Genomic DNA, 56,816 nt, shown 5'->3' with positions numbered 1-56,816 from the left:
CCAGCGGCGCCAAGGAGCTGCCGATCACCGACCCGCGCATGACGCGGTTCTGGATCACCCTGGATCACGGCGTGGATTTCGTCATGCAGAGTTTCGAACGCATGCACGGCGGCGAAGTGTTCGTGCCGAAGATTCCGTCGGTGCGCATCGTCGACCTGGCCCAGGCCATGGCCGCCGATCTGCCGCACAAGCTGGTGGGCATTCGTCCGGGCGAGAAACTGCACGAGCTGATGGTGCCGCAGGATGACGCGCGCATGACCCTGGAATTCGACGATCACTACACCATCGTGCCGTCGATCCGCTTCAATAACGTCGACACCGATTTCGCCATCGATGCCACAGGCGCCAAGGGCCGTCCGGTGGCCGATGACTTCGAGTACCGCTCCGACACCAACCCGGACTTCATGTCGGTCAAGCAGATCGGTGACCTGCACGCAGATATCAAGCCATGATTCCTTACGGTCGACAGAGCCTGGATCAGGCCGATATCGACGCTGTGGTCGAGGTGTTGAAATCGGACTGGTTGACCCAGGGCCCGACCATCGAGCGCTTCGAAGCGGCGATGGCCGAGCGCTGTGAAGCGGCTTTTGGCGTTGCCGTGAGCAATGCCACGGCGGCGCTGCACATCGCCTGTCTGGCGGCCGGGCTGGGGGAGGGCGATGCGCTGTGGACCAGCCCCAACACCTTTCTGGCCTCGGCCAATTGTGGGCGCTACTGCGGCGCCGAGGTCGATTTCGTCGACATCGACCCGCTGACCTGGAACCTCGACGTCAAGGCGCTGGAGCACAAGCTGCGGGCGGCCGAACGCGTCGGCAAGCTGCCCAAGGTGTTGGTGGCGGTGGCATTTTCCGGGCAGAGCTGTGACATGCGGGCGATTGCCGAGCTGGCCAAGGCCTACGGCTTCATCGTCATCGAAGACGCTTCCCATGCCGTCGGCGCGCGTTATGCCGGGCGGCCGGTGGGCTGCGGCGCATTCGCCGACATGACCGTGTTCAGTTTCCACCCGGTGAAGATCGTCACCACCGGCGAGGGCGGGCTGGTGTTGACCAATCGCCCGGAACTGGCCGAGCGCCTGCGGCGGCTGCGCAGCCATGGCATGACCCGCGACCCGGCGCAGATGACCGAACCCAGCCACGGCCCCTGGTTTTACCAGCAGGTCGAACTGGGCTTCAATTACCGCATCACTGACATGCAGGCGGCGCTGGGGCTTTCCCAACTGGACAAGCTCGATGGCTTTCTCGCCCGTCGTCGTGAGCTGGCGGCGCGTTATCAGCAGTTGCTGGCGGACCTGCCGCTGGATTTGCCAACGCCGCAGGCCGAGGCCGAATCGGCCTGGCATCTTTATGTGGTGCGCTTGCACACCCCGCGCTTGACGTTGAGCCACCGCGAGGTCTTCGAAGGCTTGCGCGCGGCGGGGATCGGGGTCAACGTGCACTACATTCCGGTGCACCTGCAGCCCTACTACCGGGAGCTGGGATTCATCCCCGGCGACTTCCCCGAGGCCGAGGCCTACTACGCCCAGGCCATCAGCCTGCCGCTGTTTCCGGCCCTGACCTTCGAGCAACAAGACTTCGTGATCGAGCAGCTCAAGGGGCTGCTGATCGAACCGGATTGATGGATAGGCACCATGCGCGAACTGACTGAACAGGAACAATTCTGGCAAGGCGACTTCGGCGACCAGTACGTGGGACGCAATCAGGGCCAAGCGCTGATCGCGGCCAACCTGGCGTTGTTCACCAAGGCCCTGGGCCGGACCCAGCCGCTGGCCTCGCTGATTGAGCTGGGCACCAACACCGGCAACAACCTGCTGGCGCTGCGTCAATTGCTGCCGGCGTGTGAACTGGCGGGCGTGGAGATCAACGCTATGGCCCATGCACAGGCCCAGGCACTTGAAATTGCGCAGGTCTGGCACGGCTCGCTGTTCGATTTTCCCCGCGAGCGCCAGTTCGAACTGACGCTGAGCAAGGGCGTGCTGATTCACCTGGCCCCCGAGCTGCTGAGCCAGGCCTACGATCAGCTCTATCACCTGAGCTCACGCTATGTGCTGATCGCCGAGTACTACAATCGCTCGCCGGTCGAGGTCGCCTATCGCGGCAACAGCGGCAAGCTGTTCAAGCGCGATTTCGCTGGCGAGATGCTCGACCGTTTCCCTGACCTGCAACTGCTGGACTACGGTTTCGGCTACCACCGCGACCCGCAATTCCCGGTGGACGACATCACCTGGTTCCTCCTGGAAAAACGCCCGTGAGCGCCGTGGCGATCATCCCGGCCCGCGGTGGCAGCCAGCGGATTGCCCGCAAGAACCTGAAGCTGTTCAACGGCGAGCCGATGATCGCAGGCTCCATCCGCACCGCGCTGGCCGCTGGCGTGTTCGATGCGGTGGTGGTCAGCACCGATGACCCGGAAATCGCCGAGGTCGCCCGTGCCCATGGCGCGCAGGTGCCATTCATGCGCCCGGCGGAACTGGCCGACGCCTACACCGGCACCGCCAAGGTGATCGAACATGCCATCGGCGCGCTGGAGCAGCGCTTCGATTACACCTGCTGCATCTACGCTACCGCGCCTCTGCTGCAAGCACGCTTTCTGCGCCAGGGCCTGCGATTGCTCGAAGCCGCGCCTGACAAATCCTATGCGTTTTCGGTGTGCAATTTCGGCTTTCCGATTCAGCGCGCGCTGTTGATCGACGACAGCGGCGCGCTGCAATCCATGCACCCGGAATACCGCAACGTGCGCTCCCAGGACTTGCCCGTGGCCTATCAGGACGCCGGGCAATTCTACTGGGGCCGCAGCGAGGCCTGGCTGCGCGGCGATATGCTGTTTTCCCAGGTGAGCCTGCCGGTGATCCTGCCCCGGCATCTGGTGCAGGACATCGACACCGAGGAAGACTGGCTGCGTGCCGAGTACCTCTACGCCGCGCTCAAGGCGGGCGGGGAACTCGAGCCATGAGAGTGCTGATTCGCGCCGACGCTTCGATCGCTATCGGCAGCGGCCACATCGCTCGCTGCCTGACCCTGGCCGAGGTGCTGCGCAAGGAATGCGCCGAGGTGGTGTTCGCCTGTCGGCAACTGCCGGGGCATCTGCTGCAACGGCTGGCGGATCAAGGTTACGTCGCTCACGGGCTGCCAGAGCGGTACGCCGAAGAGCAGAGCAGCGGCGATATCGAAGCATTCCTGCCGTGGCGGGCCGACATCGATGCTTTGGCACTGGCGTTGAAGGATGAATCTGGGTTCGACTGGCTGATCGTCGATCATTACGGCCTGGATGCGCGCTGGGAGCAGGCGGCGCGGCAGTTCGCCGAGCGCTTGATGGCCATCGACGATCTGGCCAACCGGCCCCATGCCGTGGACGTGCTGCTCGACCAGAATTACAGCGCCCAGGCGCAGGATCGGCCGTACGCGCAGTGGGTCGATGCCGGCTGCCGCACCTTCCTCGGCCCGCACTTTGCGCTGATGCGCGACGAGTTCCGTTGCGACGCCATCGCCATCAAACCCCGGGTCAAGCGGGTGCTGGTCAACTTCGGTGGCTTCGATGCGGCGCGACAGGTTCACGCCACGATGTTGGCGCTGCAAGGTTTTGACGATCTCGAAGTGGACTTCGTCGCCGGGCTGCACAATCCCGAATGGGACGCCATGACCCAGCTTGCGCAGTCGCATCCGAACTGGCGGTTGCACACGCTGGTCAGCGATTTCATCGGCCTGATGCGCGAGGCCGATTTGTTCATTGGCGCCGGTGGCGGCACGACCTGGGAGCGCGCCGCGCTGGGGTTGCCGACGATCTGCATTTCGGTGGCCAACAACCAGCAGCTCAATGCGCAGCTGATGGCGGACGCGGGCGCGCACCTGTATCTGGGCGCTCATGAAAACCTCGACCCGCAGCGGCTGGTACTGGCCATCGCAGCGCTGCGTGACGATCAGGAACTGCGTCGCAGCTTCGCCCTGCATTCCCGCGCGCTGGTCGATGGCAATGGCGCCCGGCGGCTGGCGGTGGCCCTGATGGCGCCGTTGCTGGAGTTGCGTCGGGCCAGCGAGCTGGACGCAAGCCTGCTGTTCGAAGGCCGCAATGCCGCCCACGTGCGGCGCTTCTCGTTCAATGCGGATCTGATCGACTGGGACGGCCATGTGGCCTGGCTGGCGCGCAGCCTGGCCGACCCCCAGCGCCTGATCCTGATCGCCGAAACGCCCCGGGAGCCGATCGGTGTGCTGCGCTACGATCTTGAGGGGCAGACGGCTGAGATCTCTCTCTATCTGTTCGAGGGGCAGACCGGTGTGGGTTGGGGGCAGGCCCTGCTCGACAGCGGCGAGCGCTTCGTGCGCAGGCACTGGCCGCAGGTCCGCCTGATCAGCGCGCAGATCATGGCCGAGAACGCAGCGTCCCTGACTCTTTTTCACAAGGCCGGTTATGCGAAGACCGGTCAGCATTACCAGCGAGTGATCCGCGATGAATAGCTTCAAGATCGGTTCAAGAACCATCGGCGCCGATGCGGCGCCTTTCGTCATCGCCGAGATGAGCGGCAACCACAACCAGTCGCTGGACCAGGCGCTGCGCATCGTCGAAGCCGCCGCCAGGGCCGGCGCCCACGCGCTCAAGCTGCAAACCTACACCGCCGAGACCATGACCCTGGACATCAGCGAGGGCGAGTTCTTCATCAAGGACCCGGACAGCCTGTGGGCGGGGTCGTCGCTGTATTCGCTGTACGAGAAGGCCCACACACCCTGGGAATGGCACGCACCGATTTTCGAGCGGGCGAAAGAGTTGGGCATGCTGGCGTTCTCCACGCCGTTCGATGAGACGGCGGTGGACTTTCTCGAAAGCCTCGACGTACCGGCGTACAAGATCGCCAGTTTCGAAAACACTGACATCCCGCTGATCCGCAAAGTGGCCGCCACCGGCAAGCCGATGATCATTTCCACCGGCATGGCCAGCATTGCCGAACTCGACGACAGCGTGCGTGCCGCGCGCGAGGCCGGGTGCAAGGACCTGGTGTTGCTCAAGTGCACCAGTACCTATCCGGCGTCGCCTGCAAACAGTCACATTCGGACTATCCCGCATCTGGCCGAGCTGTTTGGCTGTCAGGTGGGGCTGTCCGATCACACCATGGGCGTGGGGGTGTCGGTGGCTGCGGTGGCGATGGGGGCCACGGTGATCGAGAAGCACTTCACGCTGGACCGGGCGGACGGTGGTGTGGATGCCAGTTTTTCGCTGGAGCCTGCGGAGATGGCCAGCCTTGTGGTCGAGACCGAGCGGGCCTGGCAGGGGCTGGGGCAGGTGCGCTATGGCGCGACGGTGGCGGAGCAGAAGTCGCTGGTGTTTCGGCGTTCGCTTTATGTGGTCCGGGATATGGCGGCGGGGGAGGTTTTTACGCCGCACAATGTGCGGGCCATTCGACCTGGCCTGGGGTTGGCGCCCAAGCATATCGATGCGGTGATCGGGCGTCGGGCTCGGGTTGCTGTCAAGCGGGGGACGGCGTTGAAGTGGGATGTTGTTGAGTGACTTGTGTGGGTTTGATCGAGATCAAGGTCAAGATCAAGATCAAGATCAAGAGCGCTCTTCCTAACGTCAGATCTGTTTCGACTTCGTCGAGTTACTTGGAAAGGACCCCCAAGTAACCAAGGGGTCTTGCTCCTGGTTTGGGTCCTCCTTCGTCGGACTACCTTCATTCCGGTCCCGCTCCGTGGGCCCGGCGCGAATGGGCCATCCATGGCCCCGCGCCTCGCGCGGCATCCTGCCGCTTGGCCCACTCCACGAGACCTCCATTCAGCCTGCACCCAAGTCGCGTTTTTTGGTGTTTGTGAGAATTGCGCACGAAGATCAAAAGCAACGGCAACGGCAACGGCAACGGCAACGGCAACGGCAACGGCAACGGCAACGGCAACGGCAACGGCAACGGCTGATGTTGTGCGATCTGCTTTTGATTCTGCCCGGAGGGCGTGGGAGCAAGCTTGCTCGCGATCTGGCGCGCAGCGGCAGCAAATCCATACACCTTGGCCATGTCAGACACACCGCATGCACAGGTTTTGCTGCCGGTTCCCGGCAGATCGCCGGCAAGCCGGGCTCCTACGCCCTCCGGGCAGAATCAAGAGCAAACCGCGTCCAGCCCAATCTTGCTCTTGCTCTTGCTCTTGCTCTTGCTTTTGATCTTCATGCGCGATAGCCCAGACACCACAAAACGCGACTTGGGTGCAGGCCGAACGGAGGCGATGTGGAGTGGGCCAAGCGGCAGGATGCCGCGCGAGGCGCGGGGCCATGGATGGCCCATTCGCGCCGGGCCCACGGAACATCGCCGGAGAGAGGGTACCCCGACGAAGGAGGGGCCAAACCAGGAGCAGGACACCTTGGTTACTTGGGTGTCTTTTCCAAGTAACTCGACGAAGTCGAAACAGATCTGACGTTAGGAAGAGCGCTCTTGATCGTGATTTGACGAAGTCGAAACAGCTCTGGCGTTAGCCAGAACAAAGGTCAGCAGGACCACCGCAAACGCACCCGCTGATACCAGAGCGATGCGTCAAAACATCGAGAACCCAGACCCACACCCCCATGACACCATCATGTCAATCCCCTGTCCGAAACGCATTTCACCCTTGCACAGCACCGACCGGTCAGCTAAAAGCTTGTAAAACTTTTGGTGACCTGCGAGTCATAACGGGCATCTTCAATGTATCGTGCTTGCAGGTAATGAAAGCATCAGGCTGATTCCACAGCGATTCCGGACAGCCCGCTGCCTTCGCATTTGCCATTTATTTCGGCCTCAAGCCCCGGATTTCAATGCCCCGCCCATAAGGCGTCGGGTGATGTTCAGCAGTTTTCAATTGGGAAGCCATGATGATTGGCATTAAAAGCATAGCGAGTTACGTGCCTGCAGCCGGCGTCGACAATTACGCGCAGGGTGCCAAATTCGGGAAGGATGAAGATTTCATCCTTGGCAAGATCGGTTCTGCTTTTCTGCCGCGCAAGGACGACACACAGGAAACCTCCGACCTGTGCGTCGAAGCCGCCAACCAGCTGTTCGCCAACAACCCCGAGCTGTCCCGTGAAGCGATCGACGTGGTCATCGTCGTCACCCAGAACGGTGACGAAGAAGGCCTGCCGCACACCGCTGCCATCGTTCAGCACAAACTGGGCCTGCCGACCCACGTCGCCGCGTTCGACATTTCTCTCGGGTGCTCGGGCTACGTTTACGGCATCTACGCGATCAAGGGCTTCATGGAAGCCGCGGGCCTGAAGAACGGCCTGCTGATCACCGCCGACCCGTATTCCAAGATCGTCAGCCCCGAAGATCGCAACACCACCATGCTCTTCGGCGATGCCGCCACCGCCACCTGGATGGGTGAAGACGCCGCCTGGCAGCTGGGCAAGTCCAAGTTCGGCACCGACGGTTCGGGCGCCGAGTTCCTCAAGACCATCAACGGCGAGTTCTACATGAACGGTCGTCAGGTGTTCAATTTCGCGCTGGTCAAGGTGCCTGCGCACCTGAACGAACTGCTCACTGACTCGGGCCTGCAGTCGTCCGATATCGACGCGTTCTGCATTCACCAGGGCAGCGCCGCCATCGTCGACGCCGTGGCGCGCCGCTTCGAAGACGGCAGCAACCCGGAGAAGTTCGTCAAGGACATGCTCGAGACCGGCAACACCGTCTCTTCGAGCATCCCGTTGCTGCTGGAAAAGCATCTGGCCAACGCCAGCTGGAAACGCGTGGCCATTTCGGGCTTCGGCGTAGGCTTGTCGTGGGGATCGGCGATCATTTATCGTCCCTGAACCCTGCGTCAGTCAAAACGGCGACACTGAACTTCAGGTCGCCGTTTTTTTATCCCTCACGTTTGCCAAGGACCGCTGCCATGAGCGAGATTTTCCAGCGCAACTTCGCGATCCTCGAACAGCGCTGGCCCGATGTCGCCCAGCGGCTGTCGCGCGAAGACGCCGACGCCGTGCCGGCGCAGTTGCTCGAAGGCCAAGGTTCGACCCTGAGCATCGCCGGCATTCAGCTGACCAGTCGTCACGACCGGGTGGCCGAAGCGCAGCTGCAAGCCGCAAGCCTGCCCGCGGACAGCCAGAGCGTTCATCTGTACGGCACCGGCCTGGGCGACTTTCAGCGAGTCGCGCTGACGTCGTCTGCGCTTGAAAGCCTGCACGTACATATCCTCAACGGCGCGATCTTCGCCCTGGTGCTGCGCCTGCTTGAGCAGGATGACTGGCTGAGCGATCCTCGCGTCCATCTGGCGTACGCCGATGCCCGGGCGGAAATCCAGCTGCCGTTCTTCGCGCTGCCCGCCGAGCTGGTGCTGGCCGAAGACGCCAGCGCGCGGATTCGCGACCGGCTGGTGAGCGAGATTCACCTGAGCTTCAACAATCGCGAGTTCTCGCCGCAGCACCCCGACAATATCCTTCACCTGGAGCAGGGCAGGGCGCTGCTGCAGGGTGACACCGATGTTGGTGAGCTGTTCGGCACACAACCCGGTCGCGATGTTTTCGTGATCGCCACTGGCCCCAGCCTGCAGCGGCACTTGCCGCGCCTCAAGCAACTGAACCAGGCCAGTGAACGGCCCCTGTTCATTTGCGTCGACACGGCGCTGGTGCCGTTGAGCCGCGAAGGGATCCGCCCGGACCTGGTGGTCAGCATCGATCACAACATCACCCAGCGCCACCTGCCCGCGGATGCCAGCGCAGGCCTGCCGCTGGTCTACCTGCCAAGGCTCAGCGCCGAACTGCTCAGCGCCTGGCAGGGCCCGCGCTACGTGGGGTATTCGTCGAGCCCGATGTACGCCGAGATTCGCAAGGCCATCCCCAGGGCCGAGCTGTTCGTGGCGGGCAGCGTCATTCACCCGGCCATCGACCTGGCCGTGAAAATGGGCGCCGCGCGCATCACCCTGTTTGGCGCCGATTTCGCCTTTCCCGGCGACAAGACGCACACCGGCTGGCAGGACGGCGAGCTGGGACCGCAGATGAATATCGCCAGGCACTGGGTGCACGATGGCCGCGGCAACAAGGTCAAGACTCAGCTCAATTTCCGCAGCTACTTGATCGAACTTGAGCGCTATATCACCCTGCACCCCGAGGTGGAATTCCTCAACACCAGCCGCGACGGCGCACTGATCGCGGGCACCCGATTCGACTCCGACTGGACCTTCGCATGATGGCGACCATTGCTCATATTGACGACATCCAGCGTTGCGCCCGGCTGTTTCGACTGGGGCGAGACATCGAAGCGGCGTTGCTCATGGTGGATGTCGTGGACGCGACCGTCTCGCTCTTTTCTGCACGCAGCCAGATCGAGCAGGCCCAACTGGCCACGGTCATGGGTGCGATACTGGACTGTCAGGAGCGGCAGGACTGGCTGGGTGTCGCCGACGCACTGCAGTACGAACTGGCACCCCTGATGGAAAATCCCCCGGCAGACCGGGTTTCGCCATGAGTCTTTTTTTCGGATTACAGGTATGAGCAGCAAGCTGGACATCGTTGTACTGGGCCGTGACGGGCTGTTGGATTACACCTGCCGGCAGATCGCCCAGGCATTGCCCGACGGGCGCGACCGGCATGTGCGCACGGTCATCGATCAGCATCTGGACGAGGCGCTGGCACGTACCCAGCGTTGTGCCAATGCGATCAAGGCATGGGTACCTGATCAGTTCAACTACCTGCATTCCACCCAGTATTGCCACTATCTGTATTTTCTCGCCAACACCATCTGGCGCGAGTCTGGCGACACGGAAGTGCCCACGAAGTTGTTTCTGCTCAACAAGATGCTCAACGGCCTGGACCTGTTCTACGAAATTGCCATGCCGGACATCTTTCTGATCGGCCACAGCACCGGCATCGTTTTCGCCAAGGCGACTTATGGCAACTACCTGATGGTCCATCAGAACGTGACCGTGGGCAAAAACCACGGCGTAGCGCCTGTTCTGGAAGAGGGCGTGCTGCTGTACCCCAACGCGGTGGTGATCGGCGGCTGCCACATTGGAAAAGAAGCCGTTATCGCCCAGGGCGTCAGCGTGATCAACCAGGATGTCGCACCCGGCTGCATTGCGTTCAATGACAGCGGGCGAGGGTTGATCCAGAAACCGGCGAAGCGACGGATCATCGAGGATTTCTTCAGGCTCTGAAATTCCCGCACGCAGCGCATGATATTTCCAATCGTCGAATAGTTAAGGAATAGTCCTACAGAATTTTGCCAGTCATAAGTTTCAACGGCCCGAGTGGGCCGTTTTTTTTGGTTTTTTTTAAGTTTCGTCTTTTTAAGGAGTTAGCGAATTAATCCCCCTACAGTTGTCGTGATGGCGCGGCTTTGAATGCCGGTAAGTTGTTAAAGCCAGAGGGGCGGTCGTCGATAACGAAACTGTAGGTTTTCCGGGAGAAATGGACTTCCCCGCTTTTTGAAAACCTGCCGTTTCTATCAACGAGGGAATTCAAAATGGCTTTGACTGTAAATACCAATATTGCGTCGCTGTCTATCCAGACCAAGCTCAACCGAGCCAGCGATGCGCTCAGCACGTCCATGAGCCGTCTGTCATCGGGGTTGCGCATCAATAGCGCTAAGGATGATGCCGCTGGTTTGCAGATTGCGACCATGATGACCAGTGAAATACGAGGGCAAGCGGTAGCCCTGAGAAATGCCAGTAATGGTGTGTCCATGGCGCAGGCAGCAGAAGGGGCTCTTGATCAACAGGCTACTATCCTCATTCGAATGAAAGAGTTGGCTATTCAAGCGCGTGATGATACTAACGGCTCTGTGCAGCGCAAGGCATTGAACGCTGAGTTCATAAAGATGAGTTCTGAACTGACTCGGATTGCAGAAAGTACCAAGCTCAATGGCCGCGCATTACTGGATGGCACTGCCGGCTCAATGGAGTTGCAGATCGGCACTGAGACAACTTCGGCAGATCGAATCACATTGGTGCTGAGCGACAAGTTCGATGCTGTATCGTTGGGCGTTGATTCCGGGGTGCTGTCATTATCTGGCGCCACTGTCGATGAGGCGCACACCAATGCCGATACCGCCATGTCGGCTATCAACGCCGCGCTCTCTCTGGTGACCTCCACGCGGGCGGATCTAGGGGCTGCACAGAACAGACTGACGGCGACGGTCGCCAACCTGCAAAGCATGCGGGAAAACACTGAAGCAGCACGGGGCCGGGTTCAGGACGTCGACTTCGCCGCCGAAACCGCTGAACTCACCAAACAACAAACCCTCCAGCAAGCCTCGACCGCCATCCTGGCACAGGCCAATCAGCTGCCATCGGCGGTCCTGAAGCTGCTCCAGTAACGATTTTCCACCCGCAATTGCAGCACAAGCCGTGCACGACGCAGGTCGTGCACGGTATTCAAATCGTTGGTAATCAACGGGTTAACGATGTGATTAAAGCTTTCGCAAGGTGCGCCGAAACGCTGTGTATCCCCCGTCAAAAGCAGGGGTGGCGCTCTGGTGGCAAAAAATTTTCAAAAGCCCCTAAAGCTCCTTGCAGATACGACGATAAACATTACGAAGGTTCTCTAGGCCACACCCGGCGGTTGCCAGGGCCGGATAGCCGCAGCACCCAACCAACGAGGAATTCATCATGGCTTTAACCGTTGCTACCAACACTACTTCCCTGGCCGTTCAGAAAAACCTGAGCCGCGCTTCTGACGCTCTGTCGACTTCCATGACCCGTCTGTCCTCGGGCCTGAAAATCAACAGCGCAAAAGACGACGCCGCTGGTCTGCAGATCGCCACTCGCGAAACTTCGCAAATCCGTGGTCAGACTGTAGCTATCAAGAACGCCAACGACGGTATCTCGATCGCTCAGACCGCTGAAGGCGCTCTGCAAGAATCGACCAACATCCTGCAACGTATGCGTGAACTGGCTGTTCAGGCCCGTAACGGTACCAACAGCTCGGCTGACCGTGACGCTCTGCAAAAAGAATTCGTTCAGATGCAGTCGGAACTGGACCGTACCGCGGGTTCGACCAACCTGAACGGCAAGAACCTGCTGGACGGTTCGGCTGGCACCATGACTCTGCAAGTAGGTGCAGACACCGGTTCCGCCAACCACATCGACATCGTGCTGAGCAGCAAGTTTGACTCCGCTTCCCTGTCCGCAGGCAGCGGTACCATCGCGATCTCCGGCACCAGCGCCACCTTCGCCGCTAGCGTGGACAACGCTATCACCGCGATCGACGCTGCAATCGCCAAGATCGGTACCACCCGTGCCGACCTGGGTGCTGCTCAAAACCGTCTGTCGAGCACCATCTCGAACCTGCAGAACATCGTGGAAAACACCACTGCTGCACAAGGCCGTGTACAAGACACCGACTTCGCAGCTGAAACCGCCAACCTGACCAAGCAGCAGACTCTGCAACAGGCTTCCACCGCTGTTCTGGCCCAGGCTAACCAACTGCCTTCCGCTGTACTGAAACTGCTTCAGTAATATCGGAATGAGTTTTGGCGGGGGAGTGTGCTTGCGTACTCTCCCGCCTTTTTACTTTGAGAGGTAAGTGGACATGGACATGACCGCCAAGCTGAACCTGTCTTACGCTGCTGTACAACCTGTACCCGCGGTCGCGGACAAGCCCGCTGTCACCCCTCAGCAAACCGTTGCGCCTGTGGCAGACACTGCAAAGGCCGATACGGATGCAAGTAAAGACTCCCATTCCAAAAGTGACCCAGACGCATTGAAAGCTGCAGTCCAGGAAATCGAGAAGTTCGTTCAGTCGGTGCGCCGCAATCTGGAGTTCTCCATCGATGAGGCTTCGGGCAAGGTCGTCGTGAAAGTGATTGCCAGTGAAACCGGCGAGGTCGTGCGGCAGTTGCCGTCGGCAGAGGCGCTTAAAATCGCGGACAGCCTGCAGAACGCACACAGCCTGTTGTTCGACGCAAAAGTGTAAGTGGCATGAAACGTGAACGCGGTACTTTTGAGCCACTGCGCAGTCAAAAGTCCGACTCAAACTGAAGGGAGATACTCATGGCTAGTCCAATCACTCCATCCACCGGCCTTGGATCGGGCTTGGCGATCGGAGATATCGTTACTGCTCTGGTCAATGCCGACAAGCTGGCCAAGCAAACGCAAATCACCGCACAGACCAAGCTGGTCACCACCAAACTGTCCGGGATCGGTACCCTGCAGTCTGCCGTGGCTGCCTTCCAGACGGCTCTGAAAACCTTGGGCGACAAGGACAACCCTGCCTTCAATGGCTATGCCGCCAAGTCTTCCGACGAAACCAAACTGACCGTCAAATCCGACAACAATGCGGTGCCGGGCAGTTACACGATCAAAGTCGACAACATTGCGACCAGTTCCAGTGTCGCCACTGCTGCCTTTTCCGGCGGTACTGCCAGTGCCATTCCGAGTGGGAATCTGACCATCACTCAAAATGGCATTTCCAAAAGCTATACGATTCCCGATGGCGCCACCCTGGCATCGGTCGTCAAACAGATCAACGCTGATACCGACACCACCAAGATCAGCGCGAACATCATCACCGACGCCAACGGCTCGCGTCTGGTGCTGGGTTCGACCACTACCGGTGCCGGCTCCGATATCACCACCAGCAGTGATATCAGCGGTTTTACCATCAATGCCAACACCAAGCTGGACTCGACGTCGGCGACCTCGGCCGGCTATATCGGCAAGCAGGCCGTGGATGCGTCTCTGACGATCAACGACCTGCCGATCACCAGCAAAAGCAACACGCTGGACTCGACCGTGGGCGGCATGACCATGACGCTGGTCGCCCAGGGTACTTCGACCGTCACCGTCGACACCAACACCGACGGCCTGAAAACCTCGCTGCAGTCATTCATCACTGCCTACAACGCGGTGGTTTCTGCCGTGTCGACCGTCACCAAGGCGACCATCAGCTCGACACCCGACCCAACCACCGGCGCCACCGTGACCCCGGCTGCGCTGACCGGTGACTCGATGCCGCGTTCGATTCTGTCGGCGATGCGCAACGAGCTGGTAACCACGGGCGCTGCGGGCAACCTGTCGGTGCTGTCGCAACTGGGTATCACCACCTCGCAGACAGACGGCACCCTGTCGCTGGATGAGGCCAAGTTCAAGGCGGCGATGGACAAAGGGCTTGCCGGTGACGTGCAGCAGATGTTCAGCGGTACCACCGACAGCAACGGCCTGCTGGCGCGGATGAATGCGGCGCTCGATCCGTACACCCAGACCGGCGGGATGTTCGACACTCGCAAAACCAGCCTGAACACTCAGCAGAACGATTTGCTGGATCAGCAGGCGGCCCTCGATCTGCGGGTCAGCAAACTGACCGACAGCCTGACTGCCAAATACAACGCCATGGACTTGTTGGTCGGGCAGTTGAAGGCGTCGGCGTCCAGCATCACGTCGTTCTTCGACTCGCTGAACGCACAAAAATCCAGCTGATGCTTGACTGAAAAACCAGGACCCGGCCAAAGTGCCGGGTTTTTGGCATCTGGGCCTAAAGTTATTCCAGAGGCCGTCGATACCCTGAATATAGAAACTTCAAGTGGTGTGAGGTAAGTACATGAACCGGATGGCAGCCCTTCGGCAGTATCAGAAGGTCAATTCACACGCGCAGACCGCCGTCGCGACGCCGCACCGTCTGGTGCAGATGCTGATGGAAGCCGGCCTTGACCGCATTGCCCAGGCCAAGGGCGCCATTGATCGCAAGGACATTCCTGCCAAGGGCGTGCTGATCGGCAAGGCCATCGAGATCGTCGGTGGCCTGCGCGAGGGGCTGGACATGGAGAAGCAGGCCGAACAGCTGGCTCACGTCGACAACCTGTACGTTTACATGATGCGGCGTCTGGCTGAGGCCAACATCAAGACCGATCCGAAAATTCTGGATGAAGTCAGCGGTCTGTTGACTACCGTGAAGGAAGGTTGGGACGCCATTGGCGAACAGCCACCTGTGCTGCCTGCGCTGTAAGAGGAAATCACCATGAGTGCTGCACTCAAGCGAATCGAAGAAACCCGCGAAGCCCTGGTCGGTGCCCTGGCCGAACGCGATTGGGAAGCCATTGGCAAGCTCGATCTGGCCTGCCGTGCCTGCGTTGAAGAGGTCATTCGCGAGGCTAACGACGACGAGCCGCAATTGCGCAGCAATCTGGAAGAGTTGTTGGGGGTGTATCGGCAGTTGATCGACGTCGCGGTGGGCGAGCGTCAGGCAATTGTCGATGAAATGTCGCAGATCCAGCGAGCAAAAAGCGCCGCCAAGGTATACCATCTGTTCGGTTGACGCTTGGTTGATCGAAAAAAATTGTGCGCCATTAATTTGACTGTGTACGGTTTTTTGACTTAACTAGTGATGTTCACTAATTTCTGGTTCATGCAGTGCTCATCTGATGATGCATGAAGCCAAGCTTGCCCCTGAGCGGGCATCGAGTTGACTAGGGAAGTTGCTATTGCATGTGGCGTGAAATCAAGATTCTGCTGATCGATGACGATAGCCAGCGCCGCCGTGATATGGCGGTCATTCTGAATTTCCTCGGCGATGAGAACCTCTCCTGCTCCAGCACTGACTGGCAGCAAGTGGTAGGCGCTCTGGCGTCCACTCGGGAAGTCCTTTGCGTGCTGGTTGGCACCGTGAATGCTCCGGGCAGTCTCCAAGGGCTGCTTAAGACCATCGCAGCATGGGATGAGTTCCTTCCTGTCTTGCTGATGGGCGAAAATTCTTCGGTTGACCTTGCCGAAGACCTGCGTCGGCGCGTGCTTTCCACCGTCGAAATGCCGCCCAGCTACAGCAAACTGCTGGATTCGCTGCACCGTGCCCAGGTCTATCGTGAAATGTACGATCAGGCCCGCGAGCGTGGTCGCCAGCGCGAACCCAACCTGTTCCGCAGCCTGGTCGGCACCAGCCGTGCCATCCAGCACGTGCGCCAGATGATGCAGCAAGTGGCCGACACCGACGCCAGCGTGCTGATTCTTGGCGAGTCGGGCACCGGCAAGGAAGTGGTCGCGCGCAACCTGCATTACCATTCCAAGCGGCGTGACGCGCCCTTCGTGCCGGTCAACTGCGGCGCGATCCCGGCAGAGCTTCTGGAAAGTGAACTGTTCGGCCACGAGAAGGGCGCCTTCACCGGTGCGATCACCAGCCGGGCAGGGCGTTTCGAACTGGCCAACGGCGGCACGCTGTTCCTCGATGAAATCGGTGACATGCCGCTGCCGATGCAGGTCAAGCTGCTGCGCGTGCTGCAGGAGCGCACCTTCGAGCGCGTGGGCAGCAACAAGACCCAGAGCGTCGATGTGCGCATCATCGCGGCGACCCACAAGAACCTCGAAGACATGATCGAGACGGGAGGCTTTCGCGAAGACCTGTACTACCGCCTGAACGTGTTCCCGATCGAAATGGCGCCGCTGCGTGAGCGCGTGGAAGACATTCCGCTGCTGATGAACGAGCTGATTTCGCGCATGGAGCACGAGAAGCGCGGTTCGATCCGTTTCAACTCGGCAGCGATCATGTCGCTGTGCCGTCACGGCTGGCCGGGCAACGTTCGCGAGCTGGCCAACCTGGTCGAGCGCATGGCGATCATGCACCCGTACGGCGTGATCGGCGTGGCCGAACTGCCGAAGAAATTCCGTTACGTCGACGACGAAGACGAGCAATTGGTCGACAGCCTGCGCAGCGATCTGGAAGAGCGCGTTGCCATCAACGGCCACACGCCGAATTTCGCCAACAGCGCGATGCTGCCGCCCGAAGGCCTGGATCTGAAGGACTACCTCGGTGGCCTGGAGCAGGGCCTGATCCAGCAGGCGCTGGACGATGCCAACGGTATCGTGGCGCGGGCGGCTGAACGTTTGCGCATCCGCCGCACCACGCTGGTCGAGAAGATGCGCAAGTACGGCATGAGCCGTCGCGAAGGCGATGATCAGGGCGACGACTGACGCTCGATTGACGCGCCAAAAACAAACCGCTGATTATTCAGCGGTTTTTTTTCGGCACGAGGATTGCTAAGTCTCTTGCAACATACCGTTTAACTGACGGTTCGCCACGCGAGAGATCATTTATGTCCCAGGCCGCTCCGATGTCTTCCAAACCTGCAACGCCAGCGGGTTTGCAAGTGCAGCCGTCCCCGGAATTGGAAAGTCGACAAGGGTTGGAGCAGGCGTTTGCCCTGTTTAACCAGGTGTCGGCGCAATTGACGGATTCCTACAGCCTGCTGGAAGCGCGGGTCACCGAGCTCAAGGGCGAGCTGGCGGTGGTCAGCGACCAGCGCATGCAGGAACTGGCGGAAAAAGAGCGCCTGGCCAACCGCCTGCAGAACCTGCTGGACCTGCTGCCCGGCGGCGTGATCGTCATCGACGCCCACGGCATGGTCCGTGAAGCCAACCCGGCAGCGCTGGACATGCTCGGTGAGCCGCTGGTGGGCATGCTCTGGCGCCATGTCATCACCCGCTGCTTCGCCCCGCGCGAAGACGACGGCCACGAAATCTCCCTGAAAGACGGCCGTCGCCTGTCGATCTCCACCCGTTCGCTGGACGCAGAACCTGGCCAACTGGTGCTGCTCAACGACCTGACTGAAACCCGCCACCTGCAAAGCCAGCTGGCGCGCCACGAGCGCTTGTCGTCGCTGGGGCGCATGGTTGCCTCGCTTGCACATCAGATTCGCACGCCGCTGTCGGCAGCGATGATTTACGCCAGCCATTTGACCGAGCAGGCCTTGAACACCGAAACCCAGCAGCGTTTCGCTGGGCGCCTGAAAGAGCGTCTGCACGAGCTGGAGCATCAGGTGCGCGACATGCTGGTGTTCGCCCGTGGCGAGTTACCGTTGACCGATCGCGTGACGCCGGCCGGCCTGATCGGCGCGCTGGAATCGGCGGCGCAGACCCATGTGCGCAATGCCGCCGTGCGCTGGCAGTGCGACAGCCTCGAGGGCGAGCTGCTGTGCAACCGCGACACGCTGGTCGGTGCGCTGCTCAATCTGGTCGAGAATGCCGTGCAGGCCAGTTCAGGGGCTGCGCGCATCAAGGTGCACGTCTACGACCGCGGCAGCACCCTGCGCCTGTGCATCAGTGACAACGGCAGTGGCATCGACGCTGCCGCCCTGGCCCGCATCGGCGAACCCTTCTTCACCACCAAGACCACGGGCACGGGCCTGGGGCTGGCGGTGGTCACGGCGGTCGCCCGGGCTCACCAGGGCCAGGTGCAATTCCGTTCGCGTCCGGGGCGCGGCACCTGTGCCATCGTCTCCTTGCCGCTGGTTCCGGGTGCTGGCAGTGCAGGCTGTGCTCCGGCCGAGGCAGAGGAAAGCCAATCATGACGATCAAGGTGTTGCTGGTCGAGGACGACCATTCCCTGCGCGAAGCGCTGGGCGAAACCCTGGAGCTGGCCGGCCACGATTACCAGGCCGTCGGCTCCGCCGAAGAGGCTTTGCTGGCAGCGGGGCAGGCGTCGTTCAGCCTGGTGGTCAGTGACGTCAACATGCCCGGCATGGACGGCCATCAGTTGCTCGGTCAGCTGCGCAGTCGCTACCCGCAGTTGCCGGTGCTGTTGATGACCGCCCACGGTTCGGTGGATCGCGCAGTGGACGCCATGCGTCAAGGCGCGGCCGATTACCTGGTCAAACCGTTTGAGCCCAAGGCACTCCTGGCGCTGGTGGCGCGGCATGCGCTGGGGCGCCTGGGGCCGGCTGATGGCGAAGGGCCGGTGGCGGTCGAGCCTGCCAGCCTGCAGTTGCTCAATCTGGCCAGCCGCGTGGCCAAAAGCGATTCCACGGTGCTGATTTCCGGCGAGTCAGGCACCGGCAAGGAAGTGCTGGCGCGCTTCATTCATCAGCAGTCGCCACGGGCAGGCAAGCCGTTCATTGCCATCAACTGCGCGGCGATCCCGGACAACATGCTCGAAGCCACGCTGTTCGGTCACGAGAAGGGTTCGTTCACCGGCGCCATTGCGGCCCAGCCGGGCAAGTTCGAGCAGGCCGACGGCGGCACCATTCTGCTCGATGAGATTTCCGAAATGCCCATGGGCCTGCAGGCCAAACTGCTGCGGGTTCTGCAGGAGCGTGAAGTCGAACGCGTCGGTGCGCGCAAGCCCATCGCGCTGGACATCCGCGTGCTGGCCACCACCAACCGCGACCTGGCCGGTGAAGTAGCAGCAGGGCGCTTCCGTGAAGACCTGTTCTATCGCCTGTCGGTGTTCCCGCTGGCCTGGCAGTCGCTGCGGCAGCGTCCCGCCGACATTCTGCCGCTCGCCGAGCGCCTGCTGGCCAAGCACGTCAATAAAATGAAGCACGCGCCGGTGAGCCTGTCCCCTGAGGCGCAAAAGTGCCTGGTGGGCTACAGCTGGCCGGGCAATGTGCGCGAACTGGACAACGCCGTGCAGCGCGCACTGATCCTGCAGCAGGGTGGGGTGATCCAGGCCGAAGACTTCTGCCTGGCCGGGCCGATCGGCTTTGCTCAGGTGTCGGTGGCTGCGCCCGTGCTTCAGGTTTTGCCGACGCTGCCGACAACGCCGGGTGTCATGGAAACGTCGCCGGAAGCGGCGGGCGGTGAAGTGGCCGGCGCGTTGGGGGAAGATCTGCGTCGTCGCGAGTTCCAGATGATCATCGACACCCTGCGTGCCGAGCGCGGCCGGCGCAAGGAAGCCGCGGAACGGCTGGGTATCAGCCCTCGTACATTGCGCTACAAGCTGGCGCAGATGCGTGATGCGGGGATGGATGTGGAAGGGTATCTGTTCGCCTCTTGAGTTTTAAGTATTCCCCCGTAGCAGCACGGCTTGCCGGCGGGGCGGTGTGTCAGTCGACATCTTCGTCGCAGACAGATCGTCCCGCCGGCAAGCCGTGCTGCTACGAGGGCAAGAATCTTGATCTGTAACCACCCCAATACTTTCATGAAAAGCTGGCACAGTGCCGCCATTGGTCTGGCATCGTTGTTGCTACTACATGGGTAACCGCTGAATCGGTGTCAAAAATTTGCGGCCCTTTTAAGAGAGAAGTCCATGAGCCAGGGTGTTGAATTTAATCGCTTGATGTTGGACATGCGTTCCATGCAGATGGACGCAATGGCCAAGCCCAAAGCCATCGATGCGCCACAGCAGGCGGGTGCGACCAGTTTTTCCGACATGCTCGGCATGGCCGTGAACAAGGTCAATGACACCCAGCAGGCCGCCAGTTCGCTGGCGAACGCCTTCGAGATGGGCAAGAGCGGCGTGGATCTCACCGAAGTGATGATTTCCTCGCAGAAAGCCAGCGTTTCGTTTCAAGCGCTGACCCAGGTACGCAACAAGCTGGTTCAGGCGTACCAAGACATCATGCAAATGCCGGTTTGAGGACGATTTAAGTCATGGCTGAAGCCGTCGCCGATAACGTACCCGCCAAAGCGGGTGCGACAGGAAGCAAGCCGCCGATGTTCGGCCTGGCGTTCCTGCAAAATCTGTCCGAGATGACCATGCTGCGGCAGGTCGGCCTCATGGTCGGTCTGGCTGCCAGCGTGGCGATTGGTTTTGCCGTCGTGCTCTGGTCGCAACAGCCGGACTACAAGCCGCTGTATGGCAGCCTGTCGGGCATGGACACCAAGCAGGTCATGGACACCCTGGCCCAGGCTGACATCCCGTACACCGTCGAGCCGAACTCCGGTGCCTTGCTGGTCAAGTCCGAAGACCTGTCCCGTGCCCGCATCAAACTGGCCGGTGCCGGCATCGCGCAGAACGACGGCAACGTCGGCTTCGAGATCCTGGACAAGGACCAGGGCCTGGGCACCAGCCAGTTCATGGAAGCAACCCGCTATCGTCGCGGCCTGGAAGGCGAGCTGGCGCGGACCATTTCGGCCCTGAACAACGTCAAGGCCGCCCGCGTTCACCTGGCGATTCCGAAAAGCTCGGTCTTCGTGCGTGACGACCGCAAGCCGACCGCTTCGGTGCTGGTCGAGCTGTACGCCGGTCGCAGCCTGGAGCCGGGTCAAGTCATGGCCATCGTCAATCTGGTGGCGACCAGTGTTCCGGAACTGACCAAATCCCAGGTCACCGTGGTCGACCAGAAAGGCAACCTGCTGTCCGATCAGGCGGAAAATTCCGAGCTGACCATGGCCGGCAAGCAGTTCGACTACACCCGTCGCATGGAAAGCATGCTCACCCAGCGCGTGCAGAACATCCTGCAGCCGGTGCTGGGCAACGATCGTTACAAGGCAGAAGTTTCCGCAGACGTCGACTTCAGCGCCGTGGAATCCACCGCTGAAAGCTTCAACCCTGACCAGCCTGCGCTGCGCAGCGAGCAGACCACCAACGAACAACGCTCCAGCAGCAGCGGCCCGCAAGGCGTGCCCGGTGCGCTGAGCAACCAGCCGCCTGGCCCGGCTACCGCGCCGCAAACCACCGGCGGTGCTGCTGGCGGTGCTGCCGGCCCGATCGCCCCTGGCCAGCCGCTGCTGGACGCCAACGGTCAGCAGATCATGGACCCGGCCACCGGTCAGCCGATGCTGGCGCCGTACCCGACCGACAAGCGTAACCAGTCGACCAAGAACTTCGAGCTGGACCGTTCCATCAGCCATACCAAGCAGCAGCAGGGCAAGATCAATCGCCTGTCGGTTGCGGTCGTGGTCGACGATCAGGTCAAGGTCAACCCGGCCAATGGCGAAACCACCATGGTGCCGTGGACCGCCGACCAACTGGCGCGCTTCACCCGTCTGGTGCAGGACGCCGTGGGCTTCGATGCCGCCCGTGGCGACAGCGTGAGCGTGATCAACGTGCCGTTCTCCACCGACCGTGGCGAAGTCATTCCAGATGTTGCGTTCTATCAGCAGCCGTGGTTCTGGGACATCGTCAAGCAGGCGATGGGCGTGATCTTCATCCTCGTGCTGGTGTTCGGCGTGCTGCGTCCGGTGCTGAACAACATCACCAACCCGAAAGGCAAGCATGGCGACGGCGACGTCGAACTGGGCGGCATGGTCGGCCTGGATGGCGAGCTGGCCAACGACCGCGTCAGCCTGGGCGGTCCGCAAAGCATTCTGCTGCCTAGCCCCACCGAGGGTTATGACGCGCAGCTCAACGCAATCAAGAGTCTGGTAGCCGAAGATCCGGCCCGGGTGGCTCAGGTCGTCAAAGAGTGGATCAACACAGATGAGTGAGACACGTGCAGCGGTCAAACTGAGCCGCGTAGACAAGGCCGCGATTCTGCTGCTCACCCTGGGTGAGACGGACGCTGCGCAGGTGCTGCGCCACATGGGCCCCAAAGAGGTCCAGCGTGTGGGCGTGGCCATGGCGCAGATGCGCAACGTGCACCGCGAACAGGTTGAGCAGGTGATGGGCGAGTTCGTCGACCTGGTCGGCGATCAGACCGGCGTCGGCATCGGCTCCGACGGCTACATCCGCAAAATGCTCACCCAGGCCTTGGGCGAGGACAAGGCCAACGGCCTGATCGACCGGATTCTGCTGGGCGGCAACACCAGTGGTCTGGACAGCCTCAAGTGGATGGAACCGCGCGCCGTCGCGGACGTCATTCGCTACGAGCACCCGCAGATCCAGGCCATCGTCGTCGCCTATCTGGACGCCGACCAGGCCGGTGAAGTGCTCGGCCACTTCGACCACAAGGTGCGCCTGGACATCATCCTGCGCGTCTCGTCGTTGAACACCGTACAACCGGCGGCGCTCAAGGAACTGAACCAGATTCTGGAGAAGCAGTTCTCGGGCAACGCCAACACCTCGCGGACCACACTGGGCGGTATCAAGCGTGCGGCGGACATCATGAACTTCCTCGACAGTTCGGTCGAAGGCCAGCTCATGGATTCGATCCGCGAAGTGGACGAAGACCTCTCGACCCAGATCGAAGACCTCATGTTCGTCTTCAACAATCTGGCCGACGTCGACGACCGCGGCATTCAGGCCTTGCTGCGCGAAGTCTCCTCCGATGTGCTGGTACTGGCACTCAAGGGCTCGGACGACGCGATCAAGGAAAAGATTTTCAAGAACATGTCCAAGCGTGCTGCCGAACTGCTACGCGACGACCTGGAAGCCAAGGGCCCGGTTCGCGTCAGCGACGTCGAGGCGGCCCAGAAAGAAATCCTCACCATTGCCCGTCGTATGGCGGAGGCCGGGGAGATCGTTCTCGGCGGCAAGGGTGGCGAGGAAATGATTTAACAGCAGGTGCAGTCGATGTTCAGCTCCGATAAAGAAGCCCCCAGCGAGCTCATCCGCGCCAAGGACCTGAGTGGATTCGATGTCTGGGCATTGCCCAGCTTCGATCCGCACGTGGAAGAACCCGAGCCGGAACCCGAGCCTGAGCCCGAACCTGCCGAAAGCGAGGAAGTGCCGCTGGAAGAAGTCCAGCCGCTGACCCTCGAAGAGTTGGAGAGCATCCGTCAGGACGCCTACAACGAAGGCTTTGCCATCGGCGAAAAAGAAGGTTTCCACAGCACCCAGCTCAAGGTCCGTCAGGAAGCCGAAATCGCCCTGACGGCCAAGCTGGAAAGCCTGGAAACCCTCATGAGCCATCTGTTCGAGCCAATCGCCGAGCAGGACGTGCAGATCGAGAAATCGGTGATCATGCTGGTCGAGCACATCGCCCGGCAGGTGATTCAGCGCGAGCTGAAAACCGATTCCAGCCAGATCGGCAAGGTGTTGCAGGACGCCCTGCGCATGCTGCCGATGGGCGCCAACAACGTGCGGATTCTGGTCAACTCCCAGGATTTCGCCCAGGTCAAAGCCCTGCGCGAGCGCCATGAAGAAAACTGGCGCATTCTCGAAGACGACTCGCTGCAGCCGGGCGGTTGCCGTGTGGAAACCGAGCACAGCCGTATAGACGCCTCGGTCGAAACCCGCATGAGCGTCGCCATCGCCAAGATGTTCGATCAGTTGCACGAACAGGCCATGCACCCGGCGATGCCTGACGTGAGCGTGGACCTGGAAGCGGCGATCAAGAGCGCCGAAGACAGCCTGCAGAAAACGGACGCCACCCATGCGTCTTGAGCGCACCAGCTTCGGCAAGCGCCTGAGCACCTACAGCGATTCCATTCATCTGCCTGCGCAGCCGATCGTCGAAGGGCGGCTGCTGCGCATGGTCGGCCTGACCCTGGAAGCCGAGGGCCTGCGCGCCGCCATGGGCAGCCGCTGCGTGGTGATCAACGACGACAGCCAGCACCCGGTGGAGGTCGAGGCCGAAGTCATGGGCTTCGCCGGTGGCAAGGTGTTCCTGATGCCGGTGGGCAGCGTGGCCGGGATCGCCCCGGGCGCCCGCGTGGTGCCGCTGCCGGACACCGGCCGCTTGCCGATGGGCATGACCATGCTCGGTCGCGTGCTCGATGGCGCCGGTCGTCCGCTGGACGGCAAGGGCGGCATGAAGGCCGAAGACTGGGTACCGCTGGACGGCCCGACCATCAACCCGCTCAAGCGCGACCCGATCAGCCAGCCGCTGGACGTGGGCATCCGCTGCATCAACGGTTTGTTGACGGTGGGGCGCGGTCAGCGTCTGGGCCTGTTCGCCGGTACCGGCGTGGGTAAATCGGTGCTGCTGGGCATGATGACGCGCTTCACCGAGGCCGACATCATCGTCGTCGGGCTGATCGGCGAGCGGGGCCGCGAGGTGAAGGAATTCATCGAGCATATTCTTGGCGAAGAAGGCCTCAAGCGTTCGGTGGTCGTGGCATCGCCTGCGGACGACGCGCCGCTGATGCGTCTGCGCGCGGCCATGTACTGCACGCGCATCGCCGAATATTTCCGCGACAAGGGCAAGAACGTCCTGTTGCTGATGGACTCGCTGACCCGTTTCGCCCAGGCCCAGCGGGAAATCGCCCTGGCCATCGGCGAGCCGCCGGCGACCAAGGGTTATCCGCCGTCGGTGTTCGCCAAGCTGCCCAAGCTGGTGGAGCGTGCCGGTAATGCGGAGAAGGGCGGTGGTTCGATCACCGCGTTCTACACGGTACTGTCCGAAGGCGACGACCAGCAGGACCCGATCGCCGACTCGGCGCGGGGCGTACTCGACGGCCACATCGTGCTGTCCCGGCGCTTGGCCGAGGAAGGGCATTACCCGGCCATCGACATCGAGGCATCGATCAGCCGGGTCATGCCGTCGGTGGTCGATGCCCAGCACATGACTCAGGCGCAGTACTTCAAGCAGTTGTGGTCGCGTTATCAGCAGAGTCGCGACCTGATCAGCGTCGGCGCTTACGTGGCCGGTGGTGATCGCGAGACGGACCTGGCGATCAACTTGCAGCCGCAACTGGTGCAGTACTTGCGTCAGGGCCTGCATGACAACGAGAGCATGCAGAGCAGCGAGGCGCAGTTGGCCAGGATCTTCAATCCGCAGGCGGCTGGCTGATAGGCCATGGCACAGAGTCGCGCGGCGCGTCTGGCGCCAGTTGTGGAAATGGCTGAGAAGGCCGAGAAGACTGCCGTTCAACGTCTCGGGCATTTCCAGGGGCAGGTGCGGCTTGCCGAGAACAAGCTCGGTGAGCTTGAGAAGTTTCGTGCCGATTATCAGCAGCAGTGGATCGACAAGGGCTCGGTGGGGGTTTCCGGGCAGTGGCTGATGAATTATCAGCGCTTTCTCAATCAGCTGGAGACGGCGGTGAGTCAGCAGCGCCAGAGTCTGGTGTGGCATCAGAACAATCTGAACAAGGCGCGCGGTGAGTGGCAGAAGGCCTATGCGCGGGTCGAGGGGTTGCGCAAGCTGGTGCAGCGGTATATCGAAGAGGCGCGGGCGCTGGAGGACAAGCGGGAGCAGAAGCTGTTAGATGAGCTTTCGCAGCGGTTGCCCAGGGAGCAGCCTTTTTAATTTCGTGTGCAGATCCTGTATCTCGGGTGGTGCTGATATTTTGTGTTCTGGCTAACGCCAGACCTGTTTCGACTTCGTCGAGTTACTTGGAAAAGACACCCAAGTAACCAAGGTGTCCTGCTCCTGGTTTGGGTCCTCCTTCGTCGGACTTCCTTCATTCCGGTCTCGCTCCGTGGGCACGGCGCGAAAGGGCCATCCATGGCCCACGCGCCTCTCGCGACATCCTGTCGCTCGTCCCACTCCACGAGACCTCCATTCAGCCTGCACCCAAGTCGCGTTTTGTGTCGTCTGGGCGATCGCGTATGAAGATCAAAATCAAAAGCATATCCCGACCGTAGCAGCACGGCTTGCCGGCGGGAGCGATCTTGAGGGCGACCCGCGAGCAAGCCCGGCTGCTACGGGACAGAGTTCACCGCACGCTCTTGATCTGGCTTTTGATCTTCATGCGCAAACCTCACAGGCACCACAAATCGCGACTTGGGTGCAGGCTGAGTGGAGGTCTCGTGTAGTGGGCCAAGCGGCAGGATGCCGCGCGAGGCGCGGGGCCATGGATGGCCCATTCGCGCCGGGCCCACGGAGCGAGACCGGAATGAAGGAAGTCCGACGCAGTCGGACCCAAACCAGGAGCAAAAGCCCTTGGTTACTTGGGGCTTTTCCAAGTAACTCGACGAAGTCGAAACAGGTCTGACGTTAGGAAGAACGCTCTTGATCTTGATCTTGATCTTGATCTTGATCTTGATCTTGATCTTGATCCTGATTCAACGAACCCGACGAAGCCAGAACATCTCTACCAGCCGCACCACGCACCAAGAGATGTACACCCCAACCCGAGACCGCCAAACGCTTTGCCAGATCATTTCCCCCTATCTGTAGGAATCTTCCATTTGCCGCGCCGCACAAGGGGTGCTAAAACTTCATCCGTCTGACGCCGTTTCATATAAGGGATTTGCCAATGTCAGTTACTTCCGAGCGCTCTCCTGACAAGCAGAAGCTGACCATCAAGATCAAAGGACGGTTCGATTTTTCGACGCATCAGGATTTTCGTGGTGCCTACGAAAGAGAGGATGCCAAGCAGTACGTAGTCGACCTCAAGGAAACCAACTACCTGGACAGCTCCGCGCTGGGCATGCTCTTGCTGCTGCGCGACCATGCCGGGGGTGAGCGTGCCGATGTACGGTTGGAAAACTGCAGCGCCGACGTGATCAAAATCCTCGCCATTTCCAACTTCTCCAAACTCTTCAACATCGGCTGATGGCGGGTTCTGCGCCGCCTGAGCGCCTGACGATTCTCATCGCCGACGACAACGCGAGCGACCGCATGCTGCTCTCGGCGATCATCAGTCGTCTGGGGCATGAGGTTCAGAGCGCCTGCGATGGCGAAGAGGCCGTCGGGCTGTTCGAGCGCAGGCGTGCGCAACTGGTGCTGATGGACGCCCTGATGCCGGTGATGGACGGTTTCGAAGCGGCGCGGCGGATCAAGGAACTGGCGGGCGAAGCGCTGGTGCCGATCATTTTCCTCACCTCCATGAGCGAGGGCGAGGGGCTGGCGCGCTGCCTGGACGCCGGTGGCGACGACTTCATCACCAAGCCCTACAACCCCATCGTGCTGGCCGCCAAGATCAACGCGATGAACCGGCTGCGGTTGTTGCAGGACACCGTCCTGCAGCAGCGCGACATGATCGCCCGTCACCATAAATACCTGCTCAACGAGCAGCGCGTGGCCAAGGCGGTGTTCGATCAGATCGCCCACTCGGGCTGTCTGAACGCGCCGAATATTCGCTACCTGCAGTCGCCTTATGCACTGTTCAACGGCGACCTGCTGCTGGCCGCCTGGGCGCCGTCCGGCAACATGCACGTGCTGCTCGGCGACTTCACCGGCCATGGCTTGCCCGCCGCCGTGGGCGCGATGCCGCTGGCCGAGGTGTTCTACGGCATGACCGCCAAGGGCTATGGCCTGCCGGAAACCCTGCGCGAAATGAACGCCAAGCTCAAGCGCATCCTGCCGGTGGACATGTTCTGCTGCGCGGCGCTGGTATGCGTGAACTTCAAGCAGCAACTGGTCGAGGTCTGGAACGGCGGCCTGCCGGATGGCTACCTGCTGCACGCCGACGGGCGGCCGCATACGCCGCTGGTCTCGGCGCACCTGCCACTGGGGGTGCTGGGGGCCGGCAGTTTCGATGACAACACTCAGGTCTATCCGTTTGCGCCGGGCGATCGGGTGTTTCTGTTGTCCGATGGCGTGGTCGACAGCACCGACGAAAATGGCGAGATGTTCGGCGCGCGGCGCCTGCAGAACGTTTTCGTCAGCAACCGCAATCCGGTGTCCCTGATGGAGGAAGTGCAGTGGGCGCTGGCGCGTTTTCGCGGCCAGGTGCGTGACGACGTGAGCATGCTCGAAGTGGGCTTCAGCGAGCCCGAGTCACTGGGCACACCGTCGGTCATCTATACCGATAGCGGCGATTCCAGCCCGCTGGACTGGGCGGGCACCTTCGAATTCCGCGCCTCGACCCTCAAGCGTTTCAACCCGCTGCCGTACTTGTTGCAGCTGCTGCAGGAAGTGCATGGCCTGCGCCTGCAAAGCAGTGAGCTGTACACGGTGATGTCCGAGCTGTACAGCAACGCGCTGGAGCACGGGGTGCTGGGGCTGGACTCGTCGCTCAAGCGCGACGCCGAGGGTTTTGCCCTGTATTACCAGCAGCGGGCCGAACGGCTCGAGAACATGGAAGGCGGGTTCATACGATTTAGTTTCCAGATAATTCCGGTCGGCCAGGGCGGGCGGCTGATCATCGAAGTTCACGACAGTGGCAATGGATTCGACGTCGATCGGGTGCTGTCACTCCCTCCTGCGGTGAACCAGTTGTCCGGGCGCGGTCTGAACCTGGTCCGGCAATTGAGTAATGAGTGCCGTTGGTCCGCGGATGGCCGCACGGCCCGTGTGGAGTTCGCTTGGGAGGGTCTGGCATAATCCGGCGCTTTCTTGGTCAAGGAGCGAACAAGCAGTGATCAATCATATGGATCTGCACGTCCTGGAGACGCTGCAAGAAGTGATGGAAGGCGAATACCCCGCACTGCTGGAGGTGTTCATCAAGGACTCCGAACGACGGGTCATCGAACTCAACGAGTTCGTGCGCGATCCGGCCTTTTCTTCAGCAAATACCCTCTCATCATCGAAGCAACTGGCCGACAAGGTTCACAGTTTCAAGGGCAGCTGCAGCAACATGGGCGCTGCGCACCTGACGCAGCTGTGCCGGGAGTTCGAGGAACTGTTGCGCGGCCCGGCAGGCCTGGACGCCGCCGAAACTGGCGCAAGGGTGGCGGCGATCACCGAGGAATTCCGCATCGTGCGCGACCTGTTCGAGGTGCAGCTGCAATCCGCTCTGAAGGGCTGACTGGCGCGGCGAGGGGTGGCCAGGCTCTTCGATCAGAAAACTGGCCCGCCATTTGCTAGATCAAGCCGCAATCGTGCTTTTGCGGAGATCACCATGGCCCTTGCCAACAACCCTTTACTCACGGCTCTGACGGCTGCCAAAGCCCAGAAAGCCAGCGCCGCCACTTCGGTAAAGGCGCCAGACCCCGTCAAGGACAACGCTTCCAGCTTCTCGACGGTGTTTGCCAAGCAGTCGGCCCCCAAGCCTTCGAGCGTCGATGACAGCCCGGCAAAACCTTCCAGCGCCAAGAGTTCGGCAGCGGACAACAAGCATGGCGCCAGCCAATCGTCTGCCGCCTCTGACAAGACCGTTGCCGATAACGGCAATGGCTTGCCTGGGCACAAGGCGGTCAACGGGAAAGCGGACAACGCCAAGCCGGACAACACCGCCAAGGATAACGACAGCGACGACGATAGCGACGACGACACCTCTGACGCGACGACGACCTCCGCCGATTCGACCGTGGCTGACACAACCGTCACCGATCCGGCAGTCGATCCTTCGCTGGTGGTGACAACGCCGGTGGTCGAGCCTGCACCGGTGCAGCCTGACGTCACCGCGCAGCCGGCCATCGACCCTGCCTTGTTGGCCAGCACTGCGCCTGTGGTCCCGCCACCGGTGGTGCAGGCGCCGACCGATGCCACTGACGACACCTTCGACCCTTCGGCCGACCCGCTGGAAGGTTTGACCGCTGTGCAGGTCGCGCTGGAGAACAAGGCTCAGCAGAACGCCCAGGCAACGGGTGCGGTGAAGGGCGCTGGGCACGAGACTGGCAAGCAGGACCCTAATGTCGATCCTGCCCAGCAACTGGCCGGCAATCTGGCGGCGCTGGGTGATCAGCCGGTCGACAAGAGCACCACCGAAGGCGGCGGCGACAAGGCCTTTTCCGGCCTGCTGGCGGATGGCCTGAAGGATGTGAAGGGCGCCAGCAGCGACACCCGCGTGGACAACTTCGCCGAGCGCCTGGCCTCGCTGTCTCAGGCCGCCCAGGTGAAGACGGGGTCGGCGACGCCTGCACCGCTGCTTAATCAGCCATTGGCCATGAACCAGAACGGCTGGACCGAAGGCGTGGTCAACCGCGTGATGTACCTGTCCAGCCAGAACCTCAAGCAGGCTGACATTCAACTTGAACCGGCCGAACTGGGCCGTCTGGACATTCGCGTCAATATGGCGGCAGACCAGCAGACCCAGGTCACCTTCATGAGTGCTCACGTGGGCGTTCGCGACGCGCTGGAAAACCAGCTCTCGCGCCTGCGTGACTCCTTCGCCCAGCAGGGCATGGGCCAGGTCGACGTCAACGTGTCCGATCAGGGCCGCGGCTGGCAGCAACAGGCCCAGCAGCAGTCCGGTGGCGATACCCAGCGTGGCAGCGGCGCCAATGGTTCGGGCAATGGCAGTGGCAGCGACCTGATCGCCGACGGCGCACCGATCGATGCCGCCACGGCAGCGGCCAGCGCGCCGTTGACCGTGGTGGGGACCAGCGCGGTCGATTATTACGCCTGATCCCCGCCTTCATCCGCGATATGGCGGTGTGCCTGACACGATTTCGTCGGCTGCACCGGCCATTCGCGTATGAATTCGCTCCTACAGGTCCGGCGAATGTCTTCGGGTTTTCTGACATGCGCCGATCCCCCTGTAGGAGCGAATTTATTCGCGAAAAATGGTTCAGGCGCTAAAAAAAGGATCGCTCCTGCCGGCCATTCGCGAATAAATTCGCTCCTACAGATTGCGCCCTACGCGAATCAGGGTTTGCACCTGCGCTTTCTACCTTTCTCTGAGCCAACTCTGGCACAACCCTTGCTCTCCCTCTGTCACGCAACACCGAACCCATTGGATAGTGACGGATTATTGGCATGGCGAAGACCGACGACGCAGCAGTTAAAGACCCCGCGAAGAAAGGCAAGTTGAAGATCATCATTCTGGTGGTGGTGGGCCTCTTGCTGGCCATCGGTCTTTCGGTCGGCGCGACCTGGTTCATCATGCACAAGGCCGAGAGCAAGCCCGATCCTGCGGTAGCCGCCGAGGCTGCCAACGTCAAGAAGGAGGCGATCTTCGAGCCGCTGACGCCGCCTTTCGTCGTCAACTACAACGTTAATGGCCGGCAGCGCTACATGCAGGTCAGCATCACCCTGCTGGCCCGCGATCACGCGGACCTGGAAGCGCTGAAAGTGCACATGCCGGTCATCCGCAACAACCTGGTGATGATGTTCTCCGGCCAGCCTTTCGACACCATCGCAACGCCAGTGGGCATGGAAATGCTGCGCCAGAAGGCCGCTGCGGTGGTGCAGGAAGTCGGCCAGAAAGAGCTGAACAAGAGCGTCATCGAACAGGTTCTTTTCACTAACTACGTATTGCAGTAGGACCACGACATGGCCGTGCAAGACCTGCTGTCCCAGGATGAAATCGACGCGCTGCTGCATGGCGTGGACGATGGTCTGGTACAGACCGAAAGCGTCATCGAACCTGGCAGCGTCAAAAGTTATGACCTGACCAGTCAGGACCGGATCGTGCGCGGGCGCATGCCGACCCTGGAAATGATCAACGAGCGTTTCGCCCGTTATACCCGCATCAGCATGTTCAACCTGCTGCGTCGCTCGGCCGACGTGGCGGTGGGCGGCGTGCAGGTGATGAAGTTCGGCGAATACATTCACTCGCTGTACGTGCCGACCAGCCTGAACCTGGTCAAGATCAAACCGCTGCGCGGCACCGCGTTGTTCATTCTGGACGCCAAACTGGTGTTCAAGCTGGTGGACAACTTCTTCGGTGGCGACGGCCGTCACGCCAAGATCGAAGGCCGTGAATTCACCCCCACCGAGCTGCGCGTGGTGCGCATGGTGCTGGATCAGGCGTTCATTGACCTCAAGGAAGCCTGGCAGGCGATCATGGAAGTCAATTTCGAGTACATCAACTCGGAAGTGAACCCGGCCATGGCCAACATCGTCGGCCCGAGTGAAGCGATCGTGGTTTCCACCTTCCACATCGAACTCGATGGCGGTGGCGGTGACCTGCACGTGACCATGCCGTACTCGATGATCGAGCCGGTGCGCGAAATGCTCGACGCCGGTTTCCAGTCCGACCTGGACGATCAGGACGAGCGCTGGGTCAACGCCCTCAAGCAGGACGTGCTGGACGTGGCCGTGCCGCTGAGCGCCACCGTGGCCCGTCGTCAGCTCAAGTTGCGGGACATCCTGCACATGGCGCCTGGCGACGTGATTCCGGTGGAGCTGGGCGAGCACCTGGTGATGCGCGCCAATGGCGTGCCGTCTTTCAAGGTCAAGCTGGGCTCGCACAAGGGCAATCTGGCCCTGCAAGTGGTCGAGCCGATCGAACGTCGCTGACGCGATACCGTCAGCACCTGAATACACAATTTGCTGTGCCAACGAATAAAGCGTGTCGAGGACAACCATGGCTGATGAAAACGAAATGAACTCCGCAGACGACCAGGCTCTGGCCGACGAGTGGGCTGCGGCCTTGGGTGAAGCGGGCGAGGGCGGCCAGGCCGACATCGACGCACTGCTGGCAGCCGATGCCGGCAACAGCGCCGGCAACCGCCTGGCGATGGAAGAGTTCGGCAGCGTGCCCAAGCAGACCGGTCCGGTTTCGCTGGACGGCCCCAACCTGGACGTGATTCTGGACATTCCGGTGTCGATCTCCATGGAAGTGGGCAGCACCGACATCAACATCCGCAACCTGCTGCAGCTCAACCAGGGTTCGGTGATCGAGCTCGATCGCCTGGCCGGCGAGCCGCTGGACGTGCTGGTCAACGGCACGCTGATCGCCCACGGCGAGGTGGTGGTGGTGAACGAGAAGTTCGGCATCCGCCTGACCGACGTGATCAGCCCGAGCGAACGCATCAAGAAGCTGCGCTGAATGAGCCGCCTGCTCAAGGGCCTGCTGGCCGCGCCGTTGGTGTTCGCTTCGTGGATGGCGCTGGCCGCCGATCCTGCCATTCCCGCAGCGCCGGCAGCACCGGTCGCGGCAACGGCGGCGCCTGCCACGCCAGCGGTGGTGGTGCCGCCCGCCAGTGCGCTGACGTCCGGCATCGGTGGGCAACTGGCGCAGCTGGTGCTGGGTCTGTTGCTGGTGGTCGGCCTGATCTTCGTGCTGGCCTGGCTGATGCGCCGGGTGCAGCGCGCGGGGCCTGCGGGCAATCAGGTGATCGAACTGGTGGGTTCCCGGGCACTGGGCCCGCGTGACCGGCTGGTGCTGGTGCAGGTGGGCAACGAGCAGGTGCTGCTCGGCGTCTCCCCGGGCAGCATCACCGCGCTGCACGTGATGAACGAGCCGGTCAAGGTGCCTGAAACCCAGAACACCACCCCTGAGTTTGCGCGGCGTCTGCTGGAAGCGCTGGGCAACAAAGGGCAGCCTGGCAAACCCGCCGCGCGACCGTTCGATACAAAAGACAGCCTCGAAAATCCGGGTCAGAAGGACAAGAACTGATGCGCATCGTTTTGACGCTGCTGTTGCTGCTGGCAGCGCCGCTGGCGTTCGGCGCCGATCCGCTGTCGATCCCGGCGATCTCGCTGGGCACCGGCGCCAACGGCCAGCAGGAGTATTCGGTCAGTCTGCAGATCCTGCTGATCATGACCGCGCTGAGCTTCATCCCGGCGTTCGTCATGCTGATGACCAGCTTCACCCGGATCATCATCGTGTTCTCGATCCTGCGTCAGGCCTTGGGCCTGCAGCAGACACCGTCGAACCAGATCCTCACCGGCATGGCGCTGTTTCTGACGCTGTTCATCATGGCCCCGGTGTTCGACCGGGTGAACAACGATGCGCTGCAGCCGTACCTGGCGGAGAAGATCACCGCCCAGGAAGCGGTGGCCAAGGCCGAAGTGCCAGTCAAGGACTTCATGCTGGCGCAGACCCGTTCCAGTGATCTGGAGCTGTTCATGCGCCTGTCCAAGCGCACCGACATTCCGACCCCGGACGCGGCGCCCTTGACCATCATCGTCCCGGCGTTCGTGACTTCGGAGCTCAAGACCGCGTTCCAGATCGGTTTCATGATTTTCATTCCATTCCTGATCATCGACCTGGTGGTCGCCAGTGTGCTGATGGCCATGGGTATGATGATGCTGTCGCCTTTGATCATTTCCCTGCCGTTCAAGATCATGCTGTTCGTGCTGGTGGACGGCTGGGCGCTGATCATCGGCACGCTGGCCGGCAGTTTCGGTGGCGTATGAACCTGTTCCTTGAGGAGTGCCTGGCATGACCCCGGAAGTTGCCGTCGACCTGTTTCGCGAAGCGCTGTGGCTGACCACCACCATGGTCGCCATTCTGGTGGTGCCCAGCCTGATCGTGGGCCTGTTGGTCTCGATGTTCCAGGCCGCCACCCAGATCAACGAACAGACCCTGAGCTTTCTGCCGCGCCTGTTGGTGATGCTGGTCACGCTGATCGCCATCGGCCCGTGGCTGGTGCGCACCTTCATGGACTACATCATCACGCTGTACACCAGCATTCCCCAAGTGATCGGCTGAGCGACCCATGGAGCCTGTGCTGGCGCTGACCGATACACAGATCAGCACGTGGGTGGCCGCCTTCATGCTGCCGCTGTTTCGCATCGCTGCCGTCCTGATGACCATGCCGGTGTTCGGCACGACCCTGGTGCCCACGCGAGTGCGGCTGTACCTGGCGCTGGCGATCACACTCGTGGTGGCACCCAGCCTGCCGCCGATGCCCGAAGTACACGCGCTGGACCTGAGCGCGCTGCTGTTGATCGCGCAACAGATCATCATCGGCGCGGCGCTGGGCCTCTCGCTGCAGCTGTTCTTCCAGGCGTTCGTGATTGCCGGGCAAATCGTCGCGGTTCAGATGGGCATGGGCTTCGCGTCCATGGTCGATCCGGTCAACGGCGTGTCGGTGGCGGTGATCGGGCAGTTCTTCACCATGCTGGTGACGCTGCTGTTCCTGGCCATGAACGGGCATCTGGTGGTGTTCGAGGTGCTGATCGAAAGCTTCACCACGCTGCCGGTCGGCGAGGGTCTGATGCCGGCGGACTTCTGGGGGCTGGTGCTGCGCCTGAGCTGGGTGCTGGGCGCGGCGCTGATTCTGGTGCTGCCGGCGATCACCGCATTGTTGGTGATCAACATCGCCATGGGCGTGATGACCCGCGCGGCGCCGCAGTTGAACATCTTTTCCATCGGTTTTCCGCTGACCCTGGTGCTGGGCATGGGGATTCTGTGGATCTCCCTGGGCGACATCCTCAATCAATACCAACCGCTGGCGGTCGACGCCTTGCAGTTGCTCAAGGAAATGGTCAAGGCGCGCTGACATGGCTGAGAGCGAGAGCGGTCAGGACAAGACAGAAGACCCCACGGACAAACGCAAGAAAGACGCGCGCGAGAAGGGCGAGATTGCCCGGTCCAAAGAACTCAACACGGTCATCATCATGATCGTCGGCGCCGCCGGTTTACTGGCGTTTGGCGGCTCGATGGCCGAAATGATGATGCAACTGATGCGCGACAACTTCAGCATCTCTCGCGCTGCGCTGATGGAAGAGCGCAGCATGAGCCTGATGCTGATGGTCTCGGGCAAGGCGGCGCTGATGTCCATCGCGCCGCTTTTGACGGCCCTGACCATTGCCGCACTGATCGGCCCGATCTCGCTGGGCGGCTGGTTGTTCGCCGCCGGTTCCCTGGCCCCCAAGTTCAGCCGCCTGAACCCCCTGGCGGGTCTCAAGCGCATGGTCTCGCCCAATGCGCTGATCGAGTTGCTCAAGTCCTTCGCCAAGTTTTTCATCGTGTTGGTGGTGGCGGTGCTGGTCCTGAAAAAGGACAAGGACGACCTGCTGGCGATCGCCCATGAGCCGCTGGAAATGGCCATCATCCATAGCCTGCAGCTGGTGGGCTGGAGCACGTTGTGGATGGCGTTCGGGCTGCTGATCATCGCGGCGGTGGATGTGCCGGTGCAGCTGTGGCAGGCGCACAAGAAACTGCTGATGACCAAGCAGGAAGTGCGCGACGAGCACAAGGACAGTGAGGGCCGGCCGGAGGTCAAGCAGCGCATTCGCCAGTTGCAGCGTGAGATGTCGCAGCGGCGGATGATGGCGGCGATTCCTCAGGCTGACGTGATCATCACCAACCCGACCCACTATGCCGTGGCGCTCAAGTACGACGCGGACAAGGGCGGGGCGCCGGTGCTGCTGGCCAAGGGCAGTGATTTCATTGCGCTGAAGATCCGCGAGATTGCGGCGCAGCATCAGATTCTGTTGCTGGAGTCGCCGGCGCTGGCGCGTTCGATCTATTACAGCACCGAGCTTGAGCAGGAGATTCCGGCGGGGCTGTATCTGGCGGTGGCGCAGGTGTTGGCGTATGTCTATCAGATCCGGCAGTTCCATGCCGGGCGGGGCAAGCGGCCGGCGCCGTTGAGTGATGATTTGCCGATTCCGCCGGATTTGCGTAGGGATTCTTAGGCTTTAGATCAAGATCAAGATCAAGATCAAGATCAAGATCAACGTCAAAAGCGTTCTTCCTAACGTCAGACCTGTTTCGACTTCGTCGAGTTACTTGGAAAAGACACCCAAGTAACCAAGGTGTCCTGCTCCTGGTTTGGCCCTGACTTCGTCAGGGTTCCTTCACTCCGGTCCCGCTCCGTGGGCCCGGCGTGAAAGGGCCATCCATGGCCCACACGCCTCTCGCCGCATCCATGCGGCTCGACCCACTCCGCGAGACCTGCGTTCAGCCTGCACCCAAGTCGCGTTTTGTGCCGTCTGAGCTATCGCGCACGAAGATCAAAAGCCAGATCGAAGGCAGAATGCGGTTTGCTTTTGATTCTGCCGAAGGCGTAGGAGCTCGGCTTGCCAGCGATCTGCCGGGGATCGGCAGCAAATCCGGTGTATGCGGTATGCCTGACACGGCCGACGTGGATGGTTTTACTGCCGCTGCGCGCCAGATCGCGAGCAAGCTGCGCTCCTACGCCCTCCGGGCAGAATCAAAAGCAAACCGCACAACATCCCGCCGTTGCCGTTGATCTGGCTTTTGATCTTCGTACGCGATAGCCCAGACGATACAGAACGCGACTTGGGTGCAGGCCGAACGCAGGTCTCGCGGAGTGGGTCGAGCCGCATGGATGCGGCGAGAGGCGCGTTGGGCCATGGATGGCCCTTCGCGCCGGGCCCACGGAGCGGGACCGGAGAGAGGGAACCCGACGAAGTCGGGCCAAACCAGGAGCAGGACCCCTTGGTTACTTGGGGGTCTTTTCCAAGTAACTCGACGAAGTCGAAACAGATCTGACGTTAGGAAGAGCGCTCTTGACCTTGATCTTGACCTTGACCTTGATCAGACCCGACAGCAGCCTGAGCCAGACACAAATCGGCAAACCAAAGGAAATATGTCGACCCCGACACAAATCTGTATAGTGGCACTATGATATTTTTCAGGCTTTCCAAGAGTTGGACAGGTTTTTGCAACACCTGCGCTACAACGCCTCTGGCGTCAAAAGTTTGGTTTAACGCGCAGGTAGACAATCGGTGGATCGCTCTCAATTAATCACAAACGCACGCTCTGGACTGGCCGGCCTGGGTCGTGGTCAGTTGGGCGTGCCGTTGTTGTTGCTGGTCATGCTGGCAATGATGATGTTGCCGATGCCGCCGTTCCTGCTGGACGTGTTCTTCACGTTCAACATCGCGCTCTCCATCGTCGTGCTGCTGGTCTGCGTCTACGCATTGCGACCGCTCGACTTCTCGGTGTTCCCCACCATTCTGCTGGTCGCCACGCTCCTGCGCCTGGCGCTCAACGTCGCGTCCACCCGCGTGGTCATGCTGCATGGCCAGGACGGCCACGCCGCTGCCGGTAAGGTGATCCAGGCCTTCGGTGAAGTGGTGATCGGCGGGAACTACGTGGTCGGTATCGTGGTGTTCGCGATCCTCATGATCATCAACTTCGTGGTCGTGACCAAAGGTGCCGGTCGTATCTCCGAGGTGAGCGCGCGTTTCACCCTCGATGCGATGCCCGGCAAACAGATGGCGATTGACGCCGACCTCAACGCCGGCCTCATCGATCAGCCGGAAGCCAAGCGCCGCCGCCTGGAAGTCGCCCAGGAAGCCGAGTTCTACGGCTCCATGGACGGTGCCAGCAAGTTCGTGCGCGGTGATGCCATTGCCGGTCTGTTGATCCTGTTCATCAACCTCATCGGCGGCATGCTGGTGGGTATCCTGCAACACAACATGACCTTCGCCGACGCCGGCAAGGTGTACGCCCTGTTAACCATTGGTGACGGTTTGGTGGCGCAGCTGCCATCGCTGTTGCTGTCGACCGCTGCGGCGATCATGGTGACCCGTGCGTCCGGCTCCGAGGAGATGGGCAAGCAGGTCAGTCGCCAGATGTTCAACTCGCACAAGGCGCTGGCCGTGTCTGCGGCGATCATGATCGTCATGGGTCTGGTGCCGGGCATGCCGCATTTCTCGTTCATCAGCCTGGGGCTGCTGGCGGCGGGTGGTGCGTACCTTTTGTGGAAGAAACAGAACCAGGTCAAGCTCGCGGCCATCGCCGAGGTCAAGCGCCAGCAGGATCTGCTGCCGTCGCCGACCCGTGCCCAGGAATCCAAGGAGCTGGGCTGGGATGACGTGACGCCGATCGACATGATCGGCCTGGAAGTGGGCTATCGCCTGATTCCGCTGGTGGATCGCAACCAGGGCGGGCAGTTGCTCGCGCGGATCAAGGGCGTGCGCAAGAAGTTGTCGCAAGAGTTGGGCTTCCTGATGCCAACCGTACACATTCGCGACAACCTGGACCTGGCGCCGAGCGCGTATCGTCTGACCCTGATGGGCGTGACCCTGGCCGAAGCCGAGATTTATCCGGATCGCGAGCTGGCAATCAACCCGGGTCAGGTATTTGGCAGCCTCAACGGCATCAATGCCAAAGACCCGGCGTTCGGTCTGGAAGCGGTGTGGATCGAAATCAGCCAGCGCGCCCAGGCGCAGTCGCTGGGTTACACGGTGGTCGATGCCAGTACCGTAGTGGCCACTCACTTGAACCAGATTCTGTACAAACACTCACATGAATTGATCGGGCACGAAGAAGTCCAGCAGTTGATGACCCTTTTGGCCAAAAGCTCGCCGAAACTGGCCGAGGAACTGGTCCCGGGCGTGCTCTCGCTGTCGGCGCTGCTCAAGGTGCTGCAGGCGCTGCTGGCCGAGCAGGTGCCGGTGCGCGACATTCGCAGCATCGCCGAAGCCATCGCCAACAACGCGGCGCGGAGTCAAGATACCGCCGCATTGGTGGCGGCGGTGCGGGTCGGGCTGTCCCGTGCAATCGTGCAAAGCATTGTCGGCATTGAGCCGGAGCTGCCTGTCATCACCCTTGAACCAAGGTTGGAACAGATATTGCTCAATAGTCTGCAGAAGGCAGGACAGGGTCAGGAAGAAGGCGTTCTGCTCGAACCGAGCATGGCTGAGAAACTTCAGCGCTCGTTGATCGAGGCAGCGCAGCGTCAGGAGATGCAGGGTCAGCCGGTAATTTTGTTGGTCGCAGGTCCGGTTCGCGCCATGTTGTCCCGCTTTGGACGCCTGGCAGTGCCGAACATGCATGTTTTGGCTTATCAGGAAATTCCTGACAATAAGCAAGTCACCATCGTAGCGACTGTCGGGCCGAACGGCTGAGGTAGTGAGTCATGCAAGTTAAGCGTTTTTTCGCCGCCGATATGCGTCAAGCCATGAAGCTGGTTCGTGATGAGCTGGGCGCTGAAGCCGCCATCATCGGCAACCGGCGGATCGCCGGCGGTGTGGAACTGACAGCCGCGCTGGACTACAAACTGTCCGCGCTGGCCCCGCGCGTGCCGAACGTGGAGCTCGAAGACGAGCTGCGCAAGACCCAGTCGCGCATCGTCACCGCGCAGGCTGAACTGACAAGCCGCAGCGAGCTGGACAGCGTTGCCAATCGCCAGCTGTTCTCCGGCATTGCCATGGATGACAGCAACAAACAGATCGAGCCGACCCTGGACGAGCCGTTCCGCCCGTCGATCCACGCCGCCATCGCGGCGGATCGCGCAGAGCGTGCCGAGCGCGCGGCGGCTGATCCTGGCATCAGCCAGCGTGCCTACGATTCGATGCGTTCGGAATTGAACGGCCTGCGCGAACTTCTGGAAGTCCAGCTCGGTTCGCTGGCCTGGAATCAACTGCAAGGCAGCCGTCCGCAGCAGGCCAACCTGTGGCGTCGTCTGCAACGCGTCGGCCTGTCCGGCCCGCTGTCGCGCGACCTTCTGAACATGGTCCCGGATGTCGATGACCAGCCCCACGCCTGGCGCATGTTGCTGGCGCACCTGGCACGCATGATCGTCACGCCAGAGGTCGAGCCGCTGGAAGAGGGTGGGGTGATCGCCATGGTCGGCCCTGCCGGAATGGGCAAGACCACCACGCTGGCAAAACTTGCGGCCCGATATGTGTTGAAATACGGCGCGCAAAATATCGCGCTGGTGAGTATGGACAGTTTCCGCATCGGGGCTCAGGAACAGCTCAAGACGCTGGGCCGGATCCTCAATGTGCCGGTGACCCATGTCGACCCGGGCCAGTCGCTGGCTCAGGCGCTGGAGCCGCTCTTGCGCAAGCGCGTGGTGTTGATCGACACCGCCGGCCTGCAGGCGAGCGACCCGGCCCTGCGTCTGCAACTGGAAAGCCTGGCAGGGCGCGGCATCAAGGCGCGCAACTACCTGGTCCTGGCGACAACCAGCCAGAAACAGGTGCTGACTGCGGCCTATCACAGTTACAAGCGTTGCGGCCTGGCCGGGTGCATCCTGACCAAGCTGGACGAAACCGCAAGCCTGGGCGAAGTGCTCAGCCTTGCCGTGACACACGAATTGCCCGTGGCCTATCTGACCGATGGCCCACGGATACCGGATGATCTGCATCTGCCACGCCGGCACCAGCTCGTAAGCCGAGCGGTGAGTGTGCAGATGCAGGAGGAGCCTAGCGAGGAAGCGATGGCGGATATGTTTGCGGATCTTTATCACAGCACCGGCAAGCGCGCGGGCTAGGTTAAGGAAAATGACATTGGAAAATACCTGCATCGATGGTCTGCCAGGCATTGTTCAGTCACTGAACGTGCAGCCCGAAGTGTGGCTTAGGTCTAAGCAAGACAAGGTAAAAAATTAACATGGGCAGCATGCATCCCGTTCAGGTTATCGCGGTGACTGGTGGCAAAGGTGGCGTAGGCAAGACCAACGTGTCAGTGAACCTCTCGCTGGCACTGGCCGAGCTTGGGCGTCGCGTGATGTTGCTGGACGCCGATCTGGGTCTGGCCAACGTCGACGTATTGTTGGGCTTGACCCCTAAACGCACCCTGGCCGACGTCATCGAAGGCCGCTGCGAGCTGCGCGATGTCCTGTTGCAGGGGCCAGGCGGGGTGCGCATCGTGCCGGCCGCTTCCGGCACCCAGAGCATGGTGCAACTGACGCCTGCCCAGCACGCTGGCCTGATCCAGGCCTTCAGCGACATCGGCGACAACCTGGACGTGCTGGTGATCGACACCGCTGCCGGGATCGGCGAGTCGGTGGTCAGCTTCGTGCGCGCGGCCCAGGAAGTGCTGCTGGTGGTCTGCGACGAACCGACCTCGATCACCGACGCCTACGCGCTGATCAAGCTGCTCAACCGCGACTACGGCATGAACCGCTTCCGCGTGCTGGCCAACATGGCCCAGAGCCCGCAGGAAGGGCGCAATCTGTTCGCCAAGCTGACCAAGGTCACCGACCGCTTCCTGGACGTCGCGCTGCAGTACGTGGGCGCCGTGCCGTACGACGAGTGCGTGCGCAAGGCCGTGCAGAAGCAGCGCGCGGTGTACGAGGCGTTTCCCCGTTCCAAATGTGCGCTGGCGTTCAAGGCCATCGCGCAGAAAGTCGATACCTGGCCGCTGCCGGCGAACCCGCGTGGCCATCTGGAATTTTTCGTCGAGCGCCTGGTTCATCAGACCAGTGCAGGGCCAGTGTCATGACTGCAAGTGGCTATCGCATGTACAGCAAATCATCCAGAGATTCCCAGTACGAGCTCATCGAGCGCTATGCCCCGTTGGTCAAGCGTATCGCCTACCACTTGCTGGCGCGTCTGCCGGCCAGTGTGCAGGTCGAGGACTTGATCCAGGCGGGGATGATCGGCCTGCTCGAAGTGTCGACCAAATACGACTCGACCAAGGGCGCGAGTTTCGAGACCTACGCCGGCATCCGCATTCGTGGCGCGATGCTCGACGAAGTGCGTAAGGGTGACTGGGCGCCGCGCTCGGTTCACCGCAATACGCGCATGGTCAGCGACGCGATTCGTGTGATTGAAGCAAAAACCGGCCGTGACGCTAAAGATCACGAGGTTGCTGCCGAACTTCAGATGAGCCTCGACGATTACTACGCGATTCTCAATGACACACTGGGCAGTCGCCTGTTCAGCTTCGACGACCTGTTGCAGGACGGCGAGCATGAAGGGCTGCACGAAGACGGCGCGAGCCAGTCGCTGGAACCGTCCCGCGATCTGGAAGACGAGCGTTTTCAAGGGGCGCTGGCCGATGCCATCGCCAACCTGCCCGAGCGTGAACGCCTGGTGCTGGCGCTGTACTACGACGAAGAGCTGAACCTCAAGGAAATCGGTGAAGTCCTGGGCGTCAGCGAATCCCGGGTCAGCCAGCTGCACAGCCAGTGCGCCGCCCGTTTGCGCGGCCGCCTGAGCGAGTGGCGCGCACGTTGATTTAACCCGCGCAGGCCAGTGTGCCTGCGTGCTGAATGCAAGACCGGCTGTGCAAGATGTGGGTGCAACAAAAGGCAAGGCAGGAGCCGGTGGGATCGGATCTTTGAAGATTCGTTTCGCTGCGCCTGTTACTTGTCGATTCGAAAACCCGTCACTGTTATTCGTAAAGCCGCTCGCCGGTATTGATTGAACGCGCGTCCAGGGGCTGGGCGCGTTAAAGACTGCTTGGAGGTCGAATTGGACAAGAACATGAAAATCCTCATCGTTGATGACTTCTCAACGATGCGGCGGATCATAAAAAACCTGTTGCGTGACCTTGGGTTCACCAACACGGCCGAAGCAGATGACGGTACCACCGCATTGCCGATGTTGCAGGCGGGCGGTTTCGATTTCCTGGTCACGGACTGGAACATGCCGGGCATGTCGGGCATCGACCTGCTGCGTCAGGTGCGCGCCGATGAGCGCCTGCGCCACATGCCGGTGCTGATGGTCACCGCCGAAGCCAAGCGCGAGCAGATCATCGAGGCCGCACAGGCCGGTGTTAACGGTTACGTCGTGAAGCCATTCACCGCCCAGGTGCTCAAAGAAAAGATCGAGAAGATATTCGAGCGCGTCAATAGCTGATGTCCGCTGCGAGGGCGCTATGGATCCTAAAGAATCGACAATGGGTGACTTCGAGTCGACCCTGAAGAAACACGCACAAGAGCTCGTCGCCAGCCTTGAAAAAGGCAAGTTCGGCGACGCCGTGCAACTTATCCATGAGCTTAATCAGACCCGGGACCGCGGCCTGTATCAGGAAGTCGGCAAGCTGACGCGCGAGCTGCACAGTGCAATCGTCAATTTCCAGATTGACCCGCACATGCCGCAAGCCGAAGAAGTGTCGCAGATCACCGATGCCACCGAGCGCCTGTCGTATGTTGTGCGCCTGACCGAAGGCGCGGCCAACAAGACCATGGACCTGGTGGAGCAGAGCACGCCGTTGATGAACGGCTTGAGCGAAGACGCCAAGGCCCTGAGCGCCGATTGGGGACGCTTCATGCGTCGCGAGATCGGCGCCGAGGAATTTCGTGATCTGGCCCGCCGTGTCGAAGGTTTCCTGGCGCGCAGCGAGAAGGAGAGTCATCAGGTTGCCAGCCACCTGAACGACATCCTCCTGGCCCAGGATTATCAGGACCTGACCGGCCAGGTGATCAAGCGCGTGACTACGCTTGTGACCGAGGTCGAGAGCAATCTGCTCAAGCTGGTGCTGATGGCCAGCCAGGTGGATCGCTTTGCCGGGATCCAGCACGATCAGGAAGTGTTCCGTAAGCAAAAAGAGCAGGAAAAACTTCATTCCAAGGGTGAAGGTCCGCAGATTCATGCCGATAAACGTGAAGACGTCGTATCCGGTCAGGATGATGTAGACGATCTGCTATCCAGCCTCGGATTCTGAATTCCCGCGAGTGGATTCAAGCCCCGGGTTCTATGTGAAAGTGGCTGCTGGATCGCGCGCCAATGCCTCGACGAAGGCAATGCGCGCGAACCTGTGACGCAGCCTCTGGATCGGTTTGACGGTTAATTTTAGGAGCACCCCCAATGAGCTTCGGCGCCGATGAAGAAATCCTTCAGGATTTTCTGGTAGAGGCCGGCGAGATTCTCGAGCAGTTGTCCGAACAGTTGGTCGAGCTGGAAAGCCGGCCGGATGATGCGGATCTGCTCAATGCCATTTTTCGCGGTTTTCACACTGTAAAAGGGGGCGCTGGCTTCCTCCAGCTCAACGAGCTGGTTGAATGCTGTCACATCGCTGAGAACGTGTTCGACATCCTGCGCAAAGGTGAGCGCCGGGTCGATGCCGAGCTCATGGACGTCGTCCTGGAAGCGCTGGACACCGTCAACAGCATGTTCGGCCAGGTGCGCGAACGCTCCGACATCACGCCGGCCACGCCCGAGCTGCTCGCGGCATTGTCGCGTCTGGCAGAGCCTGCGTCGGCCGATGAAATCGCGGCCGCGCCTGCACCGGCTCCGGTCGTTGAGGAGGTGGCCGAGGCTGCATCCGACGACATCACCGATCTGGAATTCGAACAACTGCTGGACTCGCTCAATGCGGTCAAGGCCGAGGCGGCGGGTGCTGCCGTGTCGGCGCCGGTTGCTCCGGCTGCGCCAGCCGCTGCGGCCGATGAAGCGGCCAGCGACGAAATCACTGACGCCGAATTCGAGTCGCTGCTCGACCAGTTGCATGGCAAGGGCCAGTTCGCCGTAGACGCCGTCGTGCCTGTAGCCGAGGCCGCACCGGCGGCGACGCCTGCGAGCGACGAAATCACCGACGACGAATTCGAAGCGCTGCTCGATCAGCTGCACGGCAAGGGCAGTTTCTCCCCGGATGCCGGCGCGCCAGCTGCAGCGCCTGTGGCAGCCGCCAGCGAACCTGCGTCGGATGAAATCACCGACAACGAATTCGAAGCGCTGCTCGATCAACTGCATGGCAAAGGCAAGTTCGAGCCGGCCGTAGCGGGTGCGACCGCCACGGCGGCGGCACCGGTCAAGAAAGCCGAGCCGCCTAAAGCCGAGCCGCCTAAAGCCGAAGCGCCCAAAGCAGAACCTGCGAAACCGGCACCTGCCGCCGCGCCAGCGCCGGCCGCCAAGGCTGCACCTGCGCCAGCCGCTGCTGCGCCTGCCCGTGCTCCTGCGCCGGCTGCTGCCGACAAGGCGCCGACCGAAGCGGAAACCACCGTGCGCGTCGACACTGCGCGCCTGGACGAGATCATGAACATGGTCGGCGAACTGGTGCTGGTGCGTAACCGCCTGGTGCGTCTGGGCCTGAACAGCGGCGATGAAGCCATGTCCAAGGCCGTGTCCAACCTGGACGTGGTCACCGCCGACCTGCAGACCGCGGTCATGAAGACCCGCATGCAGCCGATCAAGAAAGTCTTCGGCCGCTTCCCGCGTCTGGTTCGTGACCTGGCGCGTCAGCTCAAGAAAGAAATCAACCTTGAACTGGTGGGTGAAGAAACCGACCTGGACAAGAACCTGGTCGAGGCCCTGGCCGACCCGCTGGTGCACTTGGTGCGCAACGCGGTGGACCACGGCATCGAGTCGCCGGAAGAACGCGAGGCTTCGGGCAAGGCTCGCGGCGGTCGTGTGGTGCTCTCGGCCGAACAGGAAGGCGACCACATCCTGCTGTCGATTTCCGATGACGGCAAGGGCATGGACCCGGCGGTGCTGCGCGCCATCGCGGTCAAGCGCGGGGTGATGGACAAGGACGCGGCGGATCGTCTGTCCGACACCGACTGCTACAACCTGATCTTCGCCCCGGGCTTCTCGACCAAGACCGAGATTTCCGACGTGTCGGGTCGTGGTGTGGGCATGGACGTGGTCAAGACCAAGATTTCTCAGCTCAACGGCTCGATCAACATCTACTCGACCAAGGGCCAGGGCTCGAAGATCGTCATCAAGGTCCCGCTGACCCTGGCGATCATGCCGACGCTCATGGTGATGCTGGGCAACCAGGCCTTCGCCTTCCCGCTGGTCAACGTCAACGAGATCTTCCACCTGGACCTGTCGACCACCAACGTCGTCGACGGTCAGGAAGTGGTGATCGTGCGCGACAAGGCCTTGCCGCTGTTCTACCTCAAGCGCTGGCTGGTCAGTAACGCCGCTCATGAAGAGCAGCGCGAGGGCCATGTGGTGATCCTCTCGGTCGGTACCCAGCGTATCGGTTTCGTGGTGGATCAGCTGGTGGGTCAGGAAGAAGTGGTGATCAAGCCGCTGGGCAAGATGCTGCAAGGCACGCCTGGCATGTCCGGCGCCACCATCACCGGTGACGGCCGCATCGCCCTGATCCTTGACGTACCGAGCATGCTCAAGCGCTACGCCGCACGGCGTATCTGAGGCTGAATCTTCCTCTGTGGGAGTGAGCTTGCTCACGAATGTTTTATCGGCCATCGGTAATGTGGTGGATGTAAACGCGCCTTCGTGAGCAAGCTCACTCCCACCTGGGGACGTCGCAAGCCGAGAATGATTGATGGAAAGCGGGCCCGGTTCTGGCCAGCTTTTCCGAATGGAGTGTTTATGACCGTCAAGGTTCTGGTAGTAGACGATTCGGGCTTCTTTCGCCGTCGCGTCTCGGAAATTCTGTCCTCTGACACCACGATTCAAGTGGTCGGCACCGCCACCAATGGCCGGGAAGCGATCGACCAGGCCCTGGCGCTCAAACCCGACGTGATCACCATGGACTACGAAATGCCGATGATGGATGGCATTACCGCAGTTCGTCACATCATGCAGCGCTGCCCGACCCCGGTGCTGATGTTCTCCTCGCTGACCCACGAAGGCGCCCGGGTGACCCTCGACGCGCTGGATGCCGGGGCCGTGGACTTCCTGCCGAAGAACTTCGAAGACATCTCGCGCAACCCTGAGAAGGTCAAGCAGATGCTGTGCGAGAAGGTGCACAGCATTTCCCGCAGCAACCGCCGTTTTGGCGGTTTCAGCAGCCCGGCGGCGCCAGCACCGGCGGCCGCCCCGGCACCGGCAGCGAGTTCGCTGCGCAGCACGCAAACGACCACTGCTGCACGCCCGGCCGCCCCGGCGCCCGTCCGCCCTGCGCCAGCGGCGCATGCGGCCCATGGCGCTGCGCATCATGCCCCGGCTGCGTCGCCCGCACCCAAGCGCAAGGCCTACAAGCTGGTGGCGATTGGCACCTCCACCGGCGGCCCGGTGGCGCTGCAACGGGTGCTGACTCAGCTGCCCGCCAATTTCCCGGCCCCCATCGTGTTGATCCAGCACATGCCCGCAGCTTTCACCAAGGCCTTCGCCGAGCGCCTGGACAAGCTGTGCCGTATCAGCGTCAAGGAAGCCGAGGATGGCGACATCCTGCGTCCGGGCCTTGCGCTGCTGGCTCCCGGCGGCAAGCAGATGATGGTCGACGGTCGCGGCGCAGTGAAAATCCTGCCGGGCGATGAGCGCCTGAACTACAAGCCGTGCGTGGACATCACCTTCGGTTCAGCCGCCAAGGCCTACGCCGACAAGGTGCTGGCCGTGGTGCTGACCGGCATGGGGGCGGACGGCCGCGAAGGCGCGCGTCTGCTCAAGCAGGGCGGCAGTCATATCTGGGCTCAGGACGAAGCCAGCTGCGTGATCTACGGCATGCCGATGGCCATCGTCAAAGCCGATCTGGCAGACGCCGTCTACAGCCTGGACGATATCGGGCGTCATCTGGTCGAGGCGTGTATCTGATGGATGTTTTGACACTTATAGGGATCATTCTGGCGTTCATCGCCATCATCGGCGGCAACTTCCTGGAAGGCGGCCATCTGGGCGCCTTGCTCAACGGCCCGGCGGCACTGATCGTGCTCGGCGGTACGCTGGCGGCCTGCCTGCTGCAAACGCCGATGAGCGCGTTCAAGCGGGCGATCCAGATCTTCATCTGGATTCTGTTTCCGCCTCGCATCGACCTGCAGGGCGGGATCGATCGCGTGGTCAACTGGAGCCTGACCGCACGCAAGGAAGGCCTGCTGGGCCTGGAAACCGTGGCCGACACCGAGCCTGACGCCTACTCGCGCAAGGGCCTGCAACTGCTGGTGGACGGCGTCGAGCCCGAAGCCATCCGCAGCATCCTGGAAGTGGACTTCCTGACCCAGGAAAGCCGCGACATCCAGGCCGCCAAGGTCTTTGAAAGCATGGGCGGCTACGCGCCGACCATCGGCATCATCGGTGCGGTCATGGGCCTGATTCATGTCATGGGCAACCTGGCCGACCCCAACCAGCTGGGCAGCGGCATTGCCGTGGCATTCGTGGCAACCATCTATGGCGTGGCCTCGGCCAACCTGATCCTGCTGCCGGTGGCCAACAAGCTCAAATCGGTGGCCGTGCGTCAGTCGCGCTATCGCGAAATGCTGCTCGAAGGGCTGCTGTCGATCGCCGAGGGCGAGAACCCGCGCTCGATCGAGTTGAAGCTGCAAGGTTTCATGGAGTGATGGACTGATGGCCCGTCGACGTCGCCACCACGAGGAGCACGAAAATCACGAACGCTGGCTGGTGTCCTACGCGGACTTCATCACCTTGCTGTTCGCCTTTTTCGTGGTCATGTATTCCATTTCCTCGCTCAACGAAGGCAAGTACAAGGTGCTGTCCGAGGCGCTGGTCGGCGTGTTCAACGAAGCCGAGCGCAGCGTGCGGCCGATCCCCATCGGCGAGCAGAAGCCGCAGACCGTGCGCCCGGCAGACCCCTTGGTCAAGGACAGTGACCAGACCGACGCCGCCCTCGGCCAGGCCGCGCAGGACCCACTGAAATCCATTGCCGACGACGTCAATGCCGCGTTCGGCGACCTGATCGCCTCGAACCAGATGACCGTGCGCGGCAACGAGCTGTGGATCGAGATCGAGCTCAATTCCAGCCTGTTGTTCGGAAGCGGCGACGCGATGCCCAGCAACCTGGCGTTCGACCTGATCGACAAGGTGGCGAAGATCGTCAAGCCGTTCGACAACCCGATCCACGTCGAAGGCTTCACCGACGACCAGCCGATCAGCTCGGCGCAGTTCCCGAGCAACTGGGAGCTGTCGTCGGCACGGGCGTCGAGCATCGTGCGCATGCTGGCGATGGACGGCATCAATCCGGCGCGCATGGCCTCGGTCGGTTATGGCGAGTTCCAGCCACTGACCTCCAATGCCACCGCCGATGGCCGCGCGCGCAACCGCCGCGTGGTGCTGGTGATTTCCCGCAATCTGGATGTGCGCCGCAGCCTGACCGGCTCCGGCACGGCGGCCAATGCAAAACCCGATGCGGCATTGCGCCGTGCTGGCACACAAACTGCACCAGTCCCGGCTAAACCGCCGCAAGGCGTCAAATCTTCGTCATCTGCCCCGTGACTGCGGGCGCAGCGCTTTGATCGGCGGGAACACCAACACATGAGAGTCTGGGCGGTAGCCAATCAGAAAGGCGGGGTCGGCAAGACCACCACCTCCATCGCTTTAGCCGGCTTGCTGGCCGAGGCGGGCAAGCGCGTGGTCGTGGTCGACCTGGACCCTCACGGCTCGATGACCAGCTACTTCGGCCACAACCCCGATGCGCTGGAGCACAGCTGCTTCGACCTGTTCCTGCACAAGGGCGCGGTGCCGGAAGGCCTGCCGGGCCAGTTGCTGCTGCCCACCAGCGATCAACGTATCTCCCTGCTGCCGTCGAGCACCGCGCTCGCCACGCTGGAGCGCCAGACACCGGGCCAGAGCGGCCTGGGCCTGGTGATCGCCAAGAGCCTTGCGCAGCTGTGGCAGGATTTCGATTACGCGATCATCGACAGCCCGCCACTGCTGGGCGTGCTGATGGTCAACGCCCTGGCGGCGAGCCAGCAACTGGCGATTCCGGTGCAGACCGAGTTCCTCGCGGTCAAGGGCCTGGAGCGCATGGTCAACACCCTGGCGATGATCAACCGCTCGCGCAAGGTGCCGTTGCCGTACACCATCGTGCCGACGCTGTTCGACCGCCGCACCCAGGCCTCGATGGGCACGCTCAAGCTGCTGCGCGACAGTTTCCCCGAGCATGTCTGGAACGCCTACGTGCCGGTCGACACACGCCTGCGCGATGCCAGCCGGGCCGGCGTCACGCCTTCGCAATTCGACGGCAAGAGCCGTGGCGTGCTGGCCTACCGCGCGTTGCTCAAGCACATGCTCACCGAGCAGCTGGCGGGGCAGGGCAGTGGCCAGCAAAGCAATGGGAAAGAGAGCAACGGACAGGGACAGGTGGCCTGACATGTCCATTGATCGTTTACTCGCCACCCTTGCCGTTACGCATTCAAGTCCACAGGGCCCGCAGCCGATATTTGGGGCAGGCGGCAATCGCATCACTTATTTTCGGGCTCTTGTATGAACCGCCCTCTGGACACCGCATCACGGCCACAACTGGCGCTGCAGAATTACCTCGACGCGTTGCTTTCTGACGCGACCGAAGAACTGGAAGTCGCCGAAAGCATCGATGACTTTCAGGCCGCCGTACTTGAAGAGCAGGCCCATGACGCACGCATGCGCTCGGCGGTTGCCGAAGCGGTCGCGGCGGCCGTGCCTGCGCCGGTCAGCCGGCCTGCGCCGGTGTCGCTGGCGTTCACGCCAAAGGAGCGGCCCGTTGCCGAGCCTGTAGCGGCGAAAGTGCTGGAAGCGCCGGTGATCCTGCCGCCGGTGATCGCACCGCCCATCATCGAAGTGCCGCCGGTTGAAGCGCCAGTGGTCGAGGCGCCTGTCGTAGCCGAGCCTGTCCCCGGGCTGGTGGAACCGGTGGCCGACGTGCACCTGCCTGCCCAGCGCCCGCCCGTGCCGCCAACCTCGGACGAGCGCCCGGCATGGGCCGACGAGCCGTTCGAATGCCTGCTGTTCGACGTCGCCGGTCTGACTCTGGCCGTGCCGCTGGTATGCCTGGGTTCGATCTACCCGCTGGCCGGGCATGACCTGACGCCGCTGTTCGGCCAGCCTGACTGGTTTCTCGGCATCCTGCCCAGCCAGGCCGGCAACCTGAAGGTGCTGGACACCGCGCGCTGGATCATGCCGGATCGTTATCGCGACGATTTTCGTCAGGGCCTGCAGTACGTGATCTCGGTGCAGGGCTACGAGTGGGGGCTGGCGGTGCATCAGGTCAGCCGCTCGCTGCGCCTGGACCCCAATGAAATCAAATGGCGCACCCATCGCGGTCAGCGGCCCTGGCTTGCCGGGACGGTGATCGAGCACATGTGTGCGCTGCTGGACGTGTCTGAACTGGCCGAGCTGATTGCCAGTGGCGCGGTCAAGCAGATGCAGGCACAGAAACAAACACCATCGAATAAACACTAAAGCGGCGCCAACGCGCTGCTCGCAGAGCACAACACGCAAGGGGTTAGGGGTATGAAGAAGTCGTCAGCACAGGGTTCCGAAGATCCGATCCTGCAATGGGTCACCTTCCGCCTGGACAACGAAACGTATGGCATCAACGTGATGCAGGTTCAGGAAGTGCTGCGCTACACCGAGATCGCGCCGGTACCGGGAGCGCCAAGCTACGTGCTGGGCATCATCAACCTGCGCGGCAACGTGGTGACCGTGATCGACACCCGGCAGCGCTTTGGTCTGCCGCCGGTTGAAGTCAGCGACAACACGCGTATCGTGATCATCGAGGCCGACAAGCAAGTGGTCGGGATCCTGGTCGACAGCGTCGCTGAAGTGGTTTACCTGCGCCAGTCGGAAGTCGAAACCGCGCCGAACGTGGGCAACGACGAATCCGCCAAGTTCATCCAGGGCGTGTGCAACAAGAACGGCGAACTGCTGATCCTCGTCGAGCTGGACAAGATGATGACCGAGGAAGAGTGGTCCGAGTTGGAGAACATCTGATTGATCTTCGAGGTTGCGGTGATTTTCCTGGCGGTGTTGTGGGTCGCGAGCGTCGCGATGTTCATGGCCCACACCAAACGCCAACGCACGCAGGCCATGCAGCAGGTCGAAGCCGACTCGCTGCGTGATCAGCGCATCCGCGATCTTGCCCGGCGCCTGGAAAACTACCAGGGCGGCACTGTGAAGATGGGCGAGGACTTGCACGAGTTGCGCTCCATCGTCGCGCCCCTGCCGGACAAGATCACCGCGCTCGAGCAGCGCGACCCTTCCACCTTGTCCTTTGCTCAGGCAGCGCGTCTGGTGAGCATGGGGGCCAGCGTTGATGAACTGACTCAGTCTTGTGGGTTGACCCAGGCCGAGGCGCAGTTGATGGCCAGGTTGCATGGGGATAATTGATTTGCGGCTGGGCGAGCCTTTTCGCTCGTAGCCAGGCGAGGCGATCCGGGATCAAAAGCGTTCTTCCTAACGTCAGACCTGTTTCGACTTCGTCGAGTTACTTGGAAAAGCCCCAAGTAACCAAGGGCTTTTGCTCCTGGTTTGGCCCTGACTTCGTCAGGGTTCCTTCACTCCGGTCTCGCTCCGTGGGCCCGGCGTGAAAGGGCCATCCATGGCCCACACGCCTCTCGCCGCATCCATGCGGCTCGACCCACTCCGCGAGACCTGCGTTCAGCCTGCACCCAAGTCGCGATTTGTGGTGTCTGGGCTATCGCGTATGAAGATCAAAAGCAACGGCAACGTTATGGTGCTGTGCGATCTGCTTTTGGCCGAAGGCCGTGGGAGCGCAGCTTGCTCGCGATCTGGCGCGAAGCGGCAGCAAATCCTGTACACGCGGTGTGCCTGACACGGCCAAGATGGATGGTTTTACTGCCGCTTCGCGCCAGATCGCGAGCAAGCTGCGCTCCTACGGCCTCCGGCCAGAAGCAGATCGCGAACATCTCTAAAACGCGCCTTTGATCTGGTTTTTGATCTTCATGCGCAAATCTCCCAGACACCACCAATCGCGACTTGGGTGCAGGCTGAATGGAGGTCTCGTGGAGTGGGACGAGCGACAGGATGTCGCGAGAGGCGCGTGGGCCATGGATGGCCCTTTCGCGCCGTGCCCACGGAACGAGGCCGGAATGAAGGTAGTCCGACGAAGGAGGACCCAAACCAGGAGCAAGACCCTTTGGTTACTTGGGGGTCTTCCAAGTAACTCGACGAAGTCGAAACAGGTCTGACGTTAGGAAGAGCGCTTTTGATCCTGGATCGCCTGTCTACAGGATGCGTTGTCATTCAGTATTTTGGAGGGGTGACATCCCGCTCCACCGGCGCCGGATCCGGATCAAACCCCGCCGGAAACTTGCCTTTCAAGCGCCAGGCAAACGCGATGATCTCGGCGATGGTCAGGTACAGCTCCTGCGGAATGCTGTCGCCCAGTTCCATGCGCGCGAGCATTTTCACCAGTTCCGCGTTTTCGTAGATCGGGACCTTGTATTCCCGGGCAATGGCCAGGATGGCCTCGGCCAGGGCGTCGTCGCCCTTGGCGGTGAGGGTAGGAGCCTGTTGGCCGTCGTAGCTCAGGGCGATGGCCTGGCGCGGGTTCTGTGGGTGCTTGCTCATCAGGCGTTCTCGTCGATCCAGCGTTGTTCCAGCACCGTGCGTGCGCCCTGGTGGGGCACGCCGCGGTTGCACGCCAGCTCTTTGACGTTCAGGCCGCAGGCCACCAGGCGTGCGCGCAGGTTGTCGAGTTCGCTTGTGATCAGCTCGGCGGCGCCTTCGCGCTGTGCCCACATCTGGCTGGACAGGCTGCCTGCCACCAGTTGCGCCTGCACCTGCAGTGGCCCCAGGGGTTCGAGGTCGAACGCCAGTTCCACGCGCCAGAGCTTTTCCTTGTCCTTCTCTTCGCCGGTCACGGTTTCCGGCGATTCCTCACGCTCGGGCGTGTCTTCGCGCTGGACCTTGACCTGCAGCGGCACCACGTCGTGGGCGTTGCGCATGGGGATTTCCAGCTGCCAGGTGGTGACCTGGGTGCCATCGGCGTTGCTGCGGGTCTGTTCAAGGCCGCCCAGTTGGTGGCTCTGCAGCCGGGAGATAGCACCTGCCGCGAGTTTGAGCAGGGTTTCCAGATCGTCCTTGCCTTCGGGATTGCCGAGGGTGCGCGCCGGTAATGGGAAGCTGGTTGGCACGCTTGGCGCCGAGACCAGCCCCAGGGTGCCGAGGGCGTTGCGGATCATGCTCGGCATCGCCCGGGCCATGGTGTTGGCCGCCGCGGCGGCGTTATAGCTGGTGTTGTCCGGCAGGCCGGGGAGAATCTGGGCGATGACCCGCAGCAGGTTGGCCTTCATGTCCGGGATCAGCGTCGGGTTCTGGCCGGCCAGCAGGCGCGATTCCATGAACAGGCCGCTGGCATTCAACGCCTGAGCCACACCTTTGGCGGTGGTCATCTGTTGCAAGTCCGGGAGGTCGGCAAACAGCTGATCGATGCTGGCGCGCAACGAAGCGGGCAGGGTGTCAGGGCTGTCGGCCGGGGGCGGCGGCAGGTTTTGCAGGGCGGTGATCAGGCTTTGCAGCGAGCCCTGGCGGCTCTGCTGGGTCGACAGCTGCTGGGCCAGCGCCAGTTCGTCGAGGCGGTTGGGCATGGCGATGAAATTCAGCGCCTGGCTGTTCTGCACCTGGGCGCTGAGCAGGCTGCCCACGCGCAGCGGCTGCGGGCTTTCGATGGTCAGGCTGCTGCCGGCCAGGGCGGTGTTGAGCAGCATCACGATCGAGCGATACACCGTTGGCTGGGTCGAAGCGCTGCCTGTGGGCAACCCCGCCAGCTGCGCGACGTTCTGCGCCGCCACCTGGGTGGTCAGCACTTTGCCCTGCAGCAGGGTGCCTGCCGGCAGCTGGCGGGTGTCGATGCTGGTCAGGCTGTTAGTGATGGCTTTCTGCAAGTCCTGCACGCTGATGGTCAGCGTATCGGCCGAGCCCTGGGCGACGTTCACTGTGGTGCCGGGCGTCAGGGGGAGCGAGCTGGAAACGGGGAGGGTGGTCTGGCGGCCGTTGTCCATGGTCAGCTTGAGCAGCAGCTGGAAGTCGTCGCCCAGTTGCTTGAGGCTGACCACTTCGGCATTGGCCACCTTGCCTGCATCGAGCAGGCCGGCGCGCGGCTCCATCAGCTTGAGCACTTCGCCTGGCGGTACGCCTGCACGCAGCAGGGCGGTGGCCGCGGCGACGGGAGAAAGATTGGGAATATCGCCTGTCATTGAATCCGGACTCGGTAAAATTGCGCTCTCGAAGGCTCAAGCTGGCATAATCCAGCACCGATGTCACAGGCGCCCTCGCCAAGCCGCACCAGTATAACGGCCGCCGCGCCCCTGACTTGAACCGCCGTGCACTCCTGCCATCCGAAAAGAAGGTCCACATGCCGATCCCTGTTCTTGAAGCCGTAGGGCTCGCTTGCGAGCGCGATTTGCGCCTGCTGTTCGAGCATCTGGACCTCAAGCTGGCAGTGGGCGACATGGTGCAGATCAGCGGCCCCAACGGCAGCGGCAAGACCAGCCTGCTGCGCCTGCTCAGCGGCCTGATGCAGCCCACTGCAGGTCAGGTGCTGCTCGACGGCAAACCCTTGAGCGAACAGCGCAGCGCCCTGGCCGACAACCTGTTGTGGATCGGCCACGCGGCGGGCATCAAGGATCTGCTCACCCCCGTGGAGAATCTCAGCTGGCTGTGTGCGCTGCATGACAGCGTCGCCACCGATGCCCTCTGGCAGGCGCTGGAGTCCGTCGGCCTGCGCGGTTTCGAGGACGTGCCCTGCCATACGCTGTCGGCCGGGCAGAAACGCCGGGTGGCGCTGGCGCGGCTGTATCTGCCGGGGCCGGCATTGTGGATGCTCGACGAGCCCTTCACTGCGCTGGACAAGCAGGGCGTGGCGCAACTTGAAGAACACCTTGCCGGCCATTGTGAGCGCGGCGGCACCGTGGTGCTGACCACCCACCACACGCTGAGCCGCACGCCTGCCGGCTATCGCGATCTGGACCTGGGGAAATGGGCCGTATGAATCACGTATTTCCCCTGCTGATCGCCCGCGAGGCGCGCCTGCTGTTTCGCCGTCCGGCTGAATTGCTCAACCCGCTGGTGTTCTTCGCCATCGTCATTGCGTTGTTTCCGCTGGCGGTCGGCCCTGAGGCGCAGTTGTTGCAGACCCTTTCGCCGGGGCTGGTGTGGGTGGCGGCGCTGCTCTCGGTGCTCTTGTCGCTGGACGGCCTGTTTCGCAGCGATTTCGAAGACGGCTCGCTGGAGCAGTGGGTGCTGTCCCCGCATCCGCTCTCGCTGCTGGTACTGGCCAAGGTGCTGGCCCATTGGGCGTTTTCCGGGCTGGCGCTGGTGTTGCTCTCGCCGTTGCTGGCCTTGATGCTCGGGTTGCCCACCGCGTGCCTGCCAGTGTTGCTATTGTCATTGTTGTTGGGCACACCGGTGCTGAGCCTGCTCGGCGCCGTGGGCGCGGCCCTGACGGTAGGGCTCAAGCGCGGCGGTCTGCTGCTGGCGTTGCTGATACTGCCGCTGTACATCCCGGTGCTGATTCTGGGCAGCGGCGCCCTGCAGGCTGCCCTTCAGGGCATGCCTGCGACCGGCTATCTGCTTTGGCTTGGCAGCCTGACAGCACTCGCTATAACGCTGACACCTTTTGCAATTGCTGCTGGCTTGAAGATCAGTGTTGGCGAATAATCAAATTCCTGATCGATTGGACAGCTTTTTGGCATGAGCGCCACCGACGCTTCGGTCAACAGAAGCGCTTGTA

55 protein-coding genes and 1 pseudogene (1 of these 56 running past the window's edge) are annotated in these 56,816 nt (G+C 61.8%); 54 read left to right on the top strand and 2 right to left on the bottom strand.

Annotation, left to right across the window (positions count from 1 at the left end; translation table 11 throughout):
- The 52 genes and pseudogenes from pseB to AC1MEK_RS23075 all read left to right on the top strand — a co-directional run.
- Window positions 1–452, top strand: the final stretch of a protein-coding gene (pseB, locus tag AC1MEK_RS23330) for a UDP-N-acetylglucosamine 4,6-dehydratase (inverting) (protein ID WP_480398639.1). Its footprint begins 550 nt before the window's first position; only the last 452 of its 1,002 coding nucleotides appear in the window; the start codon falls outside the window, past its left edge; its stop codon occupies window positions 450–452.
- Complete coding sequence (pseC, locus tag AC1MEK_RS23325) at window positions 449–1,615, top strand: UDP-4-amino-4,6-dideoxy-N-acetyl-beta-L-altrosamine transaminase (RefSeq protein ID WP_480398638.1); 1,167 nt, start codon at window positions 449–451, stop codon at window positions 1,613–1,615. The genes pseB and pseC overlap by 4 nt, the downstream gene beginning before the upstream one ends.
- Window positions 1,616–1,627: 12 nt before the next feature.
- The gene (locus AC1MEK_RS23320; protein ID WP_480398637.1) at window positions 1,628–2,248 is read left to right on the top strand and encodes a pseudaminic acid biosynthesis-associated methylase; all 621 of its coding nucleotides are present in this window, start codon (window positions 1,628–1,630) and stop codon (window positions 2,246–2,248) included.
- Complete coding sequence (gene pseF, locus AC1MEK_RS23315) at window positions 2,245–2,946, top strand: pseudaminic acid cytidylyltransferase (RefSeq protein ID WP_480398636.1); 702 nt, start codon at window positions 2,245–2,247, stop codon at window positions 2,944–2,946. Before AC1MEK_RS23320 ends, pseF begins: the two co-directional genes overlap by 4 nt.
- Window positions 2,943–4,445: a UDP-2,4-diacetamido-2,4,6-trideoxy-beta-L-altropyranose hydrolase gene (gene pseG / locus AC1MEK_RS23310; RefSeq protein WP_480398635.1), complete on the top strand. Its 1,503-nt coding sequence runs from the start codon at window positions 2,943–2,945 to the stop codon at window positions 4,443–4,445. Before pseF ends, pseG begins: the two co-directional genes overlap by 4 nt.
- Complete coding sequence (gene pseI, locus AC1MEK_RS23305; protein ID WP_480398634.1) at window positions 4,438–5,490, top strand: pseudaminic acid synthase; 1,053 nt, start codon at window positions 4,438–4,440, stop codon at window positions 5,488–5,490. Before pseG ends, pseI begins: the two co-directional genes overlap by 8 nt.
- Before the next feature lie 1,329 nt (window positions 5,491–6,819).
- Complete coding sequence (locus AC1MEK_RS23300; protein WP_480398633.1) at window positions 6,820–7,752, top strand: ketoacyl-ACP synthase III; 933 nt, start codon at window positions 6,820–6,822, stop codon at window positions 7,750–7,752.
- 80 nt (window positions 7,753–7,832) lie between these two features.
- Window positions 7,833–9,128 carry a motility associated factor glycosyltransferase family protein gene (locus tag AC1MEK_RS23295; protein WP_480398632.1) on the top strand — a complete coding sequence of 432 codons (1,296 nt, stop codon included), beginning with the start codon at window positions 7,833–7,835 and terminating at the stop codon, window positions 9,126–9,128.
- Window positions 9,125–9,406 (top strand): hypothetical protein, encoded by a 282-nt coding sequence (locus AC1MEK_RS23290; protein ID WP_480398631.1) that lies wholly within the window; start codon window positions 9,125–9,127, stop codon window positions 9,404–9,406. Before AC1MEK_RS23295 ends, AC1MEK_RS23290 begins: the two co-directional genes overlap by 4 nt.
- Window positions 9,407–9,428: 22 nt before the next feature.
- The gene (locus AC1MEK_RS23285; protein WP_480398630.1) at window positions 9,429–10,094 is read left to right on the top strand and encodes an LbetaH domain-containing protein; all 666 of its coding nucleotides are present in this window, start codon (window positions 9,429–9,431) and stop codon (window positions 10,092–10,094) included.
- Window positions 10,095–10,402: 308 nt separating this feature from the next.
- Complete coding sequence (locus AC1MEK_RS23280) at window positions 10,403–11,254, top strand: flagellin domain-containing protein (RefSeq protein WP_480398629.1); 852 nt, start codon at window positions 10,403–10,405, stop codon at window positions 11,252–11,254.
- A 292-nt stretch (window positions 11,255–11,546) separates the two neighbouring features.
- Entirely contained in the window at window positions 11,547–12,395 is an 849-nt protein-coding gene (locus AC1MEK_RS23275; RefSeq protein WP_480398628.1) for a flagellin domain-containing protein, read from the top strand.
- 73 nt (window positions 12,396–12,468) lie between these two features.
- Window positions 12,469–12,852 carry a flagellar protein FlaG gene (locus AC1MEK_RS23270; protein ID WP_480398627.1) on the top strand — a complete coding sequence of 128 codons (384 nt, stop codon included), beginning with the start codon at window positions 12,469–12,471 and terminating at the stop codon, window positions 12,850–12,852.
- Between the two features lie 77 nt (window positions 12,853–12,929).
- Window positions 12,930–14,354, top strand: a complete 1,425-nt coding sequence (fliD, locus tag AC1MEK_RS23265) for a flagellar filament capping protein FliD (protein WP_480398626.1) — start codon at window positions 12,930–12,932, stop codon at window positions 14,352–14,354.
- 121 nt (window positions 14,355–14,475) lie between these two features.
- A complete protein-coding gene (gene fliS / locus AC1MEK_RS23260) occupies window positions 14,476–14,880 on the top strand; it encodes a flagellar export chaperone FliS (protein WP_480398625.1) in 405 nt (134 codons plus the stop codon).
- Between the two features lie 12 nt (window positions 14,881–14,892).
- Entirely contained in the window at window positions 14,893–15,189 is a 297-nt protein-coding gene (gene fliT / locus AC1MEK_RS23255) for a flagellar protein FliT (RefSeq protein ID WP_480398624.1), read from the top strand.
- A gap of 170 nt (window positions 15,190–15,359) precedes the next feature.
- Complete coding sequence (gene fleQ / locus AC1MEK_RS23250; protein WP_274132370.1) at window positions 15,360–16,835, top strand: transcriptional regulator FleQ; 1,476 nt, start codon at window positions 15,360–15,362, stop codon at window positions 16,833–16,835.
- A gap of 140 nt (window positions 16,836–16,975) precedes the next feature.
- Window positions 16,976–18,211, top strand: coding sequence for a sensor histidine kinase (locus tag AC1MEK_RS23245; RefSeq protein WP_480398688.1), 1,236 nt, complete (start codon window positions 16,976–16,978; stop codon window positions 18,209–18,211).
- On the top strand, window positions 18,208–19,635 hold the full coding sequence (locus AC1MEK_RS23240) for a sigma-54-dependent transcriptional regulator (protein ID WP_480398623.1): 1,428 nt from the start codon (window positions 18,208–18,210) through the stop codon (window positions 19,633–19,635). Before AC1MEK_RS23245 ends, AC1MEK_RS23240 begins: the two co-directional genes overlap by 4 nt.
- 252 nt (window positions 19,636–19,887) lie before the next feature.
- A complete protein-coding gene (fliE, locus tag AC1MEK_RS23235; RefSeq protein WP_480398622.1) occupies window positions 19,888–20,217 on the top strand; it encodes a flagellar hook-basal body complex protein FliE in 330 nt (109 codons plus the stop codon).
- A gap of 14 nt (window positions 20,218–20,231) precedes the next feature.
- On the top strand, window positions 20,232–22,010 hold the full coding sequence (gene fliF, locus AC1MEK_RS23230; protein ID WP_480398621.1) for a flagellar basal-body MS-ring/collar protein FliF: 1,779 nt from the start codon (window positions 20,232–20,234) through the stop codon (window positions 22,008–22,010).
- Entirely contained in the window at window positions 22,003–23,019 is a 1,017-nt protein-coding gene (gene fliG, locus AC1MEK_RS23225; protein WP_480398620.1) for a flagellar motor switch protein FliG, read from the top strand. The genes fliF and fliG overlap by 8 nt, the downstream gene beginning before the upstream one ends.
- A 15-nt stretch (window positions 23,020–23,034) precedes the next feature.
- Window positions 23,035–23,847 (top strand): flagellar assembly protein FliH, encoded by an 813-nt coding sequence (fliH, locus tag AC1MEK_RS23220; RefSeq protein WP_480398619.1) that lies wholly within the window; start codon window positions 23,035–23,037, stop codon window positions 23,845–23,847.
- The gene (gene fliI / locus AC1MEK_RS23215; RefSeq protein WP_480398618.1) at window positions 23,837–25,195 is read left to right on the top strand and encodes a flagellar protein export ATPase FliI; all 1,359 of its coding nucleotides are present in this window, start codon (window positions 23,837–23,839) and stop codon (window positions 25,193–25,195) included. The genes fliH and fliI overlap by 11 nt, the downstream gene beginning before the upstream one ends.
- 6 nt (window positions 25,196–25,201) lie before the next feature.
- Window positions 25,202–25,651: a flagellar export protein FliJ gene (gene fliJ / locus AC1MEK_RS23210; protein WP_480398617.1), complete on the top strand. Its 450-nt coding sequence runs from the start codon at window positions 25,202–25,204 to the stop codon at window positions 25,649–25,651.
- Window positions 25,652–26,603: 952 nt separating this feature from the next.
- Window positions 26,604–26,903, top strand: coding sequence for an STAS domain-containing protein (locus tag AC1MEK_RS23205; protein WP_480398616.1), 300 nt, complete (start codon window positions 26,604–26,606; stop codon window positions 26,901–26,903).
- Window positions 26,903–28,615, top strand: coding sequence for an ATP-binding SpoIIE family protein phosphatase (locus tag AC1MEK_RS23200; RefSeq protein ID WP_480398615.1), 1,713 nt, complete (start codon window positions 26,903–26,905; stop codon window positions 28,613–28,615). Before AC1MEK_RS23205 ends, AC1MEK_RS23200 begins: the two co-directional genes overlap by 1 nt.
- Window positions 28,616–28,649: 34 nt before the next feature.
- Complete coding sequence (locus AC1MEK_RS23195; protein ID WP_480398614.1) at window positions 28,650–29,039, top strand: Hpt domain-containing protein; 390 nt, start codon at window positions 28,650–28,652, stop codon at window positions 29,037–29,039.
- A gap of 93 nt (window positions 29,040–29,132) precedes the next feature.
- Window positions 29,133–30,581, top strand: a complete 1,449-nt coding sequence (locus AC1MEK_RS23190; protein ID WP_480398613.1) for a flagellar hook-length control protein FliK — start codon at window positions 29,133–29,135, stop codon at window positions 30,579–30,581.
- A 350-nt stretch (window positions 30,582–30,931) separates the two neighbouring features.
- Entirely contained in the window at window positions 30,932–31,438 is a 507-nt protein-coding gene (gene fliL / locus AC1MEK_RS23185) for a flagellar basal body-associated protein FliL (RefSeq protein WP_480398612.1), read from the top strand.
- A 9-nt stretch (window positions 31,439–31,447) separates the two neighbouring features.
- Window positions 31,448–32,416 (top strand): flagellar motor switch protein FliM, encoded by a 969-nt coding sequence (gene fliM, locus AC1MEK_RS23180; RefSeq protein WP_480398611.1) that lies wholly within the window; start codon window positions 31,448–31,450, stop codon window positions 32,414–32,416.
- Between the two features lie 67 nt (window positions 32,417–32,483).
- The gene (gene fliN, locus AC1MEK_RS23175; RefSeq protein ID WP_480398610.1) at window positions 32,484–32,948 is read left to right on the top strand and encodes a flagellar motor switch protein FliN; all 465 of its coding nucleotides are present in this window, start codon (window positions 32,484–32,486) and stop codon (window positions 32,946–32,948) included.
- A pseudogene (fliO, locus tag AC1MEK_RS23170) lies at window positions 32,949–33,431 on the top strand (flagellar biosynthetic protein FliO); the annotation flags it as partial.
- A gap of 86 nt (window positions 33,432–33,517) precedes the next feature.
- Window positions 33,518–34,261, top strand: coding sequence for a flagellar type III secretion system pore protein FliP (gene fliP, locus AC1MEK_RS23165; RefSeq protein WP_480398609.1), 744 nt, complete (start codon window positions 33,518–33,520; stop codon window positions 34,259–34,261).
- Window positions 34,262–34,286: 25 nt separating this feature from the next.
- Window positions 34,287–34,556, top strand: coding sequence for a flagellar biosynthesis protein FliQ (gene fliQ, locus AC1MEK_RS23160; RefSeq protein ID WP_480398608.1), 270 nt, complete (start codon window positions 34,287–34,289; stop codon window positions 34,554–34,556).
- A gap of 7 nt (window positions 34,557–34,563) precedes the next feature.
- Window positions 34,564–35,349, top strand: a complete 786-nt coding sequence (fliR, locus tag AC1MEK_RS23155; protein ID WP_480398607.1) for a flagellar biosynthetic protein FliR — start codon at window positions 34,564–34,566, stop codon at window positions 35,347–35,349.
- A gap of 1 nt (window position 35,350) precedes the next feature.
- Window positions 35,351–36,490 (top strand): flagellar biosynthesis protein FlhB, encoded by a 1,140-nt coding sequence (flhB, locus tag AC1MEK_RS23150; protein WP_480398606.1) that lies wholly within the window; start codon window positions 35,351–35,353, stop codon window positions 36,488–36,490.
- A gap of 206 nt (window positions 36,491–36,696) precedes the next feature.
- On the top strand, window positions 36,697–37,047 hold the full coding sequence (locus AC1MEK_RS23145; protein ID WP_480398605.1) for a hypothetical protein: 351 nt from the start codon (window positions 36,697–36,699) through the stop codon (window positions 37,045–37,047).
- A 499-nt stretch (window positions 37,048–37,546) separates the two neighbouring features.
- Entirely contained in the window at window positions 37,547–39,676 is a 2,130-nt protein-coding gene (gene flhA / locus AC1MEK_RS23140; protein ID WP_480398604.1) for a flagellar biosynthesis protein FlhA, read from the top strand.
- A gap of 11 nt (window positions 39,677–39,687) precedes the next feature.
- Window positions 39,688–41,046, top strand: coding sequence for a flagellar biosynthesis GTPase FlhF (gene flhF, locus AC1MEK_RS23135; protein WP_480398603.1), 1,359 nt, complete (start codon window positions 39,688–39,690; stop codon window positions 41,044–41,046).
- A 119-nt stretch (window positions 41,047–41,165) separates the two neighbouring features.
- The gene (fleN, locus tag AC1MEK_RS23130) at window positions 41,166–41,999 is read left to right on the top strand and encodes a flagellar synthesis regulator FleN (RefSeq protein ID WP_274132391.1); all 834 of its coding nucleotides are present in this window, start codon (window positions 41,166–41,168) and stop codon (window positions 41,997–41,999) included.
- Window positions 41,996–42,736, top strand: coding sequence for an RNA polymerase sigma factor FliA (gene fliA / locus AC1MEK_RS23125; RefSeq protein WP_480398602.1), 741 nt, complete (start codon window positions 41,996–41,998; stop codon window positions 42,734–42,736). Before fleN ends, fliA begins: the two co-directional genes overlap by 4 nt.
- A gap of 249 nt (window positions 42,737–42,985) precedes the next feature.
- Window positions 42,986–43,360: a chemotaxis response regulator CheY gene (locus tag AC1MEK_RS23120; protein WP_274132392.1), complete on the top strand. Its 375-nt coding sequence runs from the start codon at window positions 42,986–42,988 to the stop codon at window positions 43,358–43,360.
- Between the two features lie 19 nt (window positions 43,361–43,379).
- Entirely contained in the window at window positions 43,380–44,168 is a 789-nt protein-coding gene (locus tag AC1MEK_RS23115) for a protein phosphatase CheZ (protein WP_480398601.1), read from the top strand.
- 143 nt (window positions 44,169–44,311) lie between these two features.
- Window positions 44,312–46,603, top strand: coding sequence for a chemotaxis protein CheA (locus tag AC1MEK_RS23110; protein ID WP_480398600.1), 2,292 nt, complete (start codon window positions 44,312–44,314; stop codon window positions 46,601–46,603).
- 180 nt (window positions 46,604–46,783) lie between these two features.
- A complete protein-coding gene (locus AC1MEK_RS23105) occupies window positions 46,784–47,947 on the top strand; it encodes a protein-glutamate methylesterase/protein-glutamine glutaminase (RefSeq protein ID WP_480398599.1) in 1,164 nt (387 codons plus the stop codon).
- The gene (locus AC1MEK_RS23100; RefSeq protein WP_480398598.1) at window positions 47,947–48,687 is read left to right on the top strand and encodes a flagellar motor protein; all 741 of its coding nucleotides are present in this window, start codon (window positions 47,947–47,949) and stop codon (window positions 48,685–48,687) included. Before AC1MEK_RS23105 ends, AC1MEK_RS23100 begins: the two co-directional genes overlap by 1 nt.
- A gap of 7 nt (window positions 48,688–48,694) precedes the next feature.
- Complete coding sequence (motD, locus tag AC1MEK_RS23095; RefSeq protein ID WP_480398597.1) at window positions 48,695–49,579, top strand: flagellar motor protein MotD; 885 nt, start codon at window positions 48,695–48,697, stop codon at window positions 49,577–49,579.
- A 39-nt stretch (window positions 49,580–49,618) separates the two neighbouring features.
- Window positions 49,619–50,455 carry a ParA family protein gene (locus tag AC1MEK_RS23090; RefSeq protein WP_480398596.1) on the top strand — a complete coding sequence of 279 codons (837 nt, stop codon included), beginning with the start codon at window positions 49,619–49,621 and terminating at the stop codon, window positions 50,453–50,455.
- 114 nt (window positions 50,456–50,569) lie between these two features.
- Window positions 50,570–51,523: a CheW domain-containing protein gene (locus AC1MEK_RS23085; RefSeq protein WP_480398595.1), complete on the top strand. Its 954-nt coding sequence runs from the start codon at window positions 50,570–50,572 to the stop codon at window positions 51,521–51,523.
- A 51-nt stretch (window positions 51,524–51,574) separates the two neighbouring features.
- A complete protein-coding gene (locus AC1MEK_RS23080) occupies window positions 51,575–52,054 on the top strand; it encodes a chemotaxis protein CheW (RefSeq protein ID WP_400599594.1) in 480 nt (159 codons plus the stop codon).
- Window positions 52,055–52,450 carry a DUF2802 domain-containing protein gene (locus AC1MEK_RS23075; protein ID WP_480398594.1) on the top strand — a complete coding sequence of 132 codons (396 nt, stop codon included), beginning with the start codon at window positions 52,055–52,057 and terminating at the stop codon, window positions 52,448–52,450. It abuts the gene before it with no gap.
- 876 nt (window positions 52,451–53,326) lie between these two features.
- Here the strand turns inward: AC1MEK_RS23075 and AC1MEK_RS23070 are convergent.
- Together AC1MEK_RS23070 and fliK are read right to left on the bottom strand one after the other, a co-directional pair.
- Complete coding sequence (locus tag AC1MEK_RS23070) at window positions 53,327–53,653, bottom strand: EscU/YscU/HrcU family type III secretion system export apparatus switch protein (protein ID WP_480398593.1); 327 nt, start codon at window positions 53,651–53,653, stop codon at window positions 53,327–53,329.
- A complete protein-coding gene (fliK, locus tag AC1MEK_RS23065) occupies window positions 53,653–55,281 on the bottom strand; it encodes a flagellar hook-length control protein FliK (RefSeq protein WP_480398592.1) in 1,629 nt (542 codons plus the stop codon). The genes AC1MEK_RS23070 and fliK overlap by 1 nt, the downstream gene beginning before the upstream one ends.
- Window positions 55,282–55,439: 158 nt before the next feature.
- On the opposite strand from fliK, the gene ccmA reads away from it, so the two are divergent.
- Entirely contained in the window at window positions 55,440–56,075 is a 636-nt protein-coding gene (ccmA, locus tag AC1MEK_RS23060) for a cytochrome c biogenesis heme-transporting ATPase CcmA (protein ID WP_480398591.1), read from the top strand.
- Complete coding sequence (gene ccmB, locus AC1MEK_RS23055; RefSeq protein WP_480398590.1) at window positions 56,072–56,743, top strand: heme exporter protein CcmB; 672 nt, start codon at window positions 56,072–56,074, stop codon at window positions 56,741–56,743. Before ccmA ends, ccmB begins: the two co-directional genes overlap by 4 nt.
- The last annotated feature ends 73 nt before the right edge of the window (window positions 56,744–56,816 follow it).

The sequence above is a fragment of the Pseudomonas sp. 2 genome (assembly GCF_056627435.1).
Note: the sequence above shows the minus strand (reverse complement) of the source record. Positions and strands in the feature narration are given on the sequence as shown.

Coding starts and splice junctions, on each gene's coding strand:
- AC1MEK_RS23100 (WP_480398598.1), top strand. CDS start 47,947: ATGGATGTTTTGACACTTATAGGGATCATTCTGGCGTTCATCGCCATC.
- pseC (WP_480398638.1), top strand. CDS start 449: ATGATTCCTTACGGTCGACAGAGCCTGGATCAGGCCGATATCGACGCT.
- AC1MEK_RS23090 (WP_480398596.1), top strand. CDS start 49,619: ATGAGAGTCTGGGCGGTAGCCAATCAGAAAGGCGGGGTCGGCAAGACC.
- fliL (WP_480398612.1), top strand. CDS start 30,932: ATGGCGAAGACCGACGACGCAGCAGTTAAAGACCCCGCGAAGAAAGGC.
- flhF (WP_480398603.1), top strand. CDS start 39,688: ATGCAAGTTAAGCGTTTTTTCGCCGCCGATATGCGTCAAGCCATGAAG.
- AC1MEK_RS23240 (WP_480398623.1), top strand. CDS start 18,208: ATGACGATCAAGGTGTTGCTGGTCGAGGACGACCATTCCCTGCGCGAA.
- fliD (WP_480398626.1), top strand. CDS start 12,930: ATGGCTAGTCCAATCACTCCATCCACCGGCCTTGGATCGGGCTTGGCG.
- AC1MEK_RS23085 (WP_480398595.1), top strand. CDS start 50,570: ATGAACCGCCCTCTGGACACCGCATCACGGCCACAACTGGCGCTGCAG.
- AC1MEK_RS23205 (WP_480398616.1), top strand. CDS start 26,604: ATGTCAGTTACTTCCGAGCGCTCTCCTGACAAGCAGAAGCTGACCATC.
- fliK (WP_480398592.1), bottom strand. CDS start 55,281: ATGACAGGCGATATTCCCAATCTTTCTCCCGTCGCCGCGGCCACCGCC.
- AC1MEK_RS23275 (WP_480398628.1), top strand. CDS start 11,547: ATGGCTTTAACCGTTGCTACCAACACTACTTCCCTGGCCGTTCAGAAA.
- AC1MEK_RS23290 (WP_480398631.1), top strand. CDS start 9,125: ATGATGGCGACCATTGCTCATATTGACGACATCCAGCGTTGCGCCCGG.
- fliF (WP_480398621.1), top strand. CDS start 20,232: ATGGCTGAAGCCGTCGCCGATAACGTACCCGCCAAAGCGGGTGCGACA.
- ccmA (WP_480398591.1), top strand. CDS start 55,440: ATGCCGATCCCTGTTCTTGAAGCCGTAGGGCTCGCTTGCGAGCGCGAT.
- fliN (WP_480398610.1), top strand. CDS start 32,484: ATGGCTGATGAAAACGAAATGAACTCCGCAGACGACCAGGCTCTGGCC.
- fliR (WP_480398607.1), top strand. CDS start 34,564: ATGGAGCCTGTGCTGGCGCTGACCGATACACAGATCAGCACGTGGGTG.
- AC1MEK_RS23080 (WP_400599594.1), top strand. CDS start 51,575: ATGAAGAAGTCGTCAGCACAGGGTTCCGAAGATCCGATCCTGCAATGG.
- fliH (WP_480398619.1), top strand. CDS start 23,035: ATGTTCAGCTCCGATAAAGAAGCCCCCAGCGAGCTCATCCGCGCCAAG.
- AC1MEK_RS23280 (WP_480398629.1), top strand. CDS start 10,403: ATGGCTTTGACTGTAAATACCAATATTGCGTCGCTGTCTATCCAGACC.
- pseG (WP_480398635.1), top strand. CDS start 2,943: ATGAGAGTGCTGATTCGCGCCGACGCTTCGATCGCTATCGGCAGCGGC.
- AC1MEK_RS23190 (WP_480398613.1), top strand. CDS start 29,133: ATGGCCCTTGCCAACAACCCTTTACTCACGGCTCTGACGGCTGCCAAA.
- pseI (WP_480398634.1), top strand. CDS start 4,438: ATGAATAGCTTCAAGATCGGTTCAAGAACCATCGGCGCCGATGCGGCG.
- AC1MEK_RS23120 (WP_274132392.1), top strand. CDS start 42,986: ATGAAAATCCTCATCGTTGATGACTTCTCAACGATGCGGCGGATCATA.
- fliT (WP_480398624.1), top strand. CDS start 14,893: ATGAGTGCTGCACTCAAGCGAATCGAAGAAACCCGCGAAGCCCTGGTC.
- AC1MEK_RS23245 (WP_480398688.1), top strand. CDS start 16,976: ATGTCTTCCAAACCTGCAACGCCAGCGGGTTTGCAAGTGCAGCCGTCC.
- AC1MEK_RS23270 (WP_480398627.1), top strand. CDS start 12,469: ATGGACATGACCGCCAAGCTGAACCTGTCTTACGCTGCTGTACAACCT.
- fleQ (WP_274132370.1), top strand. CDS start 15,360: ATGTGGCGTGAAATCAAGATTCTGCTGATCGATGACGATAGCCAGCGC.
- fliE (WP_480398622.1), top strand. CDS start 19,888: ATGAGCCAGGGTGTTGAATTTAATCGCTTGATGTTGGACATGCGTTCC.
- AC1MEK_RS23070 (WP_480398593.1), bottom strand. CDS start 53,653: ATGAGCAAGCACCCACAGAACCCGCGCCAGGCCATCGCCCTGAGCTAC.
- AC1MEK_RS23300 (WP_480398633.1), top strand. CDS start 6,820: ATGATTGGCATTAAAAGCATAGCGAGTTACGTGCCTGCAGCCGGCGTC.
- flhB (WP_480398606.1), top strand. CDS start 35,351: ATGGCTGAGAGCGAGAGCGGTCAGGACAAGACAGAAGACCCCACGGAC.
- AC1MEK_RS23320 (WP_480398637.1), top strand. CDS start 1,628: ATGCGCGAACTGACTGAACAGGAACAATTCTGGCAAGGCGACTTCGGC.
- fliA (WP_480398602.1), top strand. CDS start 41,996: ATGACTGCAAGTGGCTATCGCATGTACAGCAAATCATCCAGAGATTCC.
- AC1MEK_RS23145 (WP_480398605.1), top strand. CDS start 36,697: ATGGCCCACACGCCTCTCGCCGCATCCATGCGGCTCGACCCACTCCGC.
- fliJ (WP_480398617.1), top strand. CDS start 25,202: ATGGCACAGAGTCGCGCGGCGCGTCTGGCGCCAGTTGTGGAAATGGCT.
- AC1MEK_RS23295 (WP_480398632.1), top strand. CDS start 7,833: ATGAGCGAGATTTTCCAGCGCAACTTCGCGATCCTCGAACAGCGCTGG.
- AC1MEK_RS23200 (WP_480398615.1), top strand. CDS start 26,903: ATGGCGGGTTCTGCGCCGCCTGAGCGCCTGACGATTCTCATCGCCGAC.
- AC1MEK_RS23105 (WP_480398599.1), top strand. CDS start 46,784: ATGACCGTCAAGGTTCTGGTAGTAGACGATTCGGGCTTCTTTCGCCGT.
- ccmB (WP_480398590.1), top strand. CDS start 56,072: ATGAATCACGTATTTCCCCTGCTGATCGCCCGCGAGGCGCGCCTGCTG.
- fliP (WP_480398609.1), top strand. CDS start 33,518: ATGCGCATCGTTTTGACGCTGCTGTTGCTGCTGGCAGCGCCGCTGGCG.
- AC1MEK_RS23110 (WP_480398600.1), top strand. CDS start 44,312: ATGAGCTTCGGCGCCGATGAAGAAATCCTTCAGGATTTTCTGGTAGAG.
- motD (WP_480398597.1), top strand. CDS start 48,695: ATGGCCCGTCGACGTCGCCACCACGAGGAGCACGAAAATCACGAACGC.
- AC1MEK_RS23285 (WP_480398630.1), top strand. CDS start 9,429: ATGAGCAGCAAGCTGGACATCGTTGTACTGGGCCGTGACGGGCTGTTG.
- AC1MEK_RS23115 (WP_480398601.1), top strand. CDS start 43,380: ATGGATCCTAAAGAATCGACAATGGGTGACTTCGAGTCGACCCTGAAG.
- fliQ (WP_480398608.1), top strand. CDS start 34,287: ATGACCCCGGAAGTTGCCGTCGACCTGTTTCGCGAAGCGCTGTGGCTG.
- fliI (WP_480398618.1), top strand. CDS start 23,837: ATGCGTCTTGAGCGCACCAGCTTCGGCAAGCGCCTGAGCACCTACAGC.
- fliM (WP_480398611.1), top strand. CDS start 31,448: ATGGCCGTGCAAGACCTGCTGTCCCAGGATGAAATCGACGCGCTGCTG.
- fliS (WP_480398625.1), top strand. CDS start 14,476: ATGAACCGGATGGCAGCCCTTCGGCAGTATCAGAAGGTCAATTCACAC.
- fleN (WP_274132391.1), top strand. CDS start 41,166: ATGGGCAGCATGCATCCCGTTCAGGTTATCGCGGTGACTGGTGGCAAA.
- fliG (WP_480398620.1), top strand. CDS start 22,003: ATGAGTGAGACACGTGCAGCGGTCAAACTGAGCCGCGTAGACAAGGCC.